This is a genomic window from Pseudoalteromonas prydzensis (assembly GCF_001661495.1).
Lineage (GTDB): Bacteria > Pseudomonadota > Gammaproteobacteria > Enterobacterales > Alteromonadaceae > Pseudoalteromonas > Pseudoalteromonas prydzensis.
Genome location: NZ_BDDT01000001.1, coordinates 634,384 through 692,054 on the forward strand (window position 1 = coordinate 634,384; position 57,671 = coordinate 692,054).

The 57,671-nt window shown below is 40.7% G+C and carries 56 protein-coding genes and 1 pseudogene (2 of these 57 only partly in view); 16 read left to right on the top strand and 41 right to left on the bottom strand.

What is annotated here, in order from left to right; all coding sequences use genetic code 11:
- The 5 genes in view from A7968_RS02625 to A7968_RS02645 are tightly spaced (at most 10 nt apart) and all read right to left on the bottom strand, a layout consistent with a single transcriptional unit that may run on beyond the window.
- Positions 1-242 carry the beginning of a glycogen/starch/alpha-glucan phosphorylase gene (locus tag A7968_RS02625; RefSeq protein ID WP_064665010.1) on the bottom strand. 2,281 nt of this gene lie to the left of the window's left edge, so the window shows 242 of its 2,523 coding nt (coding positions 1-242); the start codon lies at positions 240-242; its stop codon lies off the left edge, out of view.
- Positions 235-2,292: a glycogen debranching protein GlgX gene (gene glgX, locus A7968_RS02630; protein WP_064665011.1), complete on the bottom strand. Its 2,058-nt coding sequence runs from the start codon at positions 2,290-2,292 to the stop codon at positions 235-237. The genes A7968_RS02625 and glgX overlap by 8 nt, the downstream gene beginning before the upstream one ends.
- Complete coding sequence (glgB, locus tag A7968_RS02635; protein WP_064665012.1) at positions 2,276-4,507, bottom strand: 1,4-alpha-glucan branching protein GlgB; 2,232 nt, start codon at positions 4,505-4,507, stop codon at positions 2,276-2,278. Before glgB ends, glgX begins: the two co-directional genes overlap by 17 nt.
- Positions 4,508-6,505 (bottom strand): 4-alpha-glucanotransferase, encoded by a 1,998-nt coding sequence (malQ, locus tag A7968_RS02640; RefSeq protein ID WP_064665013.1) that lies wholly within the window; start codon positions 6,503-6,505, stop codon positions 4,508-4,510.
- Positions 6,506-6,515: 10 nt separating this feature from the next.
- Positions 6,516-6,815, bottom strand: coding sequence for an isoamylase early set domain-containing protein (locus A7968_RS02645; RefSeq protein WP_064665014.1), 300 nt, complete (start codon positions 6,813-6,815; stop codon positions 6,516-6,518).
- A gap of 488 nt (positions 6,816-7,303) precedes the next feature.
- Between A7968_RS02645 and A7968_RS02650 the strand changes: the two genes are divergently transcribed.
- A complete protein-coding gene (locus tag A7968_RS02650; RefSeq protein ID WP_064665015.1) occupies positions 7,304-9,217 on the top strand; it encodes a putative bifunctional diguanylate cyclase/phosphodiesterase in 1,914 nt (637 codons plus the stop codon).
- Between the two features lie 89 nt (positions 9,218-9,306).
- Positions 9,307-10,221: a hypothetical protein gene (locus tag A7968_RS02655; protein ID WP_064665016.1), complete on the top strand. Its 915-nt coding sequence runs from the start codon at positions 9,307-9,309 to the stop codon at positions 10,219-10,221.
- Here the strand turns inward: A7968_RS02655 and A7968_RS02660 are convergent, their stop codons facing one another.
- Entirely contained in the window at positions 10,222-11,247 is a 1,026-nt protein-coding gene (locus tag A7968_RS02660; RefSeq protein ID WP_064665017.1) for a GGDEF domain-containing protein, read from the bottom strand.
- Between the two features lie 135 nt (positions 11,248-11,382).
- Positions 11,383-11,811 carry an Lrp/AsnC family transcriptional regulator gene (locus tag A7968_RS02665; RefSeq protein WP_064665018.1) on the bottom strand — a complete coding sequence of 143 codons (429 nt, stop codon included), beginning with the start codon at positions 11,809-11,811 and terminating at the stop codon, positions 11,383-11,385.
- Positions 11,812-12,016: 205 nt separating this feature from the next.
- On the opposite strand from A7968_RS02665, the gene A7968_RS02670 reads away from it, so the two are divergent.
- From A7968_RS02670 to A7968_RS02690, 5 genes are all read left to right on the top strand, one after another.
- Entirely contained in the window at positions 12,017-13,222 is a 1,206-nt protein-coding gene (locus tag A7968_RS02670; protein ID WP_064665019.1) for an aspartate aminotransferase family protein, read from the top strand.
- Positions 13,223-13,265: 43 nt separating this feature from the next.
- A complete protein-coding gene (gene astA, locus A7968_RS02675; RefSeq protein ID WP_064665020.1) occupies positions 13,266-14,300 on the top strand; it encodes an arginine N-succinyltransferase in 1,035 nt (344 codons plus the stop codon).
- A 20-nt stretch (positions 14,301-14,320) separates the two neighbouring features.
- Entirely contained in the window at positions 14,321-15,793 is a 1,473-nt protein-coding gene (gene astD, locus A7968_RS02680; RefSeq protein ID WP_064665021.1) for a succinylglutamate-semialdehyde dehydrogenase, read from the top strand.
- Between the two features lie 46 nt (positions 15,794-15,839).
- On the top strand, positions 15,840-16,643 hold the full coding sequence (locus A7968_RS02685) for a DUF1338 domain-containing protein (RefSeq protein WP_064665022.1): 804 nt from the start codon (positions 15,840-15,842) through the stop codon (positions 16,641-16,643).
- Positions 16,644-16,730: 87 nt separating this feature from the next.
- Complete coding sequence (locus A7968_RS02690; RefSeq protein WP_064665023.1) at positions 16,731-17,555, top strand: hypothetical protein; 825 nt, start codon at positions 16,731-16,733, stop codon at positions 17,553-17,555.
- Positions 17,556-18,087: 532 nt separating this feature from the next.
- Here A7968_RS02690 and A7968_RS02695 read toward each other — a convergent pair.
- Together A7968_RS02695 and A7968_RS02700 are read right to left on the bottom strand one after the other, a co-directional pair.
- Positions 18,088-19,368 carry a flavohemoglobin expression-modulating QEGLA motif protein gene (locus A7968_RS02695; RefSeq protein WP_064665024.1) on the bottom strand — a complete coding sequence of 427 codons (1,281 nt, stop codon included), beginning with the start codon at positions 19,366-19,368 and terminating at the stop codon, positions 18,088-18,090.
- 63 nt (positions 19,369-19,431) lie between these two features.
- The gene (locus tag A7968_RS02700; protein WP_064665025.1) at positions 19,432-20,331 is read right to left on the bottom strand and encodes a redoxin family protein; all 900 of its coding nucleotides are present in this window, start codon (positions 20,329-20,331) and stop codon (positions 19,432-19,434) included.
- Between the two features lie 163 nt (positions 20,332-20,494).
- Here A7968_RS02700 and A7968_RS02705 point away from each other — a divergent pair, with 163 nt between their 5' ends.
- The 3 genes from A7968_RS02705 (at position 20,495) to A7968_RS02715 (ending at position 22,765) form a co-directional block, all read left to right on the top strand.
- Positions 20,495-20,752 (top strand): DUF3081 domain-containing protein, encoded by a 258-nt coding sequence (locus A7968_RS02705; protein ID WP_064665026.1) that lies wholly within the window; start codon positions 20,495-20,497, stop codon positions 20,750-20,752.
- A 2-nt stretch (positions 20,753-20,754) separates the two neighbouring features.
- Positions 20,755-21,063 (top strand): hypothetical protein, encoded by a 309-nt coding sequence (locus A7968_RS02710; RefSeq protein WP_064665027.1) that lies wholly within the window; start codon positions 20,755-20,757, stop codon positions 21,061-21,063.
- 103 nt (positions 21,064-21,166) lie between these two features.
- The gene (locus A7968_RS02715; RefSeq protein ID WP_064665028.1) at positions 21,167-22,765 is read left to right on the top strand and encodes an AbgT family transporter; all 1,599 of its coding nucleotides are present in this window, start codon (positions 21,167-21,169) and stop codon (positions 22,763-22,765) included.
- Between the two features lie 142 nt (positions 22,766-22,907).
- On the opposite strand, the gene A7968_RS02720 is transcribed toward A7968_RS02715, so the two are convergent.
- The 3 genes from A7968_RS02720 to fdxA form a co-directional block, all read right to left on the bottom strand.
- Positions 22,908-23,417, bottom strand: a complete 510-nt coding sequence (locus A7968_RS02720) for an Sbal_3080 family lipoprotein (RefSeq protein ID WP_064665029.1) — start codon at positions 23,415-23,417, stop codon at positions 22,908-22,910.
- Between the two features lie 36 nt (positions 23,418-23,453).
- Positions 23,454-25,700, bottom strand: a complete 2,247-nt coding sequence (locus A7968_RS02725) for a carbohydrate binding family 9 domain-containing protein (RefSeq protein ID WP_064665363.1) — start codon at positions 25,698-25,700, stop codon at positions 23,454-23,456.
- 130 nt (positions 25,701-25,830) lie between these two features.
- Entirely contained in the window at positions 25,831-26,154 is a 324-nt protein-coding gene (gene fdxA, locus A7968_RS02730; protein WP_064665030.1) for a ferredoxin FdxA, read from the bottom strand.
- A 167-nt stretch (positions 26,155-26,321) separates the two neighbouring features.
- Here fdxA and A7968_RS02735 point away from each other — a divergent pair, with 167 nt between their 5' ends.
- Positions 26,322-27,932, top strand: coding sequence for an NAD(P)/FAD-dependent oxidoreductase (locus tag A7968_RS02735; RefSeq protein WP_064665031.1), 1,611 nt, complete (start codon positions 26,322-26,324; stop codon positions 27,930-27,932).
- A gap of 64 nt (positions 27,933-27,996) precedes the next feature.
- Here A7968_RS02735 and A7968_RS02740 read toward each other — a convergent pair whose 3' ends face one another.
- The 21 genes from A7968_RS02740 to dapA form a co-directional block, all read right to left on the bottom strand.
- Positions 27,997-29,298: a DEAD/DEAH box helicase gene (locus A7968_RS02740; protein WP_064665032.1), complete on the bottom strand. Its 1,302-nt coding sequence runs from the start codon at positions 29,296-29,298 to the stop codon at positions 27,997-27,999.
- Positions 29,299-29,531: 233 nt separating this feature from the next.
- On the bottom strand, positions 29,532-30,761 hold the full coding sequence (locus A7968_RS02745; protein ID WP_064665033.1) for a beta-ketoacyl-ACP synthase: 1,230 nt from the start codon (positions 30,759-30,761) through the stop codon (positions 29,532-29,534).
- Positions 30,761-31,486, bottom strand: coding sequence for a 3-oxoacyl-ACP reductase FabG (fabG, locus tag A7968_RS02750; RefSeq protein WP_064665034.1), 726 nt, complete (start codon positions 31,484-31,486; stop codon positions 30,761-30,763). The genes A7968_RS02745 and fabG overlap by 1 nt, the downstream gene beginning before the upstream one ends.
- Positions 31,483-31,938 carry a hotdog family protein gene (locus A7968_RS02755; RefSeq protein WP_064665035.1) on the bottom strand — a complete coding sequence of 152 codons (456 nt, stop codon included), beginning with the start codon at positions 31,936-31,938 and terminating at the stop codon, positions 31,483-31,485. The genes fabG and A7968_RS02755 overlap by 4 nt, the downstream gene beginning before the upstream one ends.
- Positions 31,925-33,091 carry a beta-ketoacyl-ACP synthase gene (locus A7968_RS02760; RefSeq protein WP_064665036.1) on the bottom strand — a complete coding sequence of 389 codons (1,167 nt, stop codon included), beginning with the start codon at positions 33,089-33,091 and terminating at the stop codon, positions 31,925-31,927. The genes A7968_RS02755 and A7968_RS02760 overlap by 14 nt, the downstream gene beginning before the upstream one ends.
- Positions 33,091-33,645, bottom strand: coding sequence for a DUF3261 domain-containing protein (locus A7968_RS02765; RefSeq protein WP_064665037.1), 555 nt, complete (start codon positions 33,643-33,645; stop codon positions 33,091-33,093). The genes A7968_RS02760 and A7968_RS02765 overlap by 1 nt, the downstream gene beginning before the upstream one ends.
- Positions 33,633-34,877: an NAD(P)/FAD-dependent oxidoreductase gene (locus A7968_RS02770; protein WP_064665038.1), complete on the bottom strand. Its 1,245-nt coding sequence runs from the start codon at positions 34,875-34,877 to the stop codon at positions 33,633-33,635. The genes A7968_RS02765 and A7968_RS02770 overlap by 13 nt, the downstream gene beginning before the upstream one ends.
- On the bottom strand, positions 34,874-37,174 hold the full coding sequence (locus A7968_RS02775; protein ID WP_084447975.1) for an MMPL family transporter: 2,301 nt from the start codon (positions 37,172-37,174) through the stop codon (positions 34,874-34,876). Before A7968_RS02775 ends, A7968_RS02770 begins: the two co-directional genes overlap by 4 nt.
- Positions 37,113-37,643 (bottom strand): LolA family protein, encoded by a 531-nt coding sequence (locus A7968_RS02780; RefSeq protein WP_064665039.1) that lies wholly within the window; start codon positions 37,641-37,643, stop codon positions 37,113-37,115. Before A7968_RS02780 ends, A7968_RS02775 begins: the two co-directional genes overlap by 62 nt.
- The gene (locus A7968_RS02785; RefSeq protein ID WP_064665040.1) at positions 37,643-38,068 is read right to left on the bottom strand and encodes an acyl-CoA thioesterase; all 426 of its coding nucleotides are present in this window, start codon (positions 38,066-38,068) and stop codon (positions 37,643-37,645) included. The genes A7968_RS02780 and A7968_RS02785 overlap by 1 nt, the downstream gene beginning before the upstream one ends.
- Positions 38,061-39,605, bottom strand: a complete 1,545-nt coding sequence (locus A7968_RS02790) for an HAL/PAL/TAL family ammonia-lyase (protein ID WP_064665041.1) — start codon at positions 39,603-39,605, stop codon at positions 38,061-38,063. The genes A7968_RS02785 and A7968_RS02790 overlap by 8 nt, the downstream gene beginning before the upstream one ends.
- A 1-nt stretch (position 39,606) precedes the next feature.
- Positions 39,607-40,575, bottom strand: coding sequence for a lysophospholipid acyltransferase family protein (locus A7968_RS02795; protein WP_064665042.1), 969 nt, complete (start codon positions 40,573-40,575; stop codon positions 39,607-39,609).
- Positions 40,575-41,312, bottom strand: a complete 738-nt coding sequence (locus A7968_RS02800; protein WP_064665043.1) for a glycosyltransferase family 2 protein — start codon at positions 41,310-41,312, stop codon at positions 40,575-40,577. The genes A7968_RS02795 and A7968_RS02800 overlap by 1 nt, the downstream gene beginning before the upstream one ends.
- Positions 41,309-41,671, bottom strand: coding sequence for an ApeI family dehydratase (locus A7968_RS02805; protein WP_064665044.1), 363 nt, complete (start codon positions 41,669-41,671; stop codon positions 41,309-41,311). The genes A7968_RS02800 and A7968_RS02805 overlap by 4 nt, the downstream gene beginning before the upstream one ends.
- The gene (locus A7968_RS02810; protein WP_064665045.1) at positions 41,655-43,013 is read right to left on the bottom strand and encodes an AMP-binding protein; all 1,359 of its coding nucleotides are present in this window, start codon (positions 43,011-43,013) and stop codon (positions 41,655-41,657) included. The genes A7968_RS02805 and A7968_RS02810 overlap by 17 nt, the downstream gene beginning before the upstream one ends.
- Positions 43,003-43,566, bottom strand: coding sequence for a COG4648 family protein (locus A7968_RS02815; RefSeq protein ID WP_064665046.1), 564 nt, complete (start codon positions 43,564-43,566; stop codon positions 43,003-43,005). Before A7968_RS02815 ends, A7968_RS02810 begins: the two co-directional genes overlap by 11 nt.
- Before the next feature lie 10 nt (positions 43,567-43,576).
- Positions 43,577-43,822 carry an acyl carrier protein gene (locus A7968_RS02820; protein ID WP_064665047.1) on the bottom strand — a complete coding sequence of 82 codons (246 nt, stop codon included), beginning with the start codon at positions 43,820-43,822 and terminating at the stop codon, positions 43,577-43,579.
- Positions 43,823-43,848: 26 nt separating this feature from the next.
- Positions 43,849-44,106, bottom strand: a complete 258-nt coding sequence (locus A7968_RS02825; protein WP_064665048.1) for a phosphopantetheine-binding protein — start codon at positions 44,104-44,106, stop codon at positions 43,849-43,851.
- Positions 44,087-44,887 (bottom strand): lysophospholipid acyltransferase family protein, encoded by an 801-nt coding sequence (locus A7968_RS02830; RefSeq protein ID WP_064665049.1) that lies wholly within the window; start codon positions 44,885-44,887, stop codon positions 44,087-44,089. The genes A7968_RS02825 and A7968_RS02830 overlap by 20 nt, the downstream gene beginning before the upstream one ends.
- Positions 44,877-45,584: a beta-ketoacyl synthase chain length factor gene (locus A7968_RS02835; RefSeq protein ID WP_084447977.1), complete on the bottom strand. Its 708-nt coding sequence runs from the start codon at positions 45,582-45,584 to the stop codon at positions 44,877-44,879. The genes A7968_RS02830 and A7968_RS02835 overlap by 11 nt, the downstream gene beginning before the upstream one ends.
- Positions 45,585-45,691: 107 nt before the next feature.
- Positions 45,692-46,606 carry a 4-hydroxy-tetrahydrodipicolinate synthase gene (dapA, locus tag A7968_RS02840; protein ID WP_064665050.1) on the bottom strand — a complete coding sequence of 305 codons (915 nt, stop codon included), beginning with the start codon at positions 46,604-46,606 and terminating at the stop codon, positions 45,692-45,694.
- Between the two features lie 170 nt (positions 46,607-46,776).
- Here dapA and A7968_RS02845 point away from each other — a divergent pair, with 170 nt between their 5' ends.
- Positions 46,777-47,430, top strand: a complete 654-nt coding sequence (locus A7968_RS02845) for a DUF6058 family natural product biosynthesis protein (RefSeq protein ID WP_064665051.1) — start codon at positions 46,777-46,779, stop codon at positions 47,428-47,430.
- Positions 47,431-47,697: 267 nt separating this feature from the next.
- A complete protein-coding gene (locus tag A7968_RS02850) occupies positions 47,698-48,315 on the top strand; it encodes a type II toxin-antitoxin system VapC family toxin (protein WP_157586619.1) in 618 nt (205 codons plus the stop codon).
- A 382-nt stretch (positions 48,316-48,697) separates the two neighbouring features.
- Here the strand turns inward: A7968_RS02850 and A7968_RS02855 are convergent, their stop codons facing one another.
- The 7 genes and pseudogenes from A7968_RS02855 to A7968_RS02885 form a co-directional block, all read right to left on the bottom strand.
- On the bottom strand, positions 48,698-49,003 hold the full coding sequence (locus A7968_RS02855) for a DUF3325 domain-containing protein (protein WP_064665053.1): 306 nt from the start codon (positions 49,001-49,003) through the stop codon (positions 48,698-48,700).
- 2 nt (positions 49,004-49,005) lie between these two features.
- Positions 49,006-50,577 (bottom strand): annotated as a pseudogene (locus A7968_RS02860) (PepSY-associated TM helix domain-containing protein).
- 1 nt (position 50,578) lies between these two features.
- The gene (locus A7968_RS02865) at positions 50,579-50,869 is read right to left on the bottom strand and encodes a hypothetical protein (protein ID WP_064665054.1); all 291 of its coding nucleotides are present in this window, start codon (positions 50,867-50,869) and stop codon (positions 50,579-50,581) included.
- Between the two features lie 62 nt (positions 50,870-50,931).
- Entirely contained in the window at positions 50,932-53,067 is a 2,136-nt protein-coding gene (locus A7968_RS02870; RefSeq protein WP_064665055.1) for a TonB-dependent receptor, read from the bottom strand.
- An 89-nt stretch (positions 53,068-53,156) separates the two neighbouring features.
- Positions 53,157-54,494 carry a HAMP domain-containing sensor histidine kinase gene (locus A7968_RS02875; RefSeq protein WP_064665056.1) on the bottom strand — a complete coding sequence of 446 codons (1,338 nt, stop codon included), beginning with the start codon at positions 54,492-54,494 and terminating at the stop codon, positions 53,157-53,159.
- Positions 54,491-55,177 carry a response regulator transcription factor gene (locus A7968_RS02880; protein ID WP_064665057.1) on the bottom strand — a complete coding sequence of 229 codons (687 nt, stop codon included), beginning with the start codon at positions 55,175-55,177 and terminating at the stop codon, positions 54,491-54,493. Before A7968_RS02880 ends, A7968_RS02875 begins: the two co-directional genes overlap by 4 nt.
- Before the next feature lie 171 nt (positions 55,178-55,348).
- Positions 55,349-55,633: a hypothetical protein gene (locus tag A7968_RS02885; protein WP_064665058.1), complete on the bottom strand. Its 285-nt coding sequence runs from the start codon at positions 55,631-55,633 to the stop codon at positions 55,349-55,351.
- 222 nt (positions 55,634-55,855) lie between these two features.
- Here A7968_RS02885 and A7968_RS02890 point away from each other — a divergent pair, with 222 nt between their 5' ends.
- Positions 55,856-56,107 (top strand): type B 50S ribosomal protein L31, encoded by a 252-nt coding sequence (locus tag A7968_RS02890; protein WP_064665059.1) that lies wholly within the window; start codon positions 55,856-55,858, stop codon positions 56,105-56,107.
- A gap of 2 nt (positions 56,108-56,109) precedes the next feature.
- Positions 56,110-56,250, top strand: a complete 141-nt coding sequence (gene ykgO, locus A7968_RS02895) for a type B 50S ribosomal protein L36 (protein WP_016706761.1) — start codon at positions 56,110-56,112, stop codon at positions 56,248-56,250.
- A 50-nt stretch (positions 56,251-56,300) separates the two neighbouring features.
- On the opposite strand, the gene A7968_RS02900 is transcribed toward ykgO, so the two are convergent.
- On the bottom strand, positions 56,301-56,690 hold the full coding sequence (locus A7968_RS02900; RefSeq protein ID WP_064665060.1) for a cytochrome b562: 390 nt from the start codon (positions 56,688-56,690) through the stop codon (positions 56,301-56,303).
- A gap of 148 nt (positions 56,691-56,838) precedes the next feature.
- Here A7968_RS02900 and A7968_RS02905 point away from each other — a divergent pair, with 148 nt between their 5' ends.
- A protein-coding gene (locus tag A7968_RS02905; RefSeq protein WP_064665061.1) for an ABC transporter substrate-binding protein crosses the window boundary here: on the top strand, positions 56,839-57,671 show its 5' portion. It continues 241 nt past the right edge of the window; the window shows 833 of its 1,074 coding nt (coding positions 1-833); its start codon is at positions 56,839-56,841; its stop codon lies off the right edge, out of view.

The window sequence follows — 57,671 nt, forward strand, 5'->3', positions numbered from 1 at the left end:
GCAGCTTTACGACGCTTTTCACTGTGTATTTGTTGCTTTGTTGCACGACAACGGGCGACGAGTCGATCACGAATAGTAAGTGCTAAGGCGTTGTATAAATACAATTGTGATTTTCCGACTTTATCGCGACCAAGGGTATAATAAAAATGCCGGGATAAATCATCTTCAAGCGTACTTTCATCGATTAAAGGGGCATCTTGCCAGCTTTTCGCAACACATATTTGTTCACCGTTATTAGCCATGTCCTTGATCCTCTAAATTGCCTGTAAAAACCCAACTGCTTTGTGCAGCAACCTCAAACTGTTCTTTATTCTTAAGCTCTGCTTGCGCAACACTGCTCAACGCTAAACGCCAACGCAAATCACCATCAAGCGCCGGTAACTGGCACTTCACTGCCACATCACTGGCGTTTAAAATAATCAGTAACGCGGTATTTAACTGAGTATCTTGTAAGCTATACATCAAAAATTGTTTTGAGCCATCATGCCAATCACTTTCTTGCATCGCGTTACTTTGCTCGGTATACCAATTAACTGCAAAACGTTTGTCTGTGTCATGTAAAAATACACTGTGTTTAAATACACAATACTGTTTTCTGATACTTAGTACATCGTCTATGAAGCGAGTTAAGCTATGGCTGCGTTGCGAGTCTTTCCAAGCCAGCCAACCCGTGCGGTTATTTTGACAATAAGCGTTATTATTGCCGCCTTGTGAATGCCCCATTTCACTGCCAGAAGACAGCATAGGCACGCCTTTGGAAAGCAATAAGGTCAGTAACAAGTTTTTTTGCTGCTGCAAACGCAAGGTGGTAATTTTTGCATCATCCGTAAAGCCTTCAAAGCCGCAGTTAAATGAGTAGTTGGCGCTATGACCATCGCGGTTTTGCTCGCCATTCGCTTCATTATGCTTTTGTTCGTAGCTGACCAAATCAGTTAATGTAAAACCGTCATGGCTGGTAATAAAGTTAATGCTATTAAGTGGCCCACGGTGGTTATGCTCGAATAAATCAAATGAGCCATGCAGACGTTTTGCAAGCTCAGCCAACATATTGTTTTGCCCTTGCCAAAAACGCCGAACAACATCGCGATATTTGTCATTCCACTCGCGCCAAGGCGCAGGAAAAGCACCAAGCTGGTAGCCACCAGGCCCGATATCCCATGGCTCTGCGATGAGCTTTATTTGGCTTAAGATCGGGTCTTGATTAATGGCTTGTAAAAAACTATGAGCTTGGCTAAAACCATGGGCCGTGCGTCCTAAAATAGTCGCAAGGTCAAATCTAAAACCATCTACGCCCATTATTTCAACCCAATAGCGCAGGCTATCGAGGACCATTTTCAAACTAAATGGATCGTCAATATTTAAGGTGTTACCGCAGCCTGTATCGTTAATATACACTGCTGGATTATCAGTTACAGTCCGGTAGTAACCTAGGTTATTTAGACCACGCCAAGACAAGATTGGACCATCACTGCCAGCCTCTGCAGTATGGTTATAAACCACATCCAGAATAACTTCGATACCCGCTTCATGTAACTTAGTGACCATTTGTTGAAACTCAGCAATTTCATCAGTTACTAAGTATTCTTTATGGGGGGTAAAAAAGTTTAACGTATTATAACCCCAGTAGTTTTGCAGACCTTTAGCGGTTAAAAACTGTTCGCTAATAAAGCTATGCACAGGTAACAACTCTAACGTTGTGATGCCAAGAGAGCGTAAATGCTCAATAAAACTTGGATGGCTCAAACCTAAATAGGTGCCTTGCAATTGAGCGGGAATAGTTGGGTGACGTGCAGTGGCGCCTTTTACGTGGCATTCATAAATAACCGTTTTGCCCCAGCTATGTTGCGGTTTTCTACCTTGATATGGCAGTAATTGCACCACTTTAGATTTAGGAATATCAATGGCGTTGTTCACTGTGCTTAACGTACCAATTGGCATTTGTCCGTAGTGGCGCTCACTCCAAGTAAATTCACCAAACAAATCTTTTGCATATGGGTCAATTAACAGTTTTTGACTATTAAAGAACAATCCTTTTTTTGGTTGATAATCGCCGTCAGCCCGATAGCCATATAAAGTACCCGCTGCAAGCGGGGCGATATACAGACTCCATATCCCACCTTCATTATTATTCATTGCCAATTTTAAGACTTCAGTGTGGCCACTGCTATCAAATAAACACACATACAATTGTTTGGCCAAAGGCGCATAAACAGCAAAATTAACGCCGTCTGCTAATACACTCGCGCCAAGTGGCGCTACATGGCCTTGATTTAATTCAATTGATAGACTCATCGAGCACCCTTTTTAAGTAAACGGTCGCAAGCGCGGGTAATGAGATCTTAATACTGTGTTGCTGGCCATGACTTGCTATTGCTTGACTCGAGATTGTTTTATTGGCGTGCGAAAAAACACGTACACCGGAGCCAAACAGTTGCTCATCATCGGTATTTAATATCACTTCAAACTCACCAGCCGTTGGTACACCTATACAATAGTCATGATAAACAGTCGGCGTTAAATTGCTGATCACAACCACATAATTGCAGGCTTTTTTTGCAAAGCGAATAAAACTAAAAATACTCTGCTGGGCATTTTGATTATCTATCCAGCTAAAACCAGCAGGATCGGTGTCTAACTGATGCAGTGCCTGCTCATTACAGTAAACATTATTGAGCAAAGTAATTGTTCGCTGTACGCCTTGGTGAGATGAATGTTGTAGCAAATGCCAATCAATTGACTGGTCGTGGTTCCATTCATTTCGTTGTGCGATTTCACTGCCCATGAATAACAGCTTTTTACCTGGATGTGCCCACATAAATGCGTAGTAAGCACGAAGATTGGCAAACTTTTGCCAATCATCACCTGGCATTTTTGCAATTAAAGAGCCTTTACCATGCACTACTTCATCATGACTTAATGGCAATATATAGTTTTCGCTATAGGCATACACCATTGAAAACGTTAATTCATGGTGATGATGTTGACGATATAAAGGGTCGCGCTGCATGTAATGCAAACTGTCATTCATCCAGCCCATATTCCACTTATAACCAAACCCTAAACCATCATGATCCACTTGACGTGTAACTCCGGGCCACGCGGTCGACTCTTCAGCGACCATCATGATCCCAGGGTTATTGGCATAACTGCGTAAATTAACTTGTTTTAAGCATTCAATCGCACCTAAGTTTTCACGACCCCCATATTTATTAGGGATCCACTGACCTTCTTTACGACTGTAATCAAGGTATAACATTGATGCCACTGCATCGACACGTAAGCCGTCAATGGCAAATTCTTCTAACCAATACATGGCATTTGCAACGAGAAAGCTGCGTACTTCAGGGCGATCATAATTGTAAATATAGGTATTCCAATCAGGGTGAAAACCTTGTCTTGCGTCTGCATGCTCAAATAAATGCGTACCATCAAAACGGTGCAAGCCATGGGGATCGCTCGGAAAGTGCCCAGGCACCCAGTCGATCAACAAGCCAATATTTGCTAAATGGCATTGCTCGACAAAATAGCGAAAATCTTCCAAACCACCAAAGCGGCTGGTTGGTGCAAATAACCCTACAGGTTGATAACCCCACGAGCCATCAAATGGAAATTCGCTGATCGGCATAAGCTGAATATGAGTAAAACCATGTTCAGTTACATAACTAATAAGTCGCTGCGCTAACTCTTGGTAATTTAAGTAACGGTCCCCCTCTTTGCGTTGCCAAGACCCCAAATGCACTTCATAAATACTGATCGGCGCATCTACCGCGTTGCGCTTTGTCCGTTGTGCGCGCATTTTATCAGTCAATTCAATCGCCGCTGGGCGCGTTTGTAATACGGAAGCAGTGCCCGGAGCTTGTTGCATTTTAAAGGCAAAGGGATCTGCTTTTTCAAGAATTTCGCCGCTGAGTGTGGTTATCGAAAATTTATAGCATTGTCCTGGTGTCAACTCGGGTATAAATAAGTCCCATACGCCTGAAGCGGGGTTAAAGCGCATAAAATGTTGGCTACGTTGCCAATGATTAAACTCACCAATCACCGAGACACTACTGGCGTTAGGGGCCCAAACACTAAAACGGACACCTTTAACAGCCGATAATTCGATAAAATGAGCACCGAGATGACGATATGCATGCTCTAACGTACCTTCGTTAAATAAGTACATGGCGCTGTTGTCTAGGCTGCTTGCAAACCGATATACATCTTCACAAATAACCTGACACTGGCTGTAATCAACGACTAATTTGTAAGCCGAAATAACTTTATTGCTCAATTGTAAAATGAATAAATCAGAGTCAGGGTAACGTGTACAACTAAGCGTTTGCTTTGCCAGTTTTATACTTAAATTTGTTGCGCCTGGCATATAGCAGCGGATCTCACTGTGTGTATCTGAAATTGCATGTAACCCTAAAAAACTAAATGGGTCTTTAAAGCAGCCACGCTTTAACGCATCAACTTGTTGCTCATAGTGCTGTAACTTTGCAGGTTTACGAACATGACTGTTCATTTAATTAGTCCTTATGGAATTAATAGCACTGAGCAGTGCACTATGGCGCGCTAAAATATGCTCACTTGAATGCGATAATACCCGACGCCAATTCGGGTATTCTTGATCCGTGCCTGGAATATTTACTGGCAAGATTTGCTCATCTAAGTCATCTAACTGAATTGTAAATAAACGCGCAGGTGCATGCGCCAAGCCTAATGTCACGGCTTGATATACGTCTTCTGCCGGGCTGTCTAGCGAAAATGAATGTGTTTCACAGCTTGACAGAAACCGTAGTAATCGCTGTTTTTCAATTTTTCGTTCTGTTTGCAGTTGACCTAGCTGCTGCTCGTCTAGCAACTGATATTCATGCTTTAAAGTAAGATCAAACCCTTGCCACCAGCCAAAGAAAGGTGGCACATCATGGTTTGCAACCATCAATAATGACTGTGCAGGAAATGACTGAGCTGTTAAAAACTCCCCGTGAAAATCTTTTTCAAAATAAAATAATCCATTTGAAAAAATTGCTTTATCTGCGAGTGCGGTTTTCACTTCTGGTGGAACCACACCAAGATCTTCACCAATGACAATACATTGATTTAAATGTGATTCAATAGTGAGTATAGCCAACAAAAATTCGAACGGATAATAAACATAGCAACCATCTGGTTGCTGCTGGTTCTCGAAGCACCACCATAAGCGACGAATCGCCATGACGTGATCTATACGTAAGCCACCTACGTTTTCCATATTGGCACGTATTAACGCTTTGTAGTAACTAAAGTTGTTATCACTGAGTTTAATTGGATTAAGTGCAGGTAATCCCCAATTTTGCCCCTGCTCAGCCCATGGATCGGGTGGTGCACCGACATAGGCTGAATCTGTAAATAATGACTGTTGATTCAAAAACTCACTGCCATCACCGGCACATCCCACCGCTAAATCATTGATCAAACCTATGCTCATGCCCCGTGCTCGGGCACTGGTTTGACACTGCTTTAATTGCATATGTGCTTGCCACTGTAAATAGTTGGCAAATTCAGTGTCATTAACTTTTAAAGTAGCAAGCGTTGCTTCATGTAGCTGGCAAAAATCACTAAAATGCTGTTTGCGTTGCTCGCTGCCATGGCTTTTAAAATTCTGGTAAAGCAGCTTAAAAGCAGCATACTTAAACTGGTTTACTGCACTGTAATCTATGTATTGTAAGCCTTGAATACGCTGTTTAAATTCAGTTGCAGTAGAGCTTTGTAAGTAATGATCAAGTTCAAGGTTATTTTTGCTATCTGTACATAAATCAATGGCTAAATATAATGGATTTAATAAAGCACGGCTATTAGGACTGTAAGGACTCGCTCGCTCTGGTTGCTGACAAAATAATAGATGCAGTGGATTTAATAAAATATAGTCCAACTTATGCTGCGCTGATTGCTGAACCAGTGTCAATAAATCAGCAAAATCGCCAACACCGAGTTCTGCTTTATTTTTTAAACTATAAAGTTGAATAGACAGTCCACTTTGTTTTTGCTCACCTACTTGATAGCAGTGCTTTGGTGTTACCCATAGCTGAGTTTGCTGTTTTTTATCAGCCACTTGAACACTCGCGTCTAGATAGCCAATTGGCAAGGTAGGCAAAGGAAAAATCAGCTCCAGATAAGTGATTTCATTAAATACATAATCACCACTACACTCAAGCTCAGCTAATGAGTGAGTGACACTCGGTAAATCAACACAAGCGAAGGAAATCGTACATTGCTGCGCTAACTTACGTTTATCAACGCGTACTTTTACTGCTGGTTGCTCTGCGCATACTAAGCTACAACTTGGTACCAGCTGTAACCACTTATTCGCGTCTAAAAGAATATTAAGATGATCAATTTGCGCCTGATCAGTGACATCAACACCGCAGCAACTCAGTGCAGCACTGCGGGTGTCGTTACTAAAAACAACATGCTCACCGTTATACTTAGTGTATTCATAGCCAATACCGTGTAGATAAAACAGCTGTGAAAGTGACTCCATTAACCGCGCCTTAAATACGTTGTGTATTGACTATACTATTTTCTGTACCAAAGCTGTTTGCAATGTATCCATCCGCGTGCTGATCGTTGTCCCAAATTGTACCATTGACCAAATAGCGAAAATGAAACTGTTGATCATTGGGTAAACGCTGCTTGAGTTTAAAGCACTGCTCTTTTTTATTAAATTTCATAGCCACAGGCTGCCAATCGGTAAATTCGGCAACTAGCTGAACATGATCTGCCTGAGGATGCTGAAATTCAAAAGTAACTTCGGCTTCATTTTTAGTTTTAAAAAATCGTTTACTTAACATAGCGGGCTCCAAATAAACCTTGAGGTTAATTAATCCTTGCCACCGTGCCGTGCTCAACTACTCAACATATGCATGGGGTTGTGTTGTATTCATAACATTTGTTCAGTTAAACAAAGTTATATTGATGCTTTATGACAGTGCAATTAAATAAATACTGCACCTAAAGCGTGCAAAAGATTTGCAAATACTCATCTAGTTGTACGCAATTTAAATAAGAGCAAAAATTAAACCAAGTTTTAATGACTGTCTGAATTATGAACTATAAAGTAGTTAACAAATAAGCGCTGGTAAAGTGAATAAATTTAATACTTACGTTGAGTAAACACTCGACATTTCTGAGCCAATCGCGTTTATAAAAAGAGTAGCTCCTTTTGCAGGATTATTGTTAAAGAAATGTTTTGTTAGTTAGTCTGACAAACTATATACTGACAAAAATAGGCAGTACCTAATAATAAACTCATAAAATTGGGATAAAATGGTTTAATGGAATGACTAAACTTTTTCGCTTACTCAGTATGACCTTCATTGCTGTCATTGTTTTTTGTTATGGCATGAATATACTATTAACAAACCAAGTCAATACTATTAATACGCAACAATCGAGTATCGCTATCAGGGCATTTGACACTGCCACCACTGAGCTTACAATGCCCCCTTGGTACAACCCAATTTTAAGCGGCCACCATATAATCAGTAAAGACGGAACCGATTACCTGCTCATCAAAGTAACAGATAACCAATTTATTACCGCCCAAGCATCATCTTTGATAAGCGCCACCATTTTGTCACCTGCCAATTTTATTTTATTGATTCTAATTGGTTTGTTTTTTACTTGGTATCTAGGTAAACAGCTAAATAGTAAACGTGAAAAACTATTAATTGCCCAACTTAATTTACAAACTCACCAAGTAATCGACTCATTTAATATTCAGCTACCTGAATTAAAGCACGCAACAGAAGTCACTCGCCTAAGCCAGGCAATTAATGCGTTAACCACTCACGTTGCAAACTATGCCCGCGAAACTCAAACTAGCATCAGCCAAGATAAACTCACCCTATTAATTGACCGCCATGCTTACATTGAGCACCTTGATCGACAGCTCAACGGCGCTGAATTAAAAAATATTCATTGCGCGTTACTCTTTATCGATTTAGACGGTTTCAAGCAAGTAAATGATTCCTTTGGCCATAGTTTTGGCGATGAAGTATTGATACAAGTTGCAGAGCGCCTTGCCTGCGTTTTACGTCATCATAAGCTTAATGATATCAATCCGACAAGCTTATTAGAACAAAATTTAGCACGTTTAGGTGGTGATGAGTTTTCTATATTTATCAATAATATAGATATAGAATCAAAAACATTAGCTGTAGCCCAGCATGTTTTAAATGAAATAGAGCGTGACTTTGTACTCGGTAATAAACTGATAAAAATTAGCGCCAGTGTTGGCATAGCAGTGTACCCAGAAAGCGCCTCTACACCCCATGCACTGCTACAAATGGCTGATGTTGCCATGTACCGAGCAAAAACCGATGGCCGCGGTATTTTTAAAGTATATTCACCTGAAATGGGTAACAAAATGCGCCGCTATCATTACTTATTAGAAGAGCTACGTTTAGCTATTGCTTGCCATAATTTTCATTTATCATTTCAACCCATCGTGCATGTAGAAGATTGCGCTATAGATTATTTCGAAGCGTTAGTCCGTTGGGATCACCCTGTAGAAGGGCCAATTTCCCCGGTTGAATTTATTCCCATTGCTGAAGAGTCAAACCTCATTTTAGAACTCGGTGATTGGATAATGTTAGAGTCATGCCGACAAATGGCTGCGTGGCATAATGCAGGTATGCGCAAAGTAAAAATATCAGTGAATGTTTCTGGCATTCAACTCAAACATCGCCCTATTCATGAGTGGGTAATGAAAAAGCTCGCTAAAACAGGCCTACCACCAAGCTCTTTGATGTTAGAAATAACCGAATCAACCTTGATCACAGCAAGTGATACCATTATTAATGAACTTGAAAAATTACGTAAAGAAGGCGTCACTATTGCCATTGATGACTTTGGTACTGGGTTTAGTTCTTTAAGCACCCTAGCTGATTTACCTATTGATGTGATCAAAATTGACCGACTGTTTATTGCACAAGCGAATGAAAACCCTAAATACAACGAAATTTTAAACTCTATCAGCGAGTTAGGAACTAAACTAGGACTTAAGATTGTCGCTGAAGGCGTTGAAGAAATTGCTCAATTTGAGCTCGTAAAGCGCATGGGTATTCGCTGTGTGCAAGGTTATTTAGTTAGCCGCCCACAATCATCGATTAACGTTGGCAGTAAGGTATTACAAGGTAACGTTAATCATATTGCAGCAACTGGCACAGGGGTTTGGAACCTAGAAACCTGATAATCAGCCAATATCATCCTTTTGCCATAGAAATTACATTCAAAATAGATAATAATACTCAGTAACTTAGTATCAAATCTTAGCTTTCCATGCTCAAAAAAAGCCTTTATTCTCTTATCACAGTGGCGATTTTCGCTGTTGCGATCATTATTAGTATGTCTATTTATACCCTATATAGTAAAAAACAAATTAGTGTTGATCCTAAATTAAAAGAAATATCAGGGATTGAATTTGATAAATTCAATCGACTTTGGGCTATCAACGATGGCGGCGATGATCCAAAATTATATCGTCTCAACGAAGACGGTTCGATAGCGAAAGAAGTACTGGTAACAAATGCTAAAAATATCGACTGGGAAGATATGACTCAAAACGATTTTGGTCACTTCTTTTTGGGTGATTTTGGTAATAATAAACAAGAGCGTAAATGGCTGACGATTTATAAAATTGAAAATCCCATTGATATCAAAGGACATACTACCGAAGCCGAAATCATTAAGTTCACCTATCCTGAACTCGATGGCAACCCTGTCACACCAGATAAACGTAATTTTGACCTTGAAGCATTTGTTGCTTTTGGCCGCCACTTATATCTGTTTACAAAAAATCGCACAGAGCCGTTTGATGGTATTACCAATGTCTATAAGGTCGGCGATCATGCAGCTAATTTCGATGCAGAGTTAATCGATTCATTTAAAACCTGTACCACCATGGAAAAACTCTGTTGGATCACTTCAGCAGCATTGAGCCCGAATCGCAGCAAATTAGTGCTGCTTGATTCCACCAGTATTTGGCTTTTTGAAAACTTCACCGAAGATAAGTTTTTCTCCGGTGATGTATCAATCATAGATTTAGGTATCGTCACACAAAAAGAAGCAATTACCTTCTACGATGAAAATACCTTGATCTTCACTGATGAAGAATTTAAAGGCATTGGCGGCAATGCCTACGTTATCAAACTAGATGAAGTCACCAAAAAAGTAATTAGAAAAGCACCTAAATAATTAAAACAAATCAATATCTGATTGCAGCTGTTGTGGTTCGATTAAGTGTTTACTGATCAATTCATCATAAAAACACAATTGATCACGGCCATTTTGCTTTGCATAATAAAGCGCTCTATCAGCATTTTCTATCACTGAAATTGGAAAGTCATATAGGCTTATTCTCGATAAACCAATACTTAAGGTAAGTTGGCTAATAAATGGAAATTTAGTTTCCCTAATAAAGGCTAGAAAGCCAGTAAGTTTAGCTTGTATAGATGCTAAATCGGTGGGCTCAAATACAAGTACAAACTCTTCTCCACCGAAGCGAAAAATTAAATCAGTGGAGCGAAAAAAACTTTTCATTTTTTGAGCTAGCACTAATAACACTTCATCACCACAAACATGACCATACTGATCATTTATCATCTTGAAATGATCAATATCCACAATTGCCAACCAAGAAGTTGCGTCAGCTTGACGATTTCTATTTTCATCATTTTTGTTTGTTTTGTGCTGTTTAACTACCTGCTTTTCAAGGAGTAACCTTAACTTTTTATCAAATGTTTGGCGATTTAAAAGTCCGGTTAATTTATCTGTTTCGTTTTCGTGCAGGATAGCAAGGTAATTTTCAAAGATCCGACAAAAGGCATTTAAGAGCACCTGCTCTTCGCTTTTTAACTCACCAGAAGTAATTGCAATAGCGCCTACGGGCCTATCTTGCAGACAAATTGGCAACCAGCGATGCTCTTTATTATCGTCCGCTTTAACCGTTATGATGCATGTTGAACGCATACACGAAATGAGTTCATCACTAGGGCTATCGATAATACTTTTATCAAGCCAAGTAAACTCTTTCGCTCCTTTAAATAGTAATGATGCACTACGCTCAACTCTAAGCTCCCCCTCTATTGCTAAATCTTTATAAATTGTAATTTCTGAGCACGTTATAAACTCCTGAATTGTTGAAATAATCGTATATTCAAGCGAATCGATGTCTCTGTTTTTAGTGATCTTGATAATAGAATTTAATAAATTAACTTGCATGAATCCTCGATAGTTACCGCTTAGTGAAGCTAGGGTTATGACATACAGAATTAATCCTAAGATAAATACTAGTGTAGTCTAAAAAACGATTAAATTTAAATTCGTAGAATTATTTTAACCACTACTTCATTAGTACTAGCGATTAAACTTTGTTTCTAAAATAACGGATGATGTGGTTCGCTCTACGCCATCAAGGTTGCCTATATCATCAAGCAAGTGACTTAATTTCTCTAAATTCTGCGCCTGAACCACAGCAATTAGATCGAATTCACCGCTGATCGCATAAAGCTGCGAAATAGCATCTATTTGCTTAAGTTCTATATTAGTTTTAGTCGTCAGTTTTTGTTTTACCTTTATAGATACGTGCGCAGAAACCATGGCATTTAAATAGGCTTCACCGTAATCAACACTGTATCCTTTAATAACACCTGACTCTTCTAATTTTAGCATGCGACTTTGCACCGTCGAGCGCGACAGGTTTAGTAGCCGCGCAAGGTCAGAAATACTCGCTCTGGCATTTGTACGTAGTATAGAAAGTAGCTTCTCATCTTGTGTAGTTATCATATTGATTATTTTCTTCACTATTTTGTATTTTATTTTAATCATTTTTCACAAAATAGCACTGCAAATTTAAACTTCGAACCAAGATAATAGTAGCATTAGATAATAAAAATTATGAAATCAATCTATTGCGGGTTACTAACGGCTTAATTAACCCCTTTTATGCAATATCACTTTTTTCACTTTAAGCCAGATCTAGGTGTAATAAATGCAAGTAACAAGAGAATTATTCAACGACGTAATGGTGCCAAACTACAATCCATCAGAGGTGATCCCTGTTCGTGGTCAAGGCTCTCGTGTATGGGATCAAAACGACAAAGAGTATATCGACTTTGCCGGAGGAATTGCAGTTAACTGTTTAGGCCACTGTCACCCAGCGCTTGTGAGCGCACTAAAAGAGCAAGGCGAAAAAATTTGGCATTTATCGAATGTCATGACAAATGAGCCAGCACTGCGCTTAGCGAAAAAAATGACCGATGCCACGTTTGCCGATAAAGTCTACTTTGCCAACTCAGGGGCAGAGGCAAACGAAGCAGCACTTAAACTTGCTCGTCGTTTTGCACTTGATGTTCATGGTGAAGATAAAACTCAAATCATCGCCTTCAACAAAGGCTTCCATGGCCGTACATTCTTTACAGTAACCGTAGGTGGACAAGCAGCTTATTCTGACGGTTTTGGCCCTAAACCTGCAGCAATTGACCACTGTGATTATAACGACTTAGCGGCATTTGAAACACTAATTAGCGATAAAACCTGTGCAGTCATGATGGAACCCCTGCAAGGCGAAGGCGGTATTATCTCGCCAACCAATGAATTCATGCAAGGTGTGCGCGCACTATGTGACAAACACAATGCACTGCTTATTTTTGATGAAGTGCAAACTGGTGTTGGCCGTACCGGTGCTTTATATGCTTACCAAGAATTAGGGATAACACCTGATATCCTAACGACAGCCAAAGCGCTAGGCGGCGGTTTTCCAATAGGTGCGATGATCACCACCACGCAGATCGCGCAGCATCTTAAAGTTGGCACACATGGTTCAACCTACGGCGGTAATCCACTGGCCTGTGCGGTAGCAGAAGCAGCTTTTGATACTGTAAATACCGCAGATGTACTAGCGGGTGTCAAACAACGCGAACAACTTATCCGTGATGGTTTGAATGCCATCAACGCGCAATATGACGTGTTTAGCGAAGTACGTGGGAAAGGTCTATTATTAGGTGCTGTACTTAACAGCAAATTTGAAGGGCGCGCGCGTGACTTTTTAGTTGCCAGCACTAAACACGGCTTAATGAGCTTAGTTGCAGGGACCAATGTAGTTCGTTTTACACCTTCATTAGTGATCCCAATTGAAGACATTAAAGAAGGCTTAGCACGCTTTGAAAAAGCGGTTGCGGATGTTGTAAACGGTTAATCTAATTTAGCGCCCTCACCGGGTGCTAATGGAGCACTTTTAAATGCATGTATTACGTCCTATTACTGCCAGTGACTTTGCTGCACTCAAGCAAATAGCCATTGAATCTGGTCATGGCTTTACGTCATTACCTGTAAATGATGCCTTATTACTTGAAAAAATTGAGCGCGCTGAACGTAGCTTTGCTAAAAACATCAATCAACCTCAAGATGAAAGTTACTTATTTGTTTTAGAAGATAGCCAAACTGGTGAAGTGGTTGGCACAACTGCCATTGAAGCTGCGGTTGGTTTAAATGTACCTTTGTATCATTATCACCTTGGCAAAACTGTTCATCATTCACGTACACTAAACGTCTACAACACTGTTGATATATTGAGTATGTGTAACGATTACACTGGTTGCTCTGAAATATGTACCTTGTTTTTACGCGAAGATAGCCGCAAAGGACTGGCTGGGCGCTTTTTATCTCGATCACGGTTTTTATTTATGGCTCAGCACAGTGAACGCTTTGCCGATACAATCATCGCAGAAATGCGTGGTGTGAGTGACGAGCACGGCCACTCTCCTTTTTGGCAATGGTTAGAAGAGCACTTTTTTAGTATCGAATTTCCACAAGCTGATCACCTCGTCGGGTTAGGCGATAAAGTGTTTATCAGTGAGTTGATGCCAAAATACCCAATTTACGCCAATCTGTTAAGTAAAAAAGCGCAAGCCGTAATTGGTAAAGTGCACGATAAAACTAAACCGGCACTCAAGCTACTTGAAAAAGAAGGCTTTGAGCACCGTGGATACGTTGATTTATTTGATGCAGGGCCCACTGTTGAAGCCAAGCTCGGCAATATTCGTAGTGTTCGCGAATCACTGGTATGCCCTATTTCTATTGGTGAACTCGATTACGTTGACGAACAAAGTTCAGATACCTTGGCGATATGTAACCAAGGCGTCAGCGATTTTAGAGCCACGTTCACCAAGCACGCGCATTACAATCATGCTAAGCATACCTTGATAATCAGCCACGATGTTGCCCACGCACTTAAATTAAAACAAGGGGATGCAGCGCGATTCTTTCGGCTGTGATCTTGTTAAGGAATCACCTTATGAGTACAACGACTCAACTTATTAATAACCAATGGCAAAGCGGCCTTGGTCACGACTTTACTTCAGTTAACCCAAGTAATGGTGAAACGATTTGGCAAGGTAAAACAGCCAGTAAAGAGCAAGTGAGTGATGCTATTGCCGCAGCGCGTAAAGCGCAGTTTGCTTGGGCGCAAACGCCTATTAGCGAGCGCATTACGGTACTTGAAAACTTTGTTGCCCAGTTGCAAGCGCACAGCGAAGAGTTTGCAACCATTATTGCCCGTGAAACCGGCAAACCATTGTGGGAAACGCGCACTGAAGTCGGTGCAATGACCGGCAAAGTGGCTATTTCAATTAAAGCCCACAATGAACGCACAGGAACCACAGAAAATCCAATGCCAGGTGCCAAAGCGTTTATTCGCCATAAGCCGCATGGTGTAGTGGCGATATTTGGCCCGTATAACTTTCCAGGTCATCTACCAAACGGTCATATAGTCCCTGCAATTTTAGCGGGTAATACTGTGGTATTTAAACCGTCAGAATTAACCCCACATGTTGCGCAGTTTACTTTAGAACTCTGGCTAAAAGCAGGCTTACCCGCGGGTGTGATCAACCTCATTCAAGGTGAAGTTGACACCGGTATTGCCCTTGCCAGCCACCAAGGTATTGATGGCTTATTTTTTACTGGCAGTTCTAATACAGGTCATCTGCTTCACAAGCAATTTGCAGGGCATCCAGGCAAAATTCTCGCCTTAGAAATGGGCGGCAATAATCCACTGATCATCAAAGATGTGGCGGATATCAACGCTGCGGTACACGATATTATTCAATCTGGCTTTATTACCTCAGGGCAACGTTGCACCTGCGCTCGCCGTGTATTTATTGAAAACACAGCAAATGGCGATGCTATTTTAGCCAAACTCATCAGCGCCACTAAGAATATTAAAGTTGCTGATAGCTTTGCCCAAGAGCAACCATTTATGGGAGCAATGATCAGTGAAAAAGCAGCTCTTGGCATGGTTAGCGCACAACAGCAACTAATTGATATGGGAGCTAAATCACTGGTTGAGCTGAAACACTTAAAAGTCGGCACTGGTTTTGTAAGCCCTGGTATCATTGATGTAAGCAATATTACAAACATGCCAGATGAAGAACACTTTGGACCACTAATAAAAGTGTATCGCTACACTGAGTTTGACAGCGCCATTGATGAAGCCAACAATACCTCATTTGGTTTATCAGCAGGCCTGCTGAGCGACTCAAATGATGATTACCAGCACTTTTTAAAGCGTATTCGTGCTGGTATTGTAAATTGGAACCGCCCTATTACAGGTGCGTCAAGCGCTGCGCCATTTGGTGGCATCGGTGCAAGTGGTAATCACAGAGCGAGCGCCTATTACGCTGCTGATTACTGCTCATACCCTGTTGCCTCTGTTGAAGCAAACAAAGTAAATTTACCAGAAACCCTCGCGCCGGGCTTAATCATTAAATAATGACTAAATGGCTACACACCATTTAAACCAAATTAAGGAATTAAAAATGCACACAGATGTAAATGCCCTATTTGACAACCTATGGCAAAATTATTTATCCGTTACGCCTTCGGCGGTTAAGGTTCATGAATTACTCGGTTCAACGCAAAAAGATGATGTGATTAATGATCACATTGCATTGAGAACATTTAACCATGAGCACATTGGCCTTGAAAAACTTGCAGCCCACTTTTTAGCCGTTGGCTATAAAGAATGTGGCGAATACCACTTTGAAGCTAAAAAGCTTTACGCTAAACATTATGAGCACAGCGATCCTACAAAGCCAAAAGTGTTTATCTCAGAACTTTTAGTTGAGCAATGCTCACCTGAGCTGCAAGCCATCGTTAATGATATGGTTGCAAATATCGATGCCGCAGCGGTAACTGCAGATGACTTTTTATATTCAGGCACTCACTGGCAAGTTAGCACCGAAATCTATAAAAAACTGCTTGCAGAAAGTGAATATGCAGCATGGATGTCAGCATGGGGGTACCGTGCTAACCACTTTACTGTGAGTATTAATGAACTGGCAAAGTTTGATAATATCGAAGCGGTAAACCAAGCACTAAAAGATGCAGGTTTTGCGCTTAATACATCAGGGGGTGAAGTTAAAGGTTCTCCAGAAGTTTTACTTGAACAGTCATCAACCCTTGCTGATGATTTTGCCGTAGAGTTCAGCGATGGCAAGATGAGTGTACCGAGCTGTTTTTATGAATTTGCACTTCGTTACAATAAGCCAGATGGCGAGCTTTACACTGGCTTTGTTGCCGCTTCTGCCGATAAAATTTTTGAAAGTACCAACGCACGTTAATTAATTATATAAAGCCCGCAAGGGCTTTTTTTTAAAAGACAAAATTAAAGTTTCTTGTTATTTTAATAATAACTAAAAGGAACTTGTATGAAAATTCTGCAACTCATTTACTTGGCTTTTATGCTGCCGAGCCTTGCCTATGCAAAGCAAGCTGTTACTTTTTTATCTTATGAATATTTTCTCACCGAAGAAGAAAAATCTATTGCTGATGAACGCTACCTTGCTGCTTTTACGCAAGCACTCAGCCATAAATTTAAAGTAGAGCAATACACAACCAATGCCGCTCGGATGCTAAAGCAGCTCTCAACTCAAACCAATGCGTGTAGTTTTAACATATTGAAAACAACTCAGCGCGAAAAGCAATTTATTTTCTCTGCGATGCCTTCTTCTATGTTCCTACAACGCAGAGTATTTGGGTTAAAAGAAACGCTTAAGGATTTGCCTGAGCAAGTTTCAATTTCAAAGTTACTCGCAAATAAGTACACCTTTGCCACTCTTACATCTACTAGTTATCAAGAACTTGATAGCATGCTGGCCATGTACCAACATCAAATCGTGCCCATAATTGGTGCAGGTGATTTTTCCCGTTTAGCAAAACTACTCTTACACAAGCGTGTTGATATGATCATTGACTATGACATGAGTGTTAAACACTTTTTAACACCGCAGCAATATGCTGAACTAGATAGCCGTGAGATCATAGAATACCCAGAGTTCAATAGCGGCTACTTTGCCTGTAGCAGAACCCAAGTTGGCGCTGAAGTGATTGAGCAAATAGATGCACTCATGCAAAGTGCTAAAATGCACCAACCCATCAAGCAGTATCACTATGCTAGTTTTCAACCTGAAGTAGCTACACGAATTATGACTATTTATAAGACCTATTATAAACCAGAGACTTATAATGATTAATATTACTTATCGACAAAATAAAAAATCGTCTTTACTTGTTTGATCTTTCTATTTCAGAAAGTAAACACTGGTTTTATTATAATGGCGCGTCATTAATGGTGCTTCACTGTAGAGCCGCACTTCAACAGTACAGTTCAGTTCACTTAGCAGCGCATTGCCTTACATTTTGCACTGCACCACACGCAGCTGTTTTTGCGTCCAACTAAAAGAAGGTCCAGCTTTGACTTAGTCACAGCGGTGAAGTTGATTTTGTTGTCAGCCAAACAGCTAAGCGTACTATTTACATCCGCCAATTAAGCATGGTGCGGATATTCGTGATGCACTTGAGTAGGCTGTAATGTATTTATTGATAACATCAACGAACTTGAAAAGTTTATTGCTTACAAAAACAAGTAAAGGGCTAAGTTCGTTTGAACTTTCGTAATGCAGATGCATTTGCTGACTAATTTTATCAAGTCCTTAGCTATGTGATACAAAAACGCAGTTGCTTATTTCAACTGCGTTTTTACTGCCTTAAAATAGAAAATAACCACTATAAAAATAGCGGTTTATAATCATTCTCTAACTGTTCAAAAGACAGGTTACCTATAAAGCGACCAAAACTGAGCCAGGTTGCTAAGCCGCGTAGATCTTTAAAGTGCGGTGGCACAAACTTAGGATCTTCAATCACGCCTAAATCATGTAGCTGTGATATTAGCCTAAAGTCATCAATTGAAATCTTACCAACGAGTAACAGGGGCAGTTGGTCAATGCGGCCAAGTTGAATGGCGACACGGATCAAGTTATACACCAACACAAAACCTTTGATATAAGCAATGTCTTTAGTAAACGGTAAACCTGTAGCAGTACTACCACGGAAAACTCGTTGCGCAAGGGTGTAACTTTCATCTTTACTTAATCCTTGCGCTACATAGTCTCGGTAAATATCGACAAACTCAGCGCCGTCTATTACCTTAGTAACGGCTTGGATACGATTAACAAGCTTAGCTAAACGCCGTGGTGTTGATTTAAGGGTGATGATTTCCGTCAATACCGCAAGGCCTTCTTGGGTCACCGTTGAACTTGGCGTGCCTTTACTCAAACAGGTTAAATAAGGTTGTGCTAACCCATTTTGCGTGGTGCCAACATGGATCCAGCCTTCATGAACTTCAAGGATATCCAGCTCACGCTGTGAAAATTTCACATCTTGATTAAGTTTGATATTGTTCGCGCCAGCTGCGGCATCACTGACTATTCCATCACTGATGATCACTTCAACATCAATACCAGGCATGCTGACGCTCACTTGCTCCGCAAGAATTTTAACCGCAGCATCGGCATCAATATTTTTTGGATCATCCGGTAAAATGTCCGCAGCAAGCAGGTTCTTAAGTGGCAGTTCAAGCATATTTGCAAGCTCTGACAACGATGGTTCACCCGCATGAAAAAGATCTTTTGGGTGACCAAACAATTCTACTGACAAATCATGAAACTCCGCAGTGCCACGATATTCAAGCATATTAAGTACAGTTTTATACTCAGCACACATTTTGCTCATATACTGAGTAATTGGGTTGAGTTGCCCGAGCTGACTAATAATATTGCGATTTAAATCAGAAAACGCTTGGCGCAACTCACTGGGTACAAACCCTAAATCACGTTGTTGGTAATAGGCTTTATCGACCAAAGGGTTCTTTTGACATTTTTGCCTAAAGAACTCTTCTTTAACGCTTTTATCCCAATTAATCGCATCTAAAATACGGATCGGTGTTTGCAGGGCGATTAATCTATCTGATAATTCGCGAGTTTTAAGTAATAACGCCTTATCTATCATGCTCTAAGCTCACTAATGAATGAGTCTAGAGCATAGGCTAGATTTACACGTTTTCAAAGCACATTATGGTGTATTTTGTAGATTGACTGAGCTTGTGAAATCAGTAATACGATTTATTATTTTACCGTCTTTGTAAACTAATAATGTCGGTACTTTACTGATTTCATTATTGATAAATAAATCATTACCATAATCAATTGTTAAAGGGTGACTCACGTTAAACTTCTCTTTGTATTCTGTCACAGCCGCTTGATCTGTCCATAGTTGGCTAATTCTTGCTTCACTATCTACCCCCTGCTTGGCTAACGTGTTCATTTGCTGTTGAGCTGCAACACAATTCTTTGCCATTTCCGGGCGCGTATCTGCTAAATACCAATCACACCAGGTTGCTGTAAAGAGCACCGCTTTTAAGCCTTGTGTAGGAATATCTAAAGCAATAGCTGCCTGCTTGTTTGCTTCATCTAACAAGCGTGTTTTTTCAACCACACCATCATGTGATAATAACCGCAATGTATTATCGAGCGCTTTATCTGCCTCGTGTCCTTGGAAAATAACTTTGCCCGTTTTATCCAGTAGCACATGAAAAGGTGTACCAATAAACTGATAATGTTGAGCCACCTTACCTGTATCATCCGTCATGATTGGCATGGTTAAATTAAAGCGGTTTTTCACCGCAGCAACTGCAGCGGGGCCGTCATTGAGATCAATATTGATTGCTATGGTATCAATCGTATCCCCATATTGTTCATAGGCATGTTGAAAATGCGGCATCTGCTGCATACACGGTTTGCACCAGGTCGCCCAAAATTTCAAATAAACAGGTTTGTTACCAACAATTTTGCTCAGCTCGAATAACTCACCTTGTTGATCTTTTAACACTAAGTCCTCTTCATTTGCCAGCACGTTGTGAGAGCTTATAAAACACAAAACCAACAGTAGCAGCGTAGTATAATTAAATTTCATCGTTGTTCTCCCTAAAATAAATACACTTTAGCATGATGGCTAAATACCCTGATTGTAATTTTGCGACATAGCAAATTTTTTCAGGCATTTATTATCACATACTATAAACTTAATATGACTTGGTTTCGTATTATCGATTGATAAACGTAATATTGGAGTAATTATGAAAAATGACATTGAAACAAAAGAGATTTTGTCAGTTTACGAGCATATTATTCAACATGGTGAAGCATGCGAGGATGGCAAGCATTATCAAGGAGTAACTGCATTTTCAGATATTGACGGCTACACCATTTATCTCAAGGGTAGCGGCGTGCAATTACGGTTTGGTTTTCATAATACTTATCATCTCGATTATGAACATGACAAACACAAAGATGACTTTCTCAAAAAGATAGAAAATATACTTAACGAAGTGTAAATATGAGTTTTAACAGAGTACGCCGTCAGCGCTCATCGGCCTGTTATAACAAGCATACAGATTTTATATCTAAAGTGGTTTCATCATTACGTGCTGATCCTTGCAAACTTGGTATTATTAAAAGTAATCTTGACGAGTATCGTAAGCAGCGATTTCTTAAAAAAGGCTTTTTAACTGCAATTGAGCGATTCGACTGGGTATTCGAAGCATCCGATGATATAGAAGACATCTGTCAGCAAATTCTCGCGGATGACTATATAGGCAATCGCTTGCGTCGCTATCCGTTATTGTTCAAAGGTATTGTTGAATAAAATCAGTCGCTGATCGTACCTAAATGGTAAACCACCGTTTATAGATGATACTCAAGCTTAAAAATGATAGATTGCGGCAATTTATTATTTTAAGAGTCTTGCAATGTCAGAAGCCGTCGACAAAGCCAACTCAACCAATGAAGCTAAACCATCGGGATTATTTAACCGATTTTTAGCCTCTGTTGAGTTTTTGGGGAACATGCTACCCCACCCTATCACTTTATTTGCGTTATTTTGCGTAGCCATTATTTTATTCAGTGGCATCGCTGATTGGTTTGGTTTAAGTGCGATTGATCCACGCCCAGTTGGCTCTGCAGGTCGTGAACCTGATGGAGTAATTGAAGTTGTCAGCCTACTAAGTGCTGAGGGATTACAACGTATCGTAACAGGACTTGTTACTAACTTTACTAGCTTTGCCCCTTTAGGCACAGTACTTGTGGCTTTATTGGGTGTTAGCGTTGCTGAACACTCAGGGTTACTTTCTGCGGCAATGCGTGGCATGGTGATGGGCGCCTCAAAGCGTTTAGTCACCTTTATGGTCGTATTGGCTGCTATTTTATCTAATACCGCATCAGAGCTTGGCTATGTGGTGCTCATTCCGCTGGCAGCGATGATATTTCATAGTTTAGGCCGTCATCCACTCGCTGGTTTGGCTGCCGCTTTCGCGGGTGTTTCTGGTGGCTATAGCGCTAACTTATTACTTGGTACAATCGACCCGCTACTTGCAGGTATCACCACACCAGCGGCTCAAATGATAGATCCTACATATCAAGTAGGCGCTGAAGCAAACTGGTATTTTATGATGATATCGGTGCTGTTAATCGCTGTATTAGGCACTTGGGTTACTGAGAAAATTGTCGAGCCACGATTAGGGAAATACAACCCAGACGAGGCCAGCGCCGATCTAGCAGAAAATAATATAGAAGGCCTCACAGCCAAAGAAAAATCTGGCCTAAAATGGGCTGGTGTATCATTATTATTAGTGTCTCTTTTATTGGCTTGGACAATTGTTCCAGCTGATGGCATTTTACGTCATCCTGAAACGGGACTATTTGCTCATTCACCTTTCTCAAAAGGCATTGTTGTATTTATTTTTATCACTTTTGGTATCCCAGGTTTTGTCTACGGACGCATCGTTGGCACCATGAAAAATGATAAAGATGTGATCAACGCCATGAGTAAAAGTATGAGCTCAATGGGCATGTACATTGTATTGGTATTTTTTGCCGCACAGTTTGTAGCGTTTTTTAAATGGACAAACCTAGGCACTATTTTAGCGATTAATGGTGCAGCCATGTTGCAAGCATTAAACTTAACAGGCCCAGAAGTGTTTGTTTTGTTTATATTAATGTGCGCAGTTGTAAATCTAAGTTTAGGTTCATCGTCTGCACAATGGGCAATAACGGCCCCTATTTTTGTACCAATGTTAATGCTAATAGGCTACGCCCCAGAAACCATTCAAGCAGCTTATCGTATTGGTGACTCAGTCACTAATTTGATCACCCCAATGATGAGTTATTTTGGCTTGATCCTCGCGGTAGCAACAAAATACAAAAAAGACATGGGCATAGGCACTCTTGTCGCCACAATGCTGCCTTACAGTATGATCTTTTTTGTCGGGTGGGTTGCTCTGTTTTACTTGTGGGTGTTTGTATTTGGTCTGCCAGTAGGGCCAGGTTCGCCAACTTACTATACGCCATAAACCGGATTAACATTTAATGCCAGCACTTGCTGGCATTTTTATTTTAATGAGCTTTAATAAACCGACTCCATTAATACTTTACAACTCAGATAAAAAAAAGCCCCAACTATAAAGCAGGGGCTGCATTTAAACTCTCGACTAATTAGATAGCAGTTTTTGTTTTATCATTTGCTGCTTTTTGCTCTTCAACTTGAATAAACATAGCATCTACAAGTTCGATAATTTTTTCTTTTGCGTCAATAAACTTATCTAAGCCTGCACCAGCACGATAACTTGCCTGTGCAATTGTATCTGCTTGCTCAACATCTTTAACCCAGATATTTGCATACGACATATAAAGCGCGAGATCCCAATGCCAATTCGCTACATAAAATGCCACTGCATTACAGCCTTGTGCATCTACTGGCTCAAAATCAGTTTGATATGCTTGATGCTTCATTACATAGTTTGCAGTAATAACTTTTGTTTCTACATTATGCTTTGCAAAACCTTCTTGTAACGCAGTAACAACGCCCTCTTTTACTTGCTTGTGCTCCGCTATACACACTGTTTTAGGTCGCTCGGCTTCAAAACGGCTAACATCTTGTTTTGCGGCACAGCCAGCTAATGTTGCTACAGCAATAGCTGCTGCGGTAAGTTTAAGTAGTTTCATTTTTATATTTCCAGTTTGTTATTATTAAAGTATTTGTTACAGCTGCCATGCGTAACTGAGTTTAGTGAAGAAAGTCCGTTGATCACGTTCTACACTCTTTAATGAATCGTCTTGGTAGCCTTTATCTGAATAGCCTAAGTAAAACAATGTTTGTGCATTGATTTTATAGGAATAAACCAGCTGACTGCCGTAATCTCGGTTTATGCTATTAACATTGGTATAGTAAGCGTTTTGATTACGGTCGATATCCTCAAACTGTAAAATCAATTTCAGCATCGAGCGCATGTTAAATTTATAATAAACACGTAAATCAGTCAGATTCGCAGTAAAAACATTATCACCTTGTGGGTTATCTAAACGGCTGTAACTGTGCTCCAGCTGCACTTGCCAGTGATCATTTATATCCCACGTCAACTCTGGCTCTATGGTAAATAAATCACCTAACTGCTCATTGCTGTAATCAATTTTACTGCCAAATTCACTGTAAAGCGTAATGCGTAAATCTTTGCTTGGACTAAAACCACCGTAGATATAACCAATGTTTTGGTTATAGAAATTACCATAATAACTCTCATTACGGTGGATCAAACCAAACTCTAAGGATGACTGTAATTGCCCTTTTAAAAAGATATAACCTTCATATTCTTCCTCAAGCAAGCTGCCATCTTGTGCCCAGGTTTTATCCCAATCCAGATTGTAAGAATATTCAGTTATCATCTCACTGGCATCTAAGTACCAAGTTTGCCCACCGCCTAATAACGCTTTTTTATAATCCACTTTTGCTTGATAGCCAACGTCAGTACGGTAATCTTCACCAATATCCTCATAACTAGCAAATAGCTTATAATCTCGTTTCTCACGGCTAAATTCGAGCATATAAGCTTGATCTGATTGATTGTTCTCTAAGCCATAATTATCGACTAAAAAAGCAGAGTTTTTAGTGTCTGAAGTTGCAACTTGGTACAACACACTATCGGTTTGATTAAACCAATAACTGCCATCCACAGACAATACAGTATTGTGATAATCATTTGCTTCACGGTGGGTGCTCATCACCCCTATAGTGCCTTGCTCACCTAGATCATACTGGTAACGCCCAATTGATGATTTTGATTTTTCGGCTAAATTAGCAAAGCCAGAGCTTTGGTTGGTGGGTAATAAAATACTGGTATTTTCATCATCAGCGTACAAAAACGCATAGCTATGTGCATCCGTTTTCCCGGTTATTTTAGCCCCTAAGTCTGGCTCAGCAATTGTACGGGTATAAAGCAGTTCGAATAGGCTACTTTTAAAATATGACGCACCGTCTAAAAAGAACGGGCGTTTTTCAGCATAATAAATAGAGAATGTAGTATTTACGTCTAACTCTAAACTGTCTGTCTCTACCTGCGAAAAATCTGGGTTAATGGTAGCATTGATAACCGCGTCTTGGCTGATCCCCCAACGTAAATCGAGTCCAGCTTCGGTATCAATATCACCATTTTGCCAATCCCCAGGGACAGCCTCTTTTACATCATTACGAAGTGCGGTTAAGGTCGGTGTTAATTGAATATTTTTACTGGGCTCCATGGCATTAAAGCCGGTGATTTTATCAAACTGGCAAAAGCTGCATTTCACATCACGGTCAAAACCCACATTAGACAACTGATAAAGTACCTCTCGCGGGTAATTACGCCACAGCGCAAACCCCCATGTCATATCAGCTTTATTTTTAGGAAAGCGCAGGGCTGTAAACGGAATGCGCATTTCAACCACATAACCTTGCTCGGTTATTTGCCCTGCGCTATCCCAAATCGCATCCCACGATGGGTCTTCACTCCAACCGTCGGTATCTGTCATGCGCATATCACCTTGCGCACCCAGCGGGTTTACGTAAAATTCGTAGCCGGTACGTTCATCATTAAAAGTATCGATCATGAGCGCAACGTTATCATCACTCCATAAACTATCACGGTCGCGAAGTGCAGCACGAATTTGACTCGGATCATCATCATAAGCGACAAAACCAACATATAAATAGTTGCCGTCTTCGTAGACATAAGCGTCCGTTTTTACCGGTGGCGCGCCTTTCTCGTTAGGTTCATTTTGATAACGCAATGGCACTAGTGTGGCTTGTTGCCAATGAGGTTCACTCAACTGACCATCAAGGTCAATACCTTGATCAATATGTGCTAAGCTAAAATGTTGCTTTTCAGAGGCTTGGCTCAGTTCACTAAAAAGTGTAGAAAAAGACAACAAAAAAAGAAGAGTACATGGCTTTATTATTAATTTTAGATACTGCATAAACATCCGTTTAAAATTTAAATTACTCTTAATGAGTAAATAAGCTGACGAATTGTAATTCACGCAGGTACATTTGTTAATAGTTTGAATGAAAATATATAACAATTATTATATATTTAGGAGGAAAGGATTAGGTTTCTATTAACTTTAGCTTATCCGCTACACCGTTCCATGTATCAGCATCTGCTGGGGCTGGCTTTACATGTGTTATACGCGGCCAAATAAGCGCAAGCTCAGCATTGAGTTCAGTAAACTCCTTTTGCGAGTCAGGTAATTCATCTTCTTGGTAGATTGCCTCAGCAGGACATTCAGGCACACATAACCCACAATCAATACAATCAATCGGGCTGATGGCTAAAAAATTAGGGCCTTCATAAAAAGCATCTGCTGGGCACACTGCTACACAGTCGGTGTATTTACACTTTATACAGTTTTCAGTGACTACAAATGCCATTTTTACGTTTGCCTAACATAGCTTAAATTACAGCAAGGGATCATACCCAACCACAGTCAAAATACAATAAATAATCGCTGCCATCGCAGCTTAAATTAACGTAAAATATTCAGCTATTGTGAGCATAGCGCACCAGCGACTGCTAAGACACCTGACAGAGATTAAATATGATACGTTTAACAGAAATAAAGCTACCTCTTGATCATGGCGAAGATGCCATAAAGCAAGCAATTATCACTAAACTTGGCATTGATAACAGCCAACTCCATAGCTTTAATGTCTTTAAACGTGGTTACGATGCCCGTAAAAAAACCGCCATTTTACTTATTTATACCCTCGATATTGAGGTTGATAACGAAGCACAACTATTAATTCAGTTTGCTAAAGACCAACATGTTAAACCCGCGCCAGATACTAGCTATAAATTTGTTGCTGAAGCACCAGCAACGATTCAAGAACGTCCTGTGGTAATTGGTTTTGGCCCTTGCGGACTGTTTGCGGGTTTAATACTGGCGCAAATGGGCTTTAAGCCAATCATTCTAGAACGCGGCAAAGAAGTACGTGAACGTACTAAAGACACTTTCGGCTTTTGGCGCAAACGTACGCTCAATACCGAATCAAACGTACAGTTTGGTGAAGGCGGCGCAGGCACCTTCTCTGATGGTAAACTTTACAGCCAAGTTAAAGATCCAAAACATTATGGCCGCAAAGTGATCACTGAATTTGTTGCCGCAGGCGCGCCTGAAGAGATCATGTATGTCAGTAAGCCACACATTGGTACTTTTAAGCTGGTGACTATGATTGAAAAAATGCGCGCCAGCATTGAAGCGCTAGGGGGTGAAATCCGTTTTAGCACCCGTGTTGATGATATTTTACTTGATGATGGCCAAGTCACTGGCTTAAAACTCTCTACGGGTGAACAACTTAATACCCGTCATGTGGTGCTAGCGGTAGGCCACAGTGCCCGTGATACCTTTAAAATGGTGTACGACAAAGGCATTTACGTTGAAGCCAAGCCGTTCTCAGTGGGCTTTAGAATCGAACATAAACAATCGATGATCGATGAATGCCGCTTTGGCCCTAATGCCGGCAACCCAATTTTAGGCGCCGCGGATTACAAATTGGTGCATCATTGTGATAATGGTCGTACAGTATACAGCTTTTGTATGTGCCCAGGCGGTACTGTGGTTGCAGCAACCTCTGAAGAAGGCCGTGTTGTTACTAATGGTATGAGCCAATATTCACGTAATGAGCGCAATGCCAACAGCGCTATTGTGGTGGGGATTTCACCTGATGAAGACTATCCGGGCCACCCACTTGCAGGCATTGATCTGCAACGTAAATTAGAAGAGCAAGCCTATGCGCTAGGCGGCAGCAACTATGATGCCCCAGCCCAGTTAATTGGCGACTTCTTAAAGGGTAAAGATTCAAGTGATTTAGGCGATGTAAAACCGTCTTATACGCCGGGTATTAAACTGACTGATCTGGCTAACGTGTTACCAAAGTATGCAATTGATGCCATTCGTGAAGCAATTCCAGCCTTTAACAAACAAATTCGTGGTTTTTCATCGAACGATGGCTTATTAACTGGCGTTGAAACCCGTACTTCATCACCAATTTGTATTAAACGCGACAAAAGCATGCAAAGTGTCAATACTCAAGGCTTATATCCTGCTGGTGAGGGCGCCGGTTATGCTGGCGGTATTTTATCGGCTGGTATTGATGGCATAAAAGCCGCTGAAGCACTGGCGCTATCTATGCTTGAGAAACACAGCTAAAAAAGCTTAGATATAAAAAAGCCTGAATTACTCAGGCTTTTTTATACTTTAAAATAACTAAGTGTTATTTCTTAAGCTTTAATTTTTCACCCTTAAGTGACTTACGCACACCAGAAATACGAGCACGATTCTTAGCTCGCGCTTCACCGGTTGCTTGACCAGATGGTTTATTTGAATGGCTGCGACGTAGATGCGACGGTTTTTTACCAATTTTATCAATCAATACTTCACGATTGCTTACTTCATAACCCGGCAAATATTCACGCTGAATTTTTTGACCGATCAAAGTTTCAATTTCAAACAACATGTTTTCTTCTTCGCGGCTAACAAATGAAATTGCTTGACCTTGTTTACCGGCACGCCCCGTACGACCTATACGGTGTACGTAATCTTCAGCAAGCCATGGTAAGTCAATATTAATTACACGTGGTAAGTCATCAATATCAATCCCGCGAGCGGCAACTTCTGTAGCCACTAATACGCGAACTTTACCCGCTTTAAAATCACTTAAAGCGCGACGGCGGTTGCCTTGGCTTTTATCGCCATGGCACACAGCAGCAGGGATACCATCTAGGTTTAATTCTTTAACTAGCTCATCAGCCGTCTCTTTCATGTTGACGAACACTAGCACTTGCTGCCAGTTTTTCTTACCAATAAGCTCAGACAACAACTCTTGTTTACGACGCTCTTCCACAGGATATACCACATGGTGAACGGTTGCAGCAGTACTATTTGTTTGATCAACACGAACAATTTCAGCTTGCTTGAGTACTTTACTAGCAAACTGTTTAATTGCCGCTGGGAATGTTGCAGAGAACAACAAAATTTGGCGATCTTCAGCACAGCCATTGATCACGGTTTGCATATCAGTGATAAAGCCCATATCTAGCATACGGTCAGCTTCATCAAGTACTAAGTGCTGTACATTGGCAAGACTCAAATTACCTAAGCGAATATGATCCAGTAAACGCCCTGGCGTTGCGACAACAATGTCTACGCCGGCTTTTAGACCATTTGCCTGACCAGCAGTATTTACACCACCAAATAAGCTCACAACTTTAAGCTTGGTATATTTAGCAAAATCAGTAAAATTATTGGCAATTTGCTCTGCAAGCTCACGTGTTGGTGCAAGCACTAAGGCACGAGGCGCATTGGTTTTTGTGTATTCAACTTCAGATAATTTTTGAATAATAGGTAACGCAAATGCAGCTGTCTTACCGGTGCCTGTTTGGGCACTGGCTAAAACATCTTTGCCTTTACGCACTGCCGGAATGGCACTGCGTTGAATGGGCGTAAGGGTGTGATAGTTAAGTTCATCTAACGCCTGAAGAAGTTCAGGGGCAAAACTAAAAGATTTAAAATTCATGCTGTATAACCTGCGGCCACATTATCAAGGGTCGCAAATTATACAGCAATTTATGCTAAGCAGTTAGTTATAACTTAACTAAAGTGCCTTTTAATACTACGCCTGCCATAATTGCACCTGCGCCACATTCATATTCGGTGCTGCTAACAAACTCACATTTTTTATAATATGATTTTCTTTTGCATGTGTTTGATCTGCAAAATAGAGTAATCAGTCAGTAAACCAAAAAACTTTTATTCACCCTGATAACGTTTAAAAATAAGAGAGGTATTAATACCACCAAATGCAAAGTTATTACTCATCACATAATCAGTCTGAATTTCTCTACCTTGACCTGTAATATAATCCAGTGGCGCACATTGACTATCAATTTCGGTCAAATTAATAGTTGGCGCAAACCAATTATCCGTCATCATGTTAATACTGGCCCATGCTTCAATTGCGCCACAAGCACCTAAAGTATGGCCTAAATAGCTTTTAAGCGAGCTGATTGGTTTTGCGCCTAATGCGTTAAAGGTAGCATGCGATTCTGCAATATCGCCGCGGTCTGTTGATGTACCATGTGCGTTTACATAACCTATTTTATCCGCGGATAGATTGGCGTCTTGTAACGCCATCTCAATGGCTATTTGCATAGTAGCTGAAGTAGGTTGCGTGACATGTTGACCATCTGAGTTACAGCCAAAACCAACCACTTCTGCAAGGATTGTGGCGCCACGAGCTTTAGCATGCTCGTATTCTTCTAAAATAAGCGTCCCCGCTCCTTCCCCAATCACTAACCCATCACGCTCAGTGTCAAAAGGTCGCGGTGTCAATTTTGGAGTTTGATTTTTAGTACTGGTTGCATACAAGGTATCAAATACAGCCGCTTCGGTAACACATAGTTCTTCAGCGCCTCCTGCTACCATTATTTTTTGGCGACCAAATTTAATCGCTTCATAGGCATAACCAATGCCTTGCGATCCAGATGTACATGCAGAGCTTGTGGTGATCACGCGGCCCTTAATGCCAAAAAACACGCCTACATTTACAGGTGCAGTATGCGCCATCATTTGGATATAGCTGGTTGCTGTGAAACCTGCCATAGAGCCCGTTTCCATCATTTTTGCAAAGGCAATCAAGGGTTGCGTTGAACCTGTTGACGAGCCAAACGATACCCCTGTAGAGCCATCAGTTAAACTGGGATCATCCAATAAACCAGCCTGCTCTAATGCAAGTTCAGTGGTGCGCGTTGACATAATAGCAACGCGCCCCATTGAGCGAACTTGTTTGCGTGTGTAATGCGCCGGTTTTATAAAGTGAGTGACAGGAGCCGCAAGCCGGGTATTTAACTCAGGTAAATAATCCCAGTCAGACATTACTTGCACAGCGTTTTCACCGCGCTGCAACGCCTGTTTAAAAACGGGCCATTGATCACCTAAAGCTGTAATTGCCGACATACCTGTAACAACAACGCGCTTCATTAAACCATACCACCGTTAACAGAGATCACTTGACGGGTAATATACGCCGCGTCATCACTAATCAAAAAAGCCACAGTCCCTGCAACTTCCTGCACCGCGCCCATACGTTTTAACGGGATCATCTTAAGCATTTCATCTACAGGTAAATCATCTGTCATTTGCGTATCAATTAAACCGGGGGCAACGCAGTTAACGGTAATTTTGCGCTTAGCAAGTTCAAGTGATAACGCTTTAGTTGCGCCTATAATACCCGCTTTTGCAGCGCTATAATTGACCTGGCCACGATTACCTGCAATGCCTGATACCGACGACATAGTAACAATGCGCCCGCCTTTTCGCCCTTGCACCATCGGCATCACGGTTGGGTGCACAACATTGTAAAATCCTTCAAGGCCAGTGCGAATAACACTGTCCCAATCTTCCCCAGACATAGCCGGAAAAGCCATATCATTGGTGATCCCAGCATTACATACCACACCATAATATGCACCGTGCTCAGCAATATCGGCTTCGATTTGTTGTTTTGCAGCAGCTCTATCACACACATCAAATTGTAATAGACTGACATTTCGCCCAAGTGCGGTAATTTCATCACAGGTTTGTTTTGCGCTTTCGAGCCCACTGCGACAATGCACCGCAATGTCGTAGCCATCCTCGGCTAAGCGTAATGCGATCGCCTTACCGATACCACGGCTTGACCCTGTTACTAAAATTCGTTTTGTCATTGTTGTTCTCTTATAAATTGCATTGGGTCTTGCGGTTGAAACACATTAATTTTAGCTTCACATAATGCTGTGTTATTGTTTTTTATACAGCATTCAAACACACTTAACCCTGAATCTTCTTGGTATAACTTTGAAACTGTAACCTGTAATACTGCACCCATACTAAAAATTGGGGTATGCGTTTTGTATTTACGAGTGCCAATTAAAAAACCTATTTTAACCGCCTCACCTTTATCTTTAGCTAATGCGCCAGCATAAGCGGCAATTGCCTGAGCCATATACTCAGTACCAATATAACTTGGTACGCCATGTAAATTGTCTGAATAAAATGCACTGGCTGGTGATATAGTCACTTCGCAAATAGCACTGTTTTGCTCATAAGAGATAAGCTTATTGAGCAAAATCATTGGTTCTCTATGAGGTACTACTTGCTCAATATTATAGTTGTTCATCTATAAGTCCTAATATTACGCTGACATTATTACCGCCAAATGCAAATGAATTAGACAAGCAATATTTTAGAGGTTTTATAAAGGGTGACGTCAGCAAAGCAATCTCACCAAGAGCCAAGTCTTGTTCACCGGTATTAAAAGGTAAAGTAGTCACAAAGTCATGATTAATTAAACTTAACCAACAGATCCCCGCTTCTATAGCCCCGGCAGCGCCAAGGGTATGGCCGCTTAAGTGTTTGCTTGAACTCACTGGCGTATTGTTGCCAAAGACACGATTAATTGCAAGCGACTCCATAGCATCGTTTTGCGCAGTGGCTGTGCCGTGCGCATTAATATAATCAATAGCCTCGGCTGGTAAGTTTGCATCATTGAGTGCCGCACGCATCGCTTGCTCTGCACCACTGCCATCTGGTGCAGGTGCTGAAATATGATGAGCATCAGAACTTTCTCCACCACCTAAAAATGCCACCGTGTTCCCTTGATTGCGTTTTTTACTCATCACAAATAACGCCGCACCTTCACCAATATTAATGCCACTACGGGTAAGTGCGAAGGGTTGGCAAACCTCATCACTAATAGATGACAATGAGTCAAAGCCATTTACAGTCAACTGACAAAGACTATCAACTCCGCCGCATATAACCACATCAGCAAGATCAGCTAACAATAATGCTCTAGCACTGATCATGGCTTTAGAGCTTGAACTACATGCCGTTGAAATACTGTAGCATGGGCCTGTGGCATTCAATTGCTTGGCAATATAATCTGCAGGAGCAACCAGAGTTTGGTCGTTATAGTTGTATTTATCTGGCCAACCACCCGCTTGTTTAAGTTCCATCCGCGCACGTTCACCTTCGTGGATCGAGGCAGTACTGGTACCGATCACCACAGCAATGCGCTGTTCAGGGACATTAAATTGCGCAAGTGTTGGCTTTATTTGCGCAAGTGCAGCATCAATCAGGCTGTATGTACGAAGTGTCGCTGATAAGGGCAGTGTTTTAACCATACCAACATAAGTCGGTCGGCCAGCAAATGCCAACTCATTGGTGAGCGTTAATGTGTTACTCTGTTGAGCATTTATACTGTCAATAGTCTGCTGATGCCCTACACCTAAGGCACTCACAATCCCTAAATCATTTAACCAAATCGGCATCACTGCTCAACCTTTTGAAATTGAATTTTATAGTCACGTTGAAAATTAATAAGCTGGGTAATCGGCCCCGAAAAATTAATTGTGACTAATAGTTGCTCATCATTAGTAATTCGCCGCTCATCTAAGTTGCTTTGCATTACAGCACCATGCAGCCTTTTATTGATCTCAACAACGGGCCAATGCACTAGCATTATATCAGCTAAGATATAACGTGGATCAATGCCAGCTATGGGTAACATCTTTGTACTTTTGATTGGCGCACCAGGTGGCTTTTCTAAAATAAAAATAGGCATGCCTTGCGCCGTCATCACCACTAAATTTATACCTTGCTGATCATTAATACTTAATTGCGCAAGTAAAGTGTGTTGTTGGCCTTGATGCGAAACCTGCAATACTTGCTGCCAATTATCAATAACCAATTGTGGTGGCGGATCAGCTAACTCAAGCGATGTATTATCAGCGATTTCCACCATACTCTCTGGGGAAAACTGGGTACTACAAGCGGTTAAAAATATACTAATAACCAATGTAGCTGTGCGTATTATGACTGACATAATGCCACCAAGGTAGTGAGCCTACGCTCACTTTGTTTTACGAATGGGTTGTCTGTATCCCACGCATAGCCAGCTAAGATTGCACTGATCATTTCTCTTACTTGATGATTTTGCTCTGTATAAAATATAACATCCTGAAAACGTCCATCATACCAAGCACTGACATAAGTTCTAAAACAGTCAACCCCAGCCTGTAAAGGTTTACTGTAGTCATTTACAAAATCAACCTTTTCACCGCGTAGGTGTTTGTCCACTAAAGGGGCGATTAATGAAGCCGATTTAAGCGCTATGGTCACACCCGATGAAAAAACGGGATCTAAAAACTCACCTGCATTACCAAGTAAGGCAAAGTTATTGCCTACTAAAGACTTCACATTGGCTGAGTAACCGCTAATACTTCGAGCTTCACCTATCGCTTCTCGCGCATTTAGCAATTGTGCTAAAAATGGGTCTTGCTCAATAAAGTCATTTAAACACGCAAGCGGCTCAGCATGTTCAGCAAATCGACTCGGCTGTGCCACAACACCTATGCTGGCAGTGCCATCGCTAAACGGGATCAGCCAATACCAAATGTCGTTATGTATAGGATGGACATTAATTAAAATTTTATTGCGGTCGAAATTTTCATCAACAATGCCATCTTTAAAGTGACTAAAAAAAGCACTGCGCACAGGAAAGTCTGATGGCTGTTCGAGATCTAATAAACGCGGCAGTACACGGCCAAAACCACTGGCGTCTAAAATAAATCGTGCAGTGACCTTGTATTCGTTTTGTTGCTGATCTTTTACTTGTAACTCGGCGCCATCAACTAAATCATGATAAGCGATAACCGTATGCTGATAACGAATTTCAGCACCTTGTTTCTGAGCGCCATCGGCGAGGCATTTGTCAAAATCAGCCCGTTTAACTTGGTACGTTGTACCAGGCCCTTGGCTAAATTTTTCAGTGAAGTTAATACTCGCATGTTCGCCACAACGTTGAAACGCTGCGCCATTTTTAAATTGAAAACCAAGTGACGCGGCATTTTCATGCAATGAATCAACTAAGCCGGCTTGCTCTAAATACACCATACATTGTGGTAATAAGCTTTCACCAATGGAAAAACGTGGAAATGTTTGCTGCTCTAAAACCAGTACCTGCCAACCTCGTTTTACCAATAAACTGGCGGCCGCAGCGCCAGATGGACCAGCACCTATGATAACCACGTCGTAATGTTGATTTTCCGTATTCACCTATTTTCCTTACTTTTAGGCACTGCTAATGTCAATGGAGCCAAAACAAATATCGTTACAAGGCCAATCATAATTGTTAAACCAAAGCTATAGATTGCTGGAGTAATGGACATAGCTAGCATGCCAAAAACCCACATGGACGAGGCCGCCGATAAACTGATTGCGATGATATTCTCTCTACTCAACTGATTTATTTGATAAAAAACAAGGTAATCGATAGACAGTGCCATCACCAATAAACTGCCGAGCAAATTAAAAATCGATAAACTCCCCTGCAACACGCTGCATAACGATAAAATAATCGCGATGGTAAGCATGAGCACCGCGGTTTGTTTAAACGCGCACTTTATTTTAAAGCGCCATGCGAACAAAAGAGCTGCCAAGAGGATGGCGCAGCCTAAGGTAATAAGCAGCGAATGACTATAGTGTGTGAGGCCCTCACTAAGCAATGCCACTTTATTGTAACTTAAGAGTTGTGGATCTGCGGATGCAAATTCTGCTAAAACACTCTCCGGCACATCCGTTACCATAAACCAACTTGCAACAAACTCATCGCCTTGCATCACTTGTTGCGTAATTAAAGGCGCTAAAGGCGAAGTCAGTAATGTATCAAGGGTTAATGTTTTTGTTGATGCAGTAAATGGCTGTCCGGTGATATTTTCAGAGACAGTAAACACACCTTGCTTTTGCTTTTCTTCAACGAGTGCGCTATTTCGTTTTTGCATTACTTTACTAGGTAATAAATCGCTGAGTAAATTCAGCTTTGCATCGGGTGCTCGTAACTTAACGGCTGCTTTAAAGGTTGTTAATTGCTCAAGCAGCGCTTGTTCATCATCAGCAAACATGATCATGATTTGGCCAGTATCTCGCCCTAACAATGATAAATGAAAAGCTTCATTTGTTATCAGTGCTTGCGGGCTTGCATTTAACAAACGAACATCATTATTTAAGCTAATTGGTGCATATAAATAACAGGCGGCTATTAATCCAACACTGGCGATGATTACGTAGCGGCGTAAGTGCAGTAAGCTTTGCAAGAAAGTGTTGAGCTTATCAGCAAGGTTTAATATTGGCGCAGCAATAATAAGCTGGTGCTGCCATTGTCGAGTAATGAGCAAGGTACACAGCCATGCACTAAACAGCCCTGCCACAACAAATACGCCTACTTGTGCAAGCAACAGCATTGGCGAAAAAAATAAACTGGCATAGCCAAGTGAGGTAGTCAGTAACGATAAAAACAGCGCTAATTTCAAGCCGCGGCTGTAACCTTTTTGCTCGCTACTGGAAAGATCCAACATGCCATGAAACGAATAATCTATGGCAATACCAATAAGTGTTACGGCAAATACTAAAGTAAGGATATGCACTTGTGCGAACACCGCTAGTAATACAGCGGCTCCGCCTAATATCGCACTCATCACAGTTAATGAGGCAAGCCATAGCGCGATACCTGAACGAAACACCCAGACAATCATAGCGACCAGTGCAACTAGGCTCAATGTACCAAATAATGTCATTTCATATTTGGCTTGGCTGGCATTGGCACTGGTATGAAATAGCGCTCCTGAATAACGTACCTTTGTATGTGGAAAATCCACAGCTAATTGTTGTAACTGTTGCTTAATACTTGTACTAAGTTGCTGCGCTTGCTCAATACCAAAGGCATTATCCTTGATCTGCGCAAATAGCAGGTAATACTTGGCATCTTGATAAGATACCGTTAAACGATTTTCTTCGAGGTTAAAGGTTTGCAGCTTTTGCATTTGCTCAGTTAAAAAACTAGCAAGGCTTAAACTTGCATCGAGGTTGATCGTTGCACTGACGAATGGATCGGCTATTTGGCTGAGCTTTTGGTAATAAAACGCACTGAATGTATGTTGATTTTCAATCGCGGCGCGATAGTCTTCACTGAGTAAACGTCCGGCGTAGGGAGCATAAAACTGACTTAAAGTGTCAATTTTCGGCACATTGAAACGCGCAGGTAAACCGTTATCAATAAGCCAATTGTTTAGCCTATCATGCACTTGCTTTGCATTATCCCCGGTAATAGAAAACATCACTTGCTGTTTATTTGCTGCAAAAAAGTGCGTTTCAACACTATCAATGCGTGTATCCGATTGTGGCATTAAAGCTAAAATATCGCTGTCAATGCGCGGTTTTTGCAAGACAATCACCGCGATTAACAATAATGCTAACCCTGATAACCAAGCAAATGCACTCAGCCAACGAGCCACTTTAATTAAATTCCGCAGCGCTGGGCGCTGAATAGTTAAAATGTATAATCGTGTAATTGGCATTGTGTTCATTTAAGCGCACTTGTTGCACACTTCCCTGCTCTGCACACAGCTGAAAACTGACGAACAACTGGCTTAACAGCTGATCGTTTGGTTGCAACAACGAGCAACCAGCTTGTGTATCATCAGACACCGTAAATTGCTTACCTAAAGTATCAAGATCGTGGGTAATTATTGCCTGTAGTAAATTTACAAAAGGAGCCGCTCCAGGTTGCGCCACCGCTTCGCCTTGAGCATTTTCGACATACACTTGGCCATTTTTAATCAGCAATGTACTAGTAATTGGTTTTGTTACTTGCCATTTCAGTTGTTCTGGCTCAAGCACAAACACGCCACTGGAAATAAAGGGTTTTGCGAAGCCTGCAAAGTATTTTTCTTGGCTAAACTTCCCTGACTTATTAAGCGACAGCTCTGATGCATAACTAAGCGTTGTTAAGAAGCAAGCTACAGAAAATATAATTAATCGTATCATCACAGCACCTTATACAGCTTTTCACTTATAATTGCTGGAGATACATATTGCAGTTCATGTGTTTGTACATCTACGGCCACTTGCACAGTGGTTGCTTTTGTCAGCTTTTGAGCCGTTTGGCAATCAGTGATCACATAATCAATGCGTAGCCGTGTTTCGTATTCTTTTAAATAAGCATCCACACGTATTTTTTGCGAAAACACCGCAGAGCTGACATATTTTATCCGCATATCTACAATTGGCCACGCATAACCCGACTCTTTCATTTGCATATAGTCATAATCAAATAAACGCAATAACTCACAACGTGCAACTTCAAGATAGCGGGCATAATTTCCATGCCATACAACATTCATTGGATCGCAATCATGAAAAGGAATGTCAATTTCAACATGAGTGCTAAGTAACGCCCCTTTACTATTCATATAAGCTCCAGCGTTTTCTTTGAATTGCATCGACCGTAAACCTTAGCACACCTTCTAATGGGCGGTCTTCATCAAGTACTTCAAAATACTCACAAATATCGGTATACATTGCTTGAACATCTGCTGTTAAACTTTCGAAATCGAGCTCATTTTGAGCAATTCGCAATCGCAGTGCTTGTACACTCGCAAGTAATGTACTGGCAACCACTTGCTCTGTTAATTGTAAAATACGTAAACAATCACGAGCAGCGATGGTGCCCATACTCACTTTATCTTGATTATGACACTCTGTAGAGCGTGAAAACACACTCGCTGGCATTGTTAATTTAAGCGCTTCTGCGGTGTAAGCGCTCGCGCCAATTTGTACCGCCTTAAAGCCATGATTGATAAAACGTCTTTCACTGCTGCTGGCAGATAAATTTGACGGTAGACCATTGTTGTAACGTGTATCCACTAACGAAGCAATTTGTCTATCGGCTAAATCGGCTAAATTTGCAACAGCCGTTTTCATGCTATCCATTACCATAGCAATATGACCACCATAGAAATGTCCACCATGAAGAACATGTTCGCCTTCGCCATCAATGATTGGGTTATCATTGGCCGAATTTAGTTCATTTTCAATCATTTGCCTAAACCACGGTAAGCTATCCTGCACCACACCGATAACATGAGGCGCGCAGCGGATTGAGTAACGATCTTGCAAACGGTCGGCATTACGCGGGTGCTCTACATGATTTAAATCGCTACGGATCCAACTCGCTATTTGTTGTTGACCTGGGTGTGGCTTAACCGAAAATAAAATATCGTCAAAGTGATGACTATTGCCCTTTAAGGCTAAACTTGCAAAAGCAGTGATACGGCTGGTTAATTTAGCTAAATAGGCACTGCGGTCAAACGCTAAACAGGCAAGCGCGGTCATTACAGCCGTGCCATTCATCACTGCTAGGCCCTCTTTCGGCCTAAGCGTTAACGGTGTTAAACCCAACTCTTGCATAACACTTAAGCTGTTGCGAATTTCGCCTTTATAAAATACATCGCGTTCACCGACCATCGCCCCCGCAACATATGACAATGGCGTTAAATCGCCACTGGCACCCACAGAGCCTTCTTGCGGAATAACCGGGACAATATTATGATTTAAATACGCCGTAAGCAGGTTTAGCATATCCCAACTAACACCCGAATACCCTTGCGATAAAGACGCCAAACGGGTTGCTAATATTGCGCGCCCTTGCGCCACATTAAACACATCACCTAAGCCACAACCGTGAAATCGTGTTAAATGCAGCGGTAATTCATCAACAAGGGCCAATGGTACTTTTACTGTAACCGAATCACCATAGCCTGTGGTTACACCATAGATCACACCGTCTTCTTTTAATAATTGATCTAAAAAGGCCACTGCGCTGTTAATTTTACGTGCTAGTTGTTCATCACCAGAGAGCGCAACAGCACCTTGCTCGAGTGCAATATGCACAATATCTTCAATTGTTAAACGCTGATTTCCAAATACTGTTGTAGCGAGATCCGACACCTTACTTCCCCTTCTTTTGGTCACGGATCACAGTGTGATCATTTTGCCAAAAATCATAAAAATTAAACCATTGATATGGATACAAAGCCGCATAATGAGCAAGACGCGCTGCATAATCCGAAATAACGAGTTGCAATGCATGCTGACGTGTTTTGCGTGGTAAAACGAGTTTGTCTGCGTATTTTTCAAATACAACACGGTAGTACAAGCCTTTTTGTGCGCTTCGGTCTTTTAAACAAAACAAAAAGAATACTGGGCAATCAAGCAATGCAGCTAAAATAAACGGCCCTTGTGAAAAAGGTGCTGGCTTACCTAAAAAGTCACATTCAATTACCCGACCTGCGCTGGTGCTGCTGGTTCTATCACCAACGATCACCACAATTTCACCTTGCTCTACTTTTTCTTTAAGCAAGATTGCAATATCAGGGCCCAAATCGGTCACTTGGATTAAATTGACGCTTACAGCAGGATTGATACGTTTAAGAATTTTATTAAATTCAACCGCGTGGTGAGTAAAAACCAGCACATTAATACGCTTACTACTGCGGTGCTGGCTAAGCGCACGACACACTTCGAGATTGCCAAGATGAGAGCCTATAAACACCGCACCTTGGCACTGCTCATCTAATTGCTTATACAAAGCTTCATTTGTGTACACGATATCGGATTGCTTGATGCGACCAAGCCATGCATCAATTTTATCAAATGCACTATTGGCAAATGACCGAAAATGGCGAAAACTGTCACGCCAAGACGCCTGTTTGTTTACACCATTAAAGTGATTAACTTGAGTTAAAAATTGCAGCGAGGCTATACGCGCCGTTTTCCCTGTAAGAAATAAATACAATAACACAGGAAACAAAACTAACCACAAACCTTTGCGGCCAAGTACCCGATAGCTTAACAGCAAAATTTGCATACCAAGCTGATTACCACGCTCTTGCATTTTTGACCAATGCTTTACTGCCATTAGGGCGCTACCTTACGCCAAAGTAATTTAGGAATACGCACTAACATGCCAAAAAATAACCGTGTGTGTAACCAAGAAATGCCAATATTATCGTGCAGCGCGCGAAAATGAGACACGCCATCTTCGGGGTAGATCACTTGCGTAGGAATAAATGTAACGCGCGAACCTTGCCAATATAAACGCACTAAAATCTCGATATCAAAGTCCATCCGCGCGCCTAATGTACGTTTGTTCATTAATCGCTCGGTTTGTTGCAATGGATAAACCCTAAACCCACACATAGAGTCAACAATATCAAAACTCAGGGTTTCAACCCACACCCAAAAATGGGTGATATAACGGCTTAAATAACGATGTTTGGGCACTGAACTATCATAAATTGGACAACCACTGACGACATTTTCTGGTACTTTATCGCTGGCGGCAATCAATTTACTAATATCGTGCAAACTATGCTGACCGTCGGCATCAACTTGTATTGCATGGCTATAGCCATTTGCAAATGCGTAACGCAAACCAGTTTGTACCGCGCCTCCTTTGCCTTGATTTTCGCTGTGGGTCAGTAAGGTCAAAAACAGATAAGTTTGCTCAAGACTGGCAAATAGCTGTTTAGCATCCTCATCACTGCCATCATCGATCATGATAATGGGTAATGATAATTCGCTCAGTTCGCTTAATACCCCAGCAATCGCATGAGTATGATTATAATTAGGTATAACAATACAGTAGCTGTTCATAGCGATGGAGTTGCAAAGACCAACCTACCACTTGCATGTTGGCCTTTATCAGAGTGATAACTAAAAATACATTTACCGTTTTTATTGCGTTCAAGAGTCAGGTTAACAGTCATATTCGCCGTGGTGACAACTTGAAATTTAAGTACTTCAACATCATGTACGGTGTCTGGAAATGCTAAATACTGCTGGGCAAATTTTACTGCCCAATCTAACTGTACAACACCCGCAAGAATCGGAGCACCTGGGAAGTGACCGCGAAAATAATCAATATCTTCACTGATGTATAACGCCAAACTGACTTTATCTTCTGACTGCGATAACACAGTGACATCTGGCTGGGTGTTATTCAGGCTTTGCAAAGTACTGCTCCATGGTTTTTATATGTAACTTAGCTTGGCTATTATAAGGCAGTGCTTTGATATAGCGCCATTTACGAGGCAAACAAACGCGCTCAAATCGATTCGATAAAAAGTTAATCAATAACCGATTTGTCGCCAATTTACCCTGTGAATCTAAATGTTGCTGGCCTGCCGCACTAAGTACAACTAGCGCACCAATTTGTACGCGTTTAGCTGGTACAACCAGTAATTTAGCTTCTTGCACCCATTCATGCTTAATTAATTGCGCTTCTAATTCATCCAGATTTAGCCGCTTTTCTTCAATTTTTATGGTGCGGTCTAAACGGCCTAACAGATGAAATTGACCATTACTAAGCAATTGAGCAGTGTCATCTAACGGCACATTTTTTTGTTGTAAAATATACGAGTTTAACAACAATCTACCATGCTCATTTAGTGATAATTGATTACCCGAAAATGGCTGCCATGGCGTGTTGATTGAGGAGTCCAAGACTTGGCGATAGGCAATACCACCGGTTTCGGTGCTGCCATACACTTGAGTAATTGGTCGTTGCAGCTGCTGGTAAAGTGTTTGTGAATGCTGATTATTGAGCGGCCCACCCGATGAAAATAACCATTGTAGTGAGGCCCTTTGTGTAACTAACACGTTATCATTGCAGAGTCGGGCTAATTGCGCAGGGCTTGATACTAAAACAGCTTGAGGACACGATTGTAATTTTTGCGCAATGTGCTCTGGGTATTGCAGCTGCGTGCTATCAATAATATGACCATTCGCTAAAGGCCATAACAAACGAAACAATAAGCCATAGATATGCTGATGAGACACAGTAGAGATAAAGGTCAGCCGACCTAATAACTCGAAACTTGAACTCAACACCATCAACTCACGATTAAGCACATGCCACGATTTTACAATCGGTTTTGATTGGCCGGACGAGCCCGAGGTATAAAACACCACCATCGACTCACTCGGCCATGTGAGTGAAGTAGTTGATGGGTTTACAACTTGTGGCTGTGTCTCAATATTCAGCAGCTCATCCGTAAATAGTAAATTACTATCGTCACCGCAAAAAATAGCACTTTGTTGTAAAAAGATTTGCAAGGTTTCCGGTTGACCATTCGGTGGCAAGATAACGGTATGGCCACGGGTTGCAAGTGCAAACAAGCGGACAGCAAATTGGTATGTATCTGGGTGAAATAACACAACCTGACTGGCTGGTTTCAACTGATGTAATTGGCTTTGGAAATGCTTAATATCAGCGACAAACTCACTTTGCGTGATCAGCTGCTGGTCAACAAAAAATGCAGCCTTGTCATCAAATTGTATTGGCCTAACTGGCATTGTTTCTTACCTTTTGTCTAACTAACCACTCGATTGCCATAATCAGTCCGATCAGAATATACGCAATCAAACCATTATACAGCGTCCATACCGATAACGATGTATATAAACTTGTGTATAGCGCTGCACTGGCATTAAGAATAAAAAAAACACACCACACTTTAGTAATTTGGCGAGTATAACGAATGCCTGTGGCATCTAACTCTGGCTCACGAATACGTGCAAAGCTTTCAATTACTGGTGGCCCATAACGCAGTGAAAAAGCAAACGTAATGGCCATAACTGTATTTATAATTACAGGATACAAACGTAAGCCAATCTCAGTGCTTTGCCACGTAGAGATAGTTAATACTATCACCGCCAGCACACTTGCGGGTATTAGCCACGGCATACGTTTTAGTAATTGACGACTCACTAATAAACGAATAATAACTAAAGCAATCAGTATCATGCTGACATATTTTACAGACGTATATTGCAAACCAAAATACACAATAAATGGGTATAAAGTTAAACATACTAGCGCCAGCGTAATACTTATTGCTTTGAGCATAGTAGCGCGCCTAGATAACTAGTTTTTCAACTTCAGCAACAACATCTCGCACAGTTCTAACTTGCTTGAACGCGTCTGGATCAATCTTTTTACCGGTGATTTCACGCAGTTTCACCACTAAGTCAACGGCATCTATGCTGTCCAAATCTAAGTCTTGATAGAGGTGCGCATCAAGATTGATATCATCGGCATCAATCTCAAATTCCTCAACTAAAATGTTATGTAAAACATCATAAATATCTGCTGCCGTTTTCATGCTTATTCCTACTTCTATTGTGCGTATTAAGATCTGTTATTTTCAATAAACTCAGCCAGTGCATCAACAGATGCAAAGTGTGCTTTTGTTTGTTCTGAGTTAGCATCAATTTTGACGTTAAATTCTTTTTTTATCGCAAGACCTAATTCTAGTGCATCGATACTGTCTAACCCTAAACCATCTACAAACAGAGGTTGATCATTTTCGATATCTTCGATGGTCATATCTTCTAAATCTAAGCTGCTAATAATTAATAGCTTTATTTTATTTTTTAATTCGCTCATAACGCGTTAGTTCCTCTGAAAAATAGTCTTGTAGTTGACGAGTCAAATACCGTGCTTGCATTGACGGCGGTTCGTCATTTAAATCATTATTATTGTTAAATTCTAGTGATGTAAATTTCATCATAAAATGCGCCCGGGTAGCAGCGACCTTATACCAAGGCGTGCCTTTGGTGAGCGTACTAGGCTGCATTTTTATAAGTACACAAACAACCGACGCTTGACATCTGAGCACGATATTAGCCGCGCCACGCTTAAATTTTAGCCCTGTATTTGGCTGCGAACGCGTGCCCTCAGGGAATATAATTAAATTATTACCCGCAGCTAACGATGCTTGGCACTCAACTAATAACTCTTGTGGGTCTTGATTACTGATGTAACCAGTGCTTTTTATAACGCCACGCATAAATGGGTTTTTAAATAAATGCGCCTTAACAACGCAATCTGCATTTTTAATAACCGAGATCAGTACAACCACATCAATCAAGGATGGATGATTTGCTAACACCAGCTGACCTTTTAAGCTGGCAAAGCGCGCTTTATCTTCAACACTAAAGTGGATCACGCCAAGGCTATGCATCATAGCGACAAACGCTTTAAAACAATAGTGTACCGTTAATCTTGCTTGGTATTTTCGTTTTTCTTGTGATGACTCGAATACCCTTTGTAGCGGTAAAACCAGCAAAGTTAATACAACACCACCCAAACCAAAGAAACTAAAGCACAACCCAGTGGCAAAAACCCGCCAACCATAATTTACTTTTTTAGCACAATTAGCCAGCATGGTACGTTAGCATCCATGCACGTTGATTATTAAATAAGATAGTTTCTGGGGTTTTGTTGTATAACGCTATGGCGAATTGAATACTGATAGGCAACAACTCGCTCGGCTCTGTTGTCGGTTCTAAATCGATAGGCTCAAGCGAAAAATAGCACTCACCTGCTTTTGCCAACTGAAGCGATAAAGCAATACAATGGTCAATCTGGCGTTCATCTGCAAAACACAGATACTCACTTGGCAGGGCTCTATCTGCGTGGCAAACCATGATCTGCTCACACAGTTGTGTACGTAGACGAGCATAGCTATCAATCAATGCGCTAATGATACTGTCGTTGCCACACGCAATCGCGTTCATTGGCGCTGTATTATTATTCAAAATCGAGAATATACCCAGCGCAGCGTTATGAACACTTAAGCCAAATGCAGTGGGTGAAAGTGCATCGTCAGTACAGATAGCATCGAGTAAGCCAGATGTTTTAAAGAGATCGCCATGACGAGAAGAAAAATTAATTGCTTGCGTTTGCGCACCTTCAATTTCATGCATGCAGTGTAAAGCCATTTTCATAAATTGACTTAAACGTCTGCGCTGCATTGGTGCAACCCAACTTAAATTTAATTCTCGGCGAGGAAGAGATTCGAGTCCACTAATTTGCTGCTCTGGCGCAATCCATACACTAAAATTATCAACAACAAATTTCACAGGCTGATTGGTCTTATTACTCTAAAAGGCGTGCCATTTTACCTATTACTCGACAAAATGCAAAATTTTGGTGCTCAACCACAGAGAAATTAAGCACCAGTTCATAGTTAGAGTAAAATTACGTCTTGTTCAACAAGTTTAGCTGCATGTTGCCCAATAATATCATGCTCTTCACGTTGATTGATCAAGGCAACTCCCTGCGCTTGTTGCTGCGTATTAAGTGGCACATATGGCAGTCTAAACACAGGTTTAACAGCGCCTGTCATCATCAAGGCAGTGTTGATTGCAATTGGGTTTGGCTCACAGAATAACCACTTCATTAATGGCTGTAATGACTCATTCAATTGTGCGTTAGGTTGATCCATTAGTTCGCGGAACAAACCCGGAATTAAATTAGACGTCACCGAGATCACACCATGTGCTTTATACGTATGACGGGCATCGTGTGCTTCGTCGTCATTACCAGACCAACAGGCAATCCCTTGTTGCTCATAGTGGTTAATGCGCTCATTACCACCGCACTCTTTTACGCCAATAAAGTTTTCATGTTGTGCCAACGGCTCAATAATATCAGGGGTTAAATCTTGACCTGTGCGCCCTGCTACGTTGTAAATAAATGCAGGACCAATTGCCAGTACGCGTTTGAAGTGCTCTTTCACACCCGCAATAGAAGTACGACCATAATAGGGATTAATTTGCAGTGCTGCATCCATACCGCTGGCAAAACCGTATTCAGTGGCCTTGATTGCTTCACGGGTGTTATTGCTACCCGTATTACCGACAATGATTAACTTATCTGAATACTTATTAACGCTGTGCGCAATCAGCATTAAATGCTCTTCCCAGTTCATTAACTGGCCTTCACCTGTGGTACCACCAACAACAATACCATCAACACCCGCAGCAATTTGTTGTTCAACTAAAAAATCATAGGTAGTTAAGTCAATTTCACCACTGGTTAAATATGGTGTTTTGATCGCGGTAATAAGGCTTGCTTGTTTAATTTGTTCTAGACTGCGCATAAAAAATTATTCTTAAAAAAACTTGCCGTAGTTGTAACATAAAAGTAGTCGTTTTCCGAGTCTTGCATGATTAATTAATTAAATTACTTGTGTTGTTAAGTGGCTTAGTCCAAAATAAACAGCTGTATAAATAAACAGTATCTTTATTTTTTAACTTTGAGTGCACTTTTATGCGTTTATCACGATTTTTAGCAACCCACTTTTATCACAGCGAAGAGTTGTGTCAGGCTCTAGCAATTGATGAAGATACATTAATGCATTGGCAAGACAGTGGCTTATTCCCTAAACCCAGCTATTGCATTAAAAATCAATTAAGTTGCAGCTCATTTTCTGGCCTGTATGAATGTGAAGAATACGACGATTACTACCCTCGAGGCTGTGTAAACTGGGGGCAAGGGCTGGCCAAACAAAAAATCACCTCGTCGAGTCACGCCTTTGATTATTTTGCCCAACAATACATGACCGCACTGAGTAAACTTGCTCAGCAAGGTTTTGAGTTTAGTGATGAATTATTTGGCTGTGAAATAGAAGAACACCTGCAACAAGTGTGGCAACAATTTTTATGCAGCAAATACGGTTCATTAACGCAAAACGGCCTAATTGACGAGATAGTCGCTGTTGATATTGGCCGCCTAATCGTTGACGATATCACAGAGTTGCGCACTAAAGCGGGGCTCAATCAGCAAGAGCGCACTAAACTGCACCCCGCCATGAAACTATTAAATCGTGCACTAAGCCACGGCGCAGAACATGAAAAGCAACACACCCTGCGCAGCCGCTATATCGATGCATTAGTGCTAAAATATGATTTGTCGGTTAAGTGAAAAAGAACAGGTGCGAGGGGAAAGGTGCTAGGTGCTAGGGGAAAAACAGAGCAGCTCTGCGATAAATTTACCATTGTAGGTTGTGGTTGAGTGTAACGAAACCCAACGATAAAAAGTTAAAGCAGTAAGCCAGCAACTAACAATAGAAAAGCCAAAGTTTAGCGCTACGTATAGGGAATGTTTGTAACTTTGTCCAATAACATTATTAAACGCCGTTTTGGTGTGTTATAAACCACCACAATGGTTTTCAATAAGCTGTTAGAGGTAATGATGGGTTTGAGTTCAAATTGTCCAGTTTCATCATTTTTCTTTTCTCGAAATAAACGAATGTTTTTGGATTCCTGTGTCCTTAATCAAGCTTGTGAAGATCAAGATGTCGCAAAGTTATTAGAAGTTACGGGAGAAAAATATTCTACATTTATTGCTTCTATTTCGCTCTTAGAGGTTGGTTTTGGCCCTAGAGATAAAGCAGATATTAAGCAACAACAAGAAGTAATGGAATTATACCAACACACTAAAACAGTGAATAGCTCGTCAATTGATAGTATAGATGTTTTAAATAGTAATAAAGCTGGTAAAAAGTACCTTTATATTCCAGAAGAACATGAGTGGTTTGGCGCTAGACATAATTTAATAAAATGGATGGAACAAGAAAATGTAGGTGGTAGCTCTGCAAGAAAACAGCAAAACGATGCTTTAATATTTATGTGTGCGTGGAATGCTAATTCGTTTCTCATTACTGATAATGTTAAAGATTTTTTGAGGTTTAATGTTATATTGCATAATGAGCATGGCGGTCATTTACCTATCTTTTCTCTTGAAGATCTAAAGCGTTCTCAAACTGAAGAAGTAGTGTTTCCCTGTAATGTGAAAAATTACCTCTAATCGGGTAGCCGGAGGTCTCTAACCTCCAGCCCCCACACCACCCATCATGCGGGCCCGCAATGGGCGGTTCACCTCCCGTAATGAATATTGATCCAAATATCTCTCAATGACACTAAACCTTGTGAAGCTAACTAGCTATTGCCTAGCGCAATGTTAATTCATTTTTTGAGCTTCTGAATGTGCCTTCACTTCCAAACAGCTACTTTTGGTGCTGGTGATACAGTATGCTATGGCGAGTCGTTAGCTGATAAGCATTGGCTATTAAATAAATAGTGACACTATTTGAGTGGGCATATTATGAGTGTAGAACTAGTGACAACTTTGCAGCGTCAAGCTACTAAGATCTTATCTGAGCTTCACGCTGCTAAAGAGCAAATGAATGCTAGTTAATGATTGCTTTTATTTTGCCAGTGTATGCAAATAACACTGCTAATGCACTTGCGACAAGACTGGCCGTTGCAAATGCATACACTAAACCTAATGCGTTGCCCCACGTGTTAATTGCATGAACGACTGCAACAACAATCATTGTAAAGCCCATACATCTAAGCAATATACAGGTGTTTTTTTTTAAACGCTGTGCTTGGCTAAATACATCATTATAATGGCGTTGCAGCGATAAACTCAGCAATGTAAAACCCAGTAATTGCAGTATTATTTGTATTAATATTTGCAGAAAAATTAACATATTTAAATACCTTTTGCTGTTTGCTTTATATGTGTGTTTGAAGAGCCAATAACATTTCGCTTTTGCAACACAACCGCCGCAAAAGCAAACCCCCCAGCAAATGCCAACATACTTAAATCAAACCCCAGCATTAACCAATCGTTATTTTGTAAGCTTGCTAACATACTGTGCTCCGTGGTAAGTATATTAACCAGTGGTATCAAGGCATAGACCGCAGCTGCCAACCACAACATATTTAGCCATACTTTTTCAGCCATTCGTGCCATGCAAAAACAACAACACAACGCAAATACAATAAATAAACTATGCATTTCCCACTGAGCACGACTGGCCATTTCAACAGGTAATAAACGGTTTGCCCAAAAGTAAGCTGCTATGGCAATGGGTAGGCCAACAACCACTGCAGCGTTGAGCTTGTCTATCGCATTGATAAACCTAGCTTGCTGCTTTTTACGTTTTTGCACCCAAATAATCAGTCCCGTTGCAATCATTCCAGCGCCTAACAAGCCTGATAAAAAGTACAACCACCTTAAATAAATATCAGCAAATAAGCCTTCGTGTAGATGCTCCAACACATCATAAACCTCTGCTGCACTGTATTTTTTATCTGTGGCTTGCTCTATTTGCACTTTGTTATCTACAACACGATAGGTGATCAGTATTGCAAATTCGATGCCCTGCTCTGCTTCAAACCACACTTCAAACCCTGGTTGCTCGGTATTGCGTTCAATTAAACCAAGGTAACTCACTGACTGATTTTTAAAACGTGATTTTGCATCAATTAATGCGGCTTCAAGCGATAAGTTATCAGCGGGTAACGCTATAAATTGCTTTGTAATGTTTTCGGCTTGCGTTTCATTGTATAACTGGCGATGCATTTTTTGCCCTTCTCCATAGGTTGCATCGACCACAGGCGAAAATGAAACACCCATTAATAAAATAAGCCCACTATAAGTAATCATCAAATGAAAAGGCAATGGCAGCACACTAAAAATGTTATGAATATCCAGCCAACTACGCAGCCCTTTATTGGCACGAAAGGTAAAAAACTCAATGAATATTTTTTTATGAATGATAACCCCAGTGACTAAACCAATCAGCATCAGCATCGTTGCTAAACTAGTGACCAAATACCCAACAACAATAGGCACATAATGTAAGTTATAGTGCAGTCGGTATAGCGTCTCGCCACCACTGGTTTCCCTGGTTGTTATTAGCTCACCAGTATTAGGTTCAAGGTTTTTTTCATGCCACTGCCTACGCGCCCCAGTCTCTTTATTTGCTGGCTGCAGCCATGAAATATCAATATAAGGATCCCGTGCTGATGGATAACTAATGTACCACTGAGTTGCATCTTCTGCGTTGGTTGTGAGTTGTTGCTGCGCAGTATGGAGTATTGTTAAGTCATCAATTGGTTCATTTACAATAGCTATTTCTGGTTTCATTCAGCGGTCTATTTCATTTTCAAAATAGCCTACAGTGCCAGTAATAAAAATAAAAAACAGTAGCCAAGCAAAAACAAAGCCCGACCACGTATGTAGCCAGCTCATAGATTGTCTAAATCGAGGTTTCATACTACTGCGGCCCCTGCAAATAGTAATTAAAAAAGTAAAGTAAGATACATAAACCAAATACAGCGGCAAAAGCGCGTAACGTTGTTTTAGTAGCAAATACAAATAGCACGGTGATGAGGTAAATAATAAAACTAAACATTAACCCGGTGATAATGCTGTTTGTTTTATCACTCAATAGATGATTACCAATCAAGATAGCGCCAAGCATTGACATAAAATAACCGCCAACTAAAGCAATAAGCACGCGAGCAGTTATATGAAATACGGTATGATATTTTTTTGTGAGGTTCATTAATAAGCCAGTTAGGTGCTTTAACTTAGGTGCTTGAATAAAGCACTTAACTAATTCAGAAGTTAAAATTTATACGACACACTAAGGCGAATATCACGCCCTGGCTCTTTAATGCCTACCACACTTTCGTAGCCCGGTATGTGGCCGTAGTCAGCAACACTACCGTGGCTGCGGTAGGATTCATCTAATAAGTTTTGTACAGATAAATCAAACCTTAGATTTGTAAGCGGCTCATAAGTTACATAGGCATCAAATAAATCGTACCCTGGCTTATTAATAGTTTCGAGCTCGCTCAACCAACCGAGCTCAATTGAGCGGTGGAATACTTCAATATCATTAAGGCTGGCAACATGGTTATAGTTTAAACCAAACTTAATTTGTTCATTTACATGGTAGTTAAAATTAACATTGATAGAATCGCCAATCGCATTGCCTAAGCCGCCATACTCGTAGGCTGCCATCTCAATACCGTCGAAATTGACGGTACTGTAACCAGAGGGGTCATTAGCATCAGGCCACACAAATGAGGTGTTATTTAATTCAACATCGTTATGGCTGTAGCTTACGATAACATCGAAATTATCACCTTGATAACCCGATACAAGCTCAAGGCCTTTGGTTTCTAAATCACCTATGTTTTCGTAAAATACACCTTCACGACCTTTAAACTTATCAAACACCACGTCGTTGATAACGCTTAAATACACTGACGCTTCAAACAACCATGTACCGTTGTTATACACTAAGCCAAGCTCTGTGTTATCAACTTCTTCAGGTGATAAATCTTGATTTGGTGTTAGCTCCCCAACAGTAAAGGCATCCGCAACTTGTCTACCTCTAAGTGCTTGTGCATAACCAGCAGACAGCTTTAAAGACTCAGTTAAACTGTACTCAAAACCAATATTGCCACTAACACCATCTTGTTTTTCAGTCGAGAATTGATCTGAGGTTGTCACAGCCGCGCCGCTGGCGTCCGTTTCCACAACCCACACACCATCAACTTGTATCCAATTAGCTTCTATACCGCTGTGATCCAGTTCATACGCGTCATAACGCGCACCAAAGCTAAGTAACAAAGCATCAGTTAGTTGCCAATGATCTTGAATATAAACACCGGTTACAGTGCCTTCTTCATCAAAAATACCACCAAAATCTGCATAAGATTGCGAATGCACTTTATCGACTTTTTGCTCTACACCGTATGTTAGCGTATGTTGGCCTAAATCACTGCTATTACGGATATCAAAACCCGTTGTTTCAATGGCTGCATCCCAGGTATAAAGCTCACGTTTAAATGAAGACTCTGTACGGTAAATAGTCGTTTCAAGGTTTACTAAACTATTTAAATACCAGGCATGATTTAATACGATGGTTTCGCGCTCTCCCCACGACATAAATAGTGGATCTGATGCAAGCGGTGCCCAGTTGGTTTGTTTACCAAACTCACCTTCTTCTTGGCGGTTTTCGTAGCTTAGGGTAAGGTTTTGGTTTTCTGTCAGCTCGGCGTTAACCTTTATAAATGCAAGAGTTTGATCGGCTGCTGTACCAGGTATTTCTTTACCATCTCCGTCATCCATATTATCGCGGCTAACGTTTACATAGGATGCTAAAACCCCGACTTTGTCTGTTAACTTGCCGTATAGAGATAGGCTTTCTTTATGGCCATCATTACTAAAGTAACTCGCTTTAGCAATACCACCAAATTGCTCATTACCACGGAGTAAATTATCAGCACTTTTTGTTTTAAAACGTATCGCACCACCAACAGCACCTGTGCCAGATGTTGCTTCACCCGCACCGGCTTGTACTTCTACACTTTGTAATAGCTCAGGCTCAATCGCAACACGACCAATATGATGAAACAGCGTACTGGTTTGCGGCGCACCATCAACGGTCACATTGACCATTGAGTCTTCCATACCACGTACAAATATTTTTTGCGCAATACCTAGCGAGCCACCGACTGTAACTGATGGTGTATGACGAAAAATATCTTCTAAATCGTTTGCTTGGTAGTTTTCAAGCTCAAGGGGTGTAATTTCTGAGTTTGTTGTAGCGCCAACGACTGTGATTTTTTCTATTTTCTTTTCTTGTTTAGACTTTTCTTGAGCAGCCGCGTTTGCATTAAAGCAAAGTGCAACTACAGCGCTGGCAATACTGGTTTTTACAAACGTTTTATTTATTAGTACAGATGGCATGAATTGGGTCTCAAATAAGTGTTAAATACTTAATTAAGAATTATTACTATTTAAGTTCAAAAATGATACGACTTTTACAATTGTTACACTTAGTAAATAGGAATCATTATCACCACAACTAACCCTCCATTTCGGTCGTTCTCAGCGTGGATCTTTGCCCTAACACTGGCTAAATGACGTTTTGCAAGCGCTAAACCTAAGCCAAAGCTATCACCTTCACTGATCCGTGCGTCGTCGACTCTAAAAAATGGCTCAAATACTTTTTCTAAAAATTGCTCAGGAATACCAGGACCTTGATCACTTATCTGTAATTTGTAACAACCAGATTCCAAAGACATACTAATAGTAACTTGTTCACTAACTGGAGTATAACGCAGCGCATTTCTAATCACGTTTTCAATAGCTGGGCATAAAGCGCGGTGGCAGCTATTTTCAATCATTGCACTTATTGGTGCATTAACAACCAGCTTTCGATCAGGAAATTCATAACGGGCATCCTCAATTAATACATCGAGTAGGTCTACCAGATCGACGGGCTCCTGTTTAATTATCGGTTTTTCATTTTCAAGCCATGCAAGGGTTAAGCTGTCTTCAACAAGTTTACGAATATGTTTTGACTCACGGGTGATTCGCTCTAGGTGCTGCTTAGTTTCTTGTTCATCAAAATTTTCAACGGCAATATCTAAGCGCGTAAGTGGTGTTCGTAATTCGTGGGATAGGTCCGAAATTAATTGTCGTTGGTTATTAATTAGCTCACCGATATGGCTGGCCATTTTATCAAAGGTAAGTGCAAGCTGGGCAAGTTCATCTTTGCGTCCCCCTAAATATTTCGCCACCCTTACCGAAAAGTTACCACGACTAAATTCTGCTGTCGCCTTTTCTAGTTTCTGTAAAGGCGTAATAATATGACGATATAAAATAATTGATAACACCACTAAAACCAGCATTGGCATAATTATTTGCAACATGAACTTAGTTGTTGTCCAGTGATTGCCAGGGCGCATACGATCAGGCAATTTTATAAGTAAACTGGCATTCGAGTCGGCAAACGGGATCTCCATAATGGGGTTTTGCTCAAAGTATAGGTGAATTTTCCACTCCACACTGCGACCAAAGTGATAACCACCAACAATATTTTTATCAAATGGTTCACCTGCTATGTGGTTAACCTTAAAGCCGGCTATGGATATCCAGGTGTTTTCTTGTGTTTTTAACTGGGCCAACCACGCATTTAATTGGTCTATTTTTCCTGCGGTGTAGAGCTGTTCAGCATGTGCTCCCCATGTTTGCAATTGCGTGCGATCTTGCTCTGCAATAAAACTCATGCTCTCTTCGGTTTTTAAAGTGAATAAGTGCAAAAAATAAAAAAATGAAACTAACCCAGTTGCTAATATAAGGCACAACTTCCAAAGTAGTTTACGCTTCATTTAAAACAGTATCCTTTACCATGCACTGTTTGTAAGCGCTCTCCTAACCAATTAGCGTCTGTCAGTTTCCTTCGTACTCGGCTAAGATGCATATCGATACTACGATCATAAGCCCCTAACTTTTTATTGAGTACAGCTTGATACAAGTCAGCTTTACTGACTATTTGATTTTGTTGCGACACAAGCTCCCAAAGCAATTTAAACTGAATAGGCGTGAACTCAAGCTCTTGATCATTTACATAAATAACCTGCTTTGCAGCGTTAAGCATTAAGCCATCAATACTTATTTCTACGTGACTATTGAGCTTAACATTGGCTTGGCTGCGCCTGAGCAAGCTTTCTATTCTCAGTAAGAGCTCTTGAGTGTTGAATGGTTTAGCAACATAATCATCTGCGCCATGACTTAAACCTAAAATACGTTCTTCTTCTGCGCCTTTAGCTGAGACCATAATGACTGGTTGCTGGCTGGTTTCTCGCAATATTTTTAAAAGTGATACACCATCTAACTTAGGAAGCATTTTATCGAGTAAAATAAGGTGATGCTGCTGACGCTGAGCTATTTCCAAACCAGTTAAACCATCAAAACACTGCTCAACACAGTAACCTGATTTAACCAATAAATCGGTGAGATAATTATTTAACGTATTATCGTCTTCAATTAATAAAACTCTTATTTTTGACATCAGAACACCCAGAGTGAATACAAACGATAATTGCTATTGTTTTCATAATAATCACTGAGCTATGTAATGTAAATAAGTAGCTTGGTACTTAAACAAAAAGCGCGGCTTAAGTCGCACTGTAAAAACTAATTAAATAAAGTGATTCATCCCAACATGAATTACTTTCTTCGGTTACTCTTGATGCTCAAATTGGCCGCGATATACTTCAAAAACCTTCAATACGGTATGCTGCGCTTTATTTAAGCCATCAAACCACGCATCAAAAATTTCATCATCATCTTGCTCACTTAATGCTAAATATTGCGCAAGTAATTCCACAATATCGTTATGCGTACAACTTAACGGATCTATTTGTTGCGCCAATACACTGTGGTCTCGCGAGCGCAATGTTTCCATCACACCTTGATCGATTTCTTGGCGTTGCTCAGTCGGGTGTTCTTGAGTGGGTTCATTCATTATTATTTGCTTCCTTAACGCGGTTACATATTATTTATAACAGGCTAATTATCAATAGCTAGTTTTTTTGATCTGACTGCTTATTTTTTAGTTAAGTTGACCAAATTAGCATCATTTCGCTACTTTTTTGCCTGCTTAAAATAGTATTTGCAAAGGACTCCTATTTACTATAAATTACCGTTATAATATCACATAACATAGATTTTTTAGTAAAAGGCTTTTATGAAACCTAATATTCATCCTGATTACCAAACCGTTGCCTTCCATGACACGGCTGCCGATAGTTACTTTCTTATTGGTTCAACAATTAAAACGGAACGCACCATTGAGCTTAATGGGAAAACTTACCCATACGTCCCTGTCGATGTATCAAGTGATTCGCACCCATTTTATACCGGCAAGCAAAAATCTGTAACCACTGATGGCCGTGTGGCCGCATTCAACCGTCGCTTTAAAAACTTAGGGAGCAAATAAGTATGAAGGTCTTAAGTTCATTGAAAAGTGCGAAAAACCGTCCTGGTTGTCAAATTGTTAAGCGCAAAGGACGTGTATTTGTGATCTGTAAAGACAATCCACGTTTTAAAGCAGTGCAAGGTATGAAAAAGAAAGGTCGTTAATAGATCTCTGATACAACTGTGTGCGCCTATCTTAAGGCGCACACAGTACTTTACTTACCAAATAACAATTCCCAAAACCCTGGTGGCTCATGCAATTTATGATATTGCTTACGTAAGCCATCAATGGCTTTTAAAGGCCCTTTAGCAGCTGCCAAGCCTTTTTCATTAGCCAATTTTTTTGCAAGTTCAGCTTTTGCAATCACTTTATCTAAACCTTGCAGTGACTGCTCGGCTTCTTTATGAAAAGTCGCGGATTTGCTACGTTTAACCAAGGTAATAAACTCATCGATCGCAGTATTGAATTCAGGTAATTGGCTTGCTTCAACGCTGTGTTTATAAGCAAGTCCCATATTTTTCATATGAGCTTCAAGGTCAAAATCATCGCTAGCAAATATACTCGGGGCAAACAACAGTGCCACAAGGCACAAAAATACTTTCATAATAATCCTAACAGTTACAGCTAAAAAAGATGAAAAATCATTATACACCGCAGCAGCTGTGAATATAACCTTGCATTGAGTATGGTGAAAACTAATTTTGTGTTAGAATTCGCTTTTATAGATATGACGTGTTCTGGGTTTAGATTTAATGCAACGATTGAAAAACCATTGGCTATTTTTATTAGCCTGTTTAATTGTCAGCCCTCACAGCATCGCGGCATTAAATATTATCTTTGTAAACCCTGGTTTTGCAGATTCCTCTGCTGAAATAAATACGACGGGCAACTTTTGGTTCAAAGTGTCTAAAATTATGCGCAATGCGGCGGATGACTTAGATATAAACTTACACATTAAATATGCGAATCGTAATCATATCTTAATGAAAGAACTTATTAGCGAGGCAATTAAAGACCAGCCTGACTATTTAGTTGTGGTCGATGAAAAAAGTGTTGTCAGTAAATATTTAGCAAAATTAAATACCAAAAATATCCCTATTTATTTTTTATATAGCCGCCCTGCTATCGAACAACTAACGTCACTGAAACGCAATGGCGTGAATATTATTGGCAGTGTCATACCAGATAATTATGCTGCTGGGAAAACTCTAGCACAACAGTTACTTATCGAACACACAACAACATCGGATCAACCAGCTAATATGCTTGCCCTTATCGGTGACTATACTACTCCCGCATCGCTAGAACGTGCAGCAGGCTTAGATGAATTTATTAAGCGACATCAAGATGTAAACTTTATAGGAAAAGAGGTTGCCAATTGGTCTGAACAACAAAGCTATATAAAAACCTTAGCGTTTTTGGAGTTTGCTCCTGAGATCAATATTATATGGTGCGCAAATGATGCTATCGGGTTTGGTGTAAAAAGAGCATTACAAGCGCGCAATAACACAGATAAGGTAGTTGTTGGTGGCATGAATTGGGACTCTGTGCCGCAGGGTATCGAAGCGTTAGATATAACACTGGG

Bases quoted from the DNA above. Each gene is read 5' to 3' on its own strand.
- glgX (WP_064665011.1), bottom strand. From the start codon at position 2,292: ATGAGTCTATCAATTGAATTAAATCAAGGCCATGTAGCGCCACTTGGC.
- glgB (WP_064665012.1), bottom strand. From the start codon at position 4,507: ATGAACAGTCATGTTCGTAAACCTGCAAAGTTACAGCACTATGAGCAA.
- malQ (WP_064665013.1), bottom strand. From the start codon at position 6,505: ATGGAGTCACTTTCACAGCTGTTTTATCTACACGGTATTGGCTATGAA.
- A7968_RS02645 (WP_064665014.1), bottom strand. From the start codon at position 6,815: ATGTTAAGTAAACGATTTTTTAAAACTAAAAATGAAGCCGAAGTTACT.
- A7968_RS02650 (WP_064665015.1), top strand. From the start codon at position 7,304: ATGACTAAACTTTTTCGCTTACTCAGTATGACCTTCATTGCTGTCATT.
- A7968_RS02655 (WP_064665016.1), top strand. From the start codon at position 9,307: ATGCTCAAAAAAAGCCTTTATTCTCTTATCACAGTGGCGATTTTCGCT.
- A7968_RS02660 (WP_064665017.1), bottom strand. From the start codon at position 11,247: ATGCAAGTTAATTTATTAAATTCTATTATCAAGATCACTAAAAACAGA.
- A7968_RS02665 (WP_064665018.1), bottom strand. From the start codon at position 11,811: ATGATAACTACACAAGATGAGAAGCTACTTTCTATACTACGTACAAAT.
- A7968_RS02670 (WP_064665019.1), top strand. From the start codon at position 12,017: ATGCAAGTAACAAGAGAATTATTCAACGACGTAATGGTGCCAAACTAC.
- astA (WP_064665020.1), top strand. From the start codon at position 13,266: ATGCATGTATTACGTCCTATTACTGCCAGTGACTTTGCTGCACTCAAG.
- astD (WP_064665021.1), top strand. From the start codon at position 14,321: ATGAGTACAACGACTCAACTTATTAATAACCAATGGCAAAGCGGCCTT.
- A7968_RS02685 (WP_064665022.1), top strand. From the start codon at position 15,840: ATGCACACAGATGTAAATGCCCTATTTGACAACCTATGGCAAAATTAT.
- A7968_RS02690 (WP_064665023.1), top strand. From the start codon at position 16,731: ATGAAAATTCTGCAACTCATTTACTTGGCTTTTATGCTGCCGAGCCTT.
- A7968_RS02695 (WP_064665024.1), bottom strand. From the start codon at position 19,368: ATGATAGATAAGGCGTTATTACTTAAAACTCGCGAATTATCAGATAGA.
- A7968_RS02700 (WP_064665025.1), bottom strand. From the start codon at position 20,331: ATGAAATTTAATTATACTACGCTGCTACTGTTGGTTTTGTGTTTTATA.
- A7968_RS02705 (WP_064665026.1), top strand. From the start codon at position 20,495: ATGAAAAATGACATTGAAACAAAAGAGATTTTGTCAGTTTACGAGCAT.
- A7968_RS02710 (WP_064665027.1), top strand. From the start codon at position 20,755: ATGAGTTTTAACAGAGTACGCCGTCAGCGCTCATCGGCCTGTTATAAC.
- A7968_RS02715 (WP_064665028.1), top strand. From the start codon at position 21,167: ATGTCAGAAGCCGTCGACAAAGCCAACTCAACCAATGAAGCTAAACCA.
- A7968_RS02720 (WP_064665029.1), bottom strand. From the start codon at position 23,417: ATGAAACTACTTAAACTTACCGCAGCAGCTATTGCTGTAGCAACATTA.
- A7968_RS02725 (WP_064665363.1), bottom strand. From the start codon at position 25,700: ATGCAGTATCTAAAATTAATAATAAAGCCATGTACTCTTCTTTTTTTG.
- fdxA (WP_064665030.1), bottom strand. From the start codon at position 26,154: ATGGCATTTGTAGTCACTGAAAACTGTATAAAGTGTAAATACACCGAC.
- A7968_RS02735 (WP_064665031.1), top strand. From the start codon at position 26,322: ATGATACGTTTAACAGAAATAAAGCTACCTCTTGATCATGGCGAAGAT.
- A7968_RS02740 (WP_064665032.1), bottom strand. From the start codon at position 29,298: ATGAATTTTAAATCTTTTAGTTTTGCCCCTGAACTTCTTCAGGCGTTA.
- A7968_RS02745 (WP_064665033.1), bottom strand. From the start codon at position 30,761: ATGAAGCGCGTTGTTGTTACAGGTATGTCGGCAATTACAGCTTTAGGT.
- fabG (WP_064665034.1), bottom strand. From the start codon at position 31,486: ATGACAAAACGAATTTTAGTAACAGGGTCAAGCCGTGGTATCGGTAAG.
- A7968_RS02755 (WP_064665035.1), bottom strand. From the start codon at position 31,938: ATGAACAACTATAATATTGAGCAAGTAGTACCTCATAGAGAACCAATG.
- A7968_RS02760 (WP_064665036.1), bottom strand. From the start codon at position 33,091: ATGCCGATTTGGTTAAATGATTTAGGGATTGTGAGTGCCTTAGGTGTA.
- A7968_RS02765 (WP_064665037.1), bottom strand. From the start codon at position 33,645: ATGTCAGTCATAATACGCACAGCTACATTGGTTATTAGTATATTTTTA.
- A7968_RS02775 (WP_084447975.1), bottom strand. From the start codon at position 37,174: ATGCCAATTACACGATTATACATTTTAACTATTCAGCGCCCAGCGCTG.
- A7968_RS02780 (WP_064665039.1), bottom strand. From the start codon at position 37,643: ATGATACGATTAATTATATTTTCTGTAGCTTGCTTCTTAACAACGCTT.
- A7968_RS02785 (WP_064665040.1), bottom strand. From the start codon at position 38,068: ATGAATAGTAAAGGGGCGTTACTTAGCACTCATGTTGAAATTGACATT.
- A7968_RS02795 (WP_064665042.1), bottom strand. From the start codon at position 40,575: ATGGCAGTAAAGCATTGGTCAAAAATGCAAGAGCGTGGTAATCAGCTT.
- A7968_RS02800 (WP_064665043.1), bottom strand. From the start codon at position 41,312: ATGAACAGCTACTGTATTGTTATACCTAATTATAATCATACTCATGCG.
- A7968_RS02810 (WP_064665045.1), bottom strand. From the start codon at position 43,013: ATGCCAGTTAGGCCAATACAATTTGATGACAAGGCTGCATTTTTTGTT.
- A7968_RS02815 (WP_064665046.1), bottom strand. From the start codon at position 43,566: ATGCTCAAAGCAATAAGTATTACGCTGGCGCTAGTATGTTTAACTTTA.
- A7968_RS02820 (WP_064665047.1), bottom strand. From the start codon at position 43,822: ATGAAAACGGCAGCAGATATTTATGATGTTTTACATAACATTTTAGTT.
- A7968_RS02825 (WP_064665048.1), bottom strand. From the start codon at position 44,106: ATGAGCGAATTAAAAAATAAAATAAAGCTATTAATTATTAGCAGCTTA.
- A7968_RS02830 (WP_064665049.1), bottom strand. From the start codon at position 44,887: ATGCTGGCTAATTGTGCTAAAAAAGTAAATTATGGTTGGCGGGTTTTT.
- dapA (WP_064665050.1), bottom strand. From the start codon at position 46,606: ATGCGCAGTCTAGAACAAATTAAACAAGCAAGCCTTATTACCGCGATC.
- A7968_RS02845 (WP_064665051.1), top strand. From the start codon at position 46,777: ATGCGTTTATCACGATTTTTAGCAACCCACTTTTATCACAGCGAAGAG.
- A7968_RS02850 (WP_157586619.1), top strand. From the start codon at position 47,698: ATGATGGGTTTGAGTTCAAATTGTCCAGTTTCATCATTTTTCTTTTCT.
- A7968_RS02855 (WP_064665053.1), bottom strand. From the start codon at position 49,003: ATGTTAATTTTTCTGCAAATATTAATACAAATAATACTGCAATTACTG.
- A7968_RS02865 (WP_064665054.1), bottom strand. From the start codon at position 50,869: ATGAACCTCACAAAAAAATATCATACCGTATTTCATATAACTGCTCGC.
- A7968_RS02870 (WP_064665055.1), bottom strand. From the start codon at position 53,067: ATGCCATCTGTACTAATAAATAAAACGTTTGTAAAAACCAGTATTGCC.
- A7968_RS02875 (WP_064665056.1), bottom strand. From the start codon at position 54,494: ATGAAGCGTAAACTACTTTGGAAGTTGTGCCTTATATTAGCAACTGGG.
- A7968_RS02880 (WP_064665057.1), bottom strand. From the start codon at position 55,177: ATGTCAAAAATAAGAGTTTTATTAATTGAAGACGATAATACGTTAAAT.
- A7968_RS02885 (WP_064665058.1), bottom strand. From the start codon at position 55,633: ATGAATGAACCCACTCAAGAACACCCGACTGAGCAACGCCAAGAAATC.
- A7968_RS02890 (WP_064665059.1), top strand. From the start codon at position 55,856: ATGAAACCTAATATTCATCCTGATTACCAAACCGTTGCCTTCCATGAC.
- ykgO (WP_016706761.1), top strand. From the start codon at position 56,110: ATGAAGGTCTTAAGTTCATTGAAAAGTGCGAAAAACCGTCCTGGTTGT.
- A7968_RS02900 (WP_064665060.1), bottom strand. From the start codon at position 56,690: ATGAAAGTATTTTTGTGCCTTGTGGCACTGTTGTTTGCCCCGAGTATA.